Origin of the sequence: Micromonospora sp. NPDC050686 (assembly GCF_040654475.1) — a bacterium.
GTDB lineage: Bacteria > Actinomycetota > Actinomycetes > Mycobacteriales > Micromonosporaceae > Micromonospora.
On record NZ_JBFAID010000012.1, the window covers coordinates 76,196 to 123,382 of the forward strand.

At 74.1% G+C, this 47,187-nt stretch carries 49 protein-coding genes and 2 tRNA genes; 28 read left to right on the forward strand and 23 right to left on the reverse strand.

All coding sequences use genetic code 11. The features are described 5' to 3' along the window. The first annotated feature begins 89 nt into the window (after positions 1-89). Positions 90-1,433: a pitrilysin family protein gene (locus AB0H57_RS11700; RefSeq protein WP_357505273.1), complete on the forward strand. Its 1,344-nt coding sequence runs from the start codon at positions 90-92 to the stop codon at positions 1,431-1,433. Next, positions 1,430-2,389, forward strand: a complete 960-nt coding sequence (nudC, locus tag AB0H57_RS11705; protein WP_357505275.1) for an NAD(+) diphosphatase — start codon at positions 1,430-1,432, stop codon at positions 2,387-2,389. Before AB0H57_RS11700 ends, nudC begins: the two co-directional genes overlap by 4 nt. Before the next feature lie 178 nt (positions 2,390-2,567). Here nudC and AB0H57_RS11710 read toward each other — a convergent pair whose 3' ends face one another. The 3 genes from AB0H57_RS11710 to AB0H57_RS11720 form a co-directional block, all read right to left on the reverse strand. Continuing rightward, on the reverse strand, positions 2,568-2,831 hold the full coding sequence (locus tag AB0H57_RS11710) for a hypothetical protein (protein WP_357505277.1): 264 nt from the start codon (positions 2,829-2,831) through the stop codon (positions 2,568-2,570). Between the two features lie 216 nt (positions 2,832-3,047). Beyond that, positions 3,048-3,284 (reverse strand): DUF397 domain-containing protein, encoded by a 237-nt coding sequence (locus tag AB0H57_RS11715; RefSeq protein ID WP_357505279.1) that lies wholly within the window; start codon positions 3,282-3,284, stop codon positions 3,048-3,050. A gap of 71 nt (positions 3,285-3,355) precedes the next feature. Then, complete coding sequence (locus AB0H57_RS11720; RefSeq protein WP_357505281.1) at positions 3,356-4,333, reverse strand: helix-turn-helix transcriptional regulator; 978 nt, start codon at positions 4,331-4,333, stop codon at positions 3,356-3,358. 137 nt (positions 4,334-4,470) lie between these two features. Between AB0H57_RS11720 and AB0H57_RS11725 the strand changes: the two genes are divergently transcribed. After that, positions 4,471-5,811, forward strand: coding sequence for an MFS transporter (locus tag AB0H57_RS11725; RefSeq protein ID WP_357505283.1), 1,341 nt, complete (start codon positions 4,471-4,473; stop codon positions 5,809-5,811). On the opposite strand, the gene AB0H57_RS11730 is transcribed toward AB0H57_RS11725, so the two are convergent. Then, a complete protein-coding gene (locus AB0H57_RS11730; RefSeq protein ID WP_357505285.1) occupies positions 5,795-6,034 on the reverse strand; it encodes a mycoredoxin in 240 nt (79 codons plus the stop codon). The genes AB0H57_RS11725 and AB0H57_RS11730 overlap by 17 nt on opposite strands. 88 nt (positions 6,035-6,122) lie before the next feature. Between AB0H57_RS11730 and AB0H57_RS11735 the strand changes: the two genes are divergently transcribed. From AB0H57_RS11735 to AB0H57_RS11745, 3 genes are all read left to right on the forward strand, one after another. After that, a complete protein-coding gene (locus tag AB0H57_RS11735; protein WP_357505287.1) occupies positions 6,123-8,291 on the forward strand; it encodes an ATP-dependent DNA helicase UvrD2 in 2,169 nt (722 codons plus the stop codon). A gap of 124 nt (positions 8,292-8,415) precedes the next feature. Continuing rightward, positions 8,416-8,667: a hypothetical protein gene (locus AB0H57_RS11740; protein WP_357505289.1), complete on the forward strand. Its 252-nt coding sequence runs from the start codon at positions 8,416-8,418 to the stop codon at positions 8,665-8,667. A 139-nt stretch (positions 8,668-8,806) separates the two neighbouring features. Next, a complete protein-coding gene (locus AB0H57_RS11745; RefSeq protein ID WP_357505291.1) occupies positions 8,807-9,172 on the forward strand; it encodes a WhiB family transcriptional regulator in 366 nt (121 codons plus the stop codon). A 342-nt stretch (positions 9,173-9,514) separates the two neighbouring features. Here the strand turns inward: AB0H57_RS11745 and AB0H57_RS11750 are convergent, their stop codons facing one another. From AB0H57_RS11750 to AB0H57_RS11760, 3 genes are all read right to left on the reverse strand, one after another. Then, a complete protein-coding gene (locus AB0H57_RS11750) occupies positions 9,515-10,861 on the reverse strand; it encodes an AarF/ABC1/UbiB kinase family protein (protein WP_357505293.1) in 1,347 nt (448 codons plus the stop codon). Between the two features lie 57 nt (positions 10,862-10,918). Then, entirely contained in the window at positions 10,919-11,971 is a 1,053-nt protein-coding gene (locus tag AB0H57_RS11755) for a hypothetical protein (protein ID WP_357505295.1), read from the reverse strand. A 217-nt stretch (positions 11,972-12,188) separates the two neighbouring features. Beyond that, a complete protein-coding gene (locus AB0H57_RS11760) occupies positions 12,189-12,356 on the reverse strand; it encodes a DUF5679 domain-containing protein (protein WP_007464795.1) in 168 nt (55 codons plus the stop codon). Positions 12,357-12,868: 512 nt separating this feature from the next. Between AB0H57_RS11760 and AB0H57_RS11765 the strand changes: the two genes are divergently transcribed. Both AB0H57_RS11765 and AB0H57_RS11770 read left to right on the forward strand, forming a co-directional pair. After that, entirely contained in the window at positions 12,869-13,399 is a 531-nt protein-coding gene (locus AB0H57_RS11765) for a M48 family metallopeptidase (protein ID WP_357505297.1), read from the forward strand. A gap of 62 nt (positions 13,400-13,461) precedes the next feature. After that, entirely contained in the window at positions 13,462-14,064 is a 603-nt protein-coding gene (locus tag AB0H57_RS11770; RefSeq protein ID WP_357505299.1) for a hypothetical protein, read from the forward strand. Between the two features lie 313 nt (positions 14,065-14,377). Here AB0H57_RS11770 and AB0H57_RS11775 read toward each other — a convergent pair whose 3' ends face one another. Continuing rightward, a complete protein-coding gene (locus AB0H57_RS11775; RefSeq protein ID WP_357505372.1) occupies positions 14,378-15,607 on the reverse strand; it encodes a zinc-dependent metalloprotease in 1,230 nt (409 codons plus the stop codon). Positions 15,608-15,793: 186 nt separating this feature from the next. Between AB0H57_RS11775 and AB0H57_RS11780 the strand changes: the two genes are divergently transcribed. The 7 genes from AB0H57_RS11780 to AB0H57_RS11810 all read left to right on the forward strand — a co-directional run bounded on the left by AB0H57_RS11780 (position 15,794) and on the right by AB0H57_RS11810 (position 22,345). After that, on the forward strand, positions 15,794-16,807 hold the full coding sequence (locus AB0H57_RS11780) for a PDZ domain-containing protein (protein ID WP_357505301.1): 1,014 nt from the start codon (positions 15,794-15,796) through the stop codon (positions 16,805-16,807). 124 nt (positions 16,808-16,931) lie between these two features. Further along, positions 16,932-19,916, forward strand: coding sequence for a UPF0182 family protein (locus AB0H57_RS11785; RefSeq protein ID WP_357505303.1), 2,985 nt, complete (start codon positions 16,932-16,934; stop codon positions 19,914-19,916). A gap of 189 nt (positions 19,917-20,105) precedes the next feature. Next, positions 20,106-20,615: a SigE family RNA polymerase sigma factor gene (locus AB0H57_RS11790; RefSeq protein ID WP_357505305.1), complete on the forward strand. Its 510-nt coding sequence runs from the start codon at positions 20,106-20,108 to the stop codon at positions 20,613-20,615. Continuing rightward, positions 20,605-21,522 carry a hypothetical protein gene (locus AB0H57_RS11795; RefSeq protein ID WP_357505307.1) on the forward strand — a complete coding sequence of 306 codons (918 nt, stop codon included), beginning with the start codon at positions 20,605-20,607 and terminating at the stop codon, positions 21,520-21,522. Before AB0H57_RS11790 ends, AB0H57_RS11795 begins: the two co-directional genes overlap by 11 nt. A gap of 106 nt (positions 21,523-21,628) precedes the next feature. After that, positions 21,629-21,702 (forward strand) — tRNA-Met (locus tag AB0H57_RS11800). 211 nt (positions 21,703-21,913) lie between these two features. After that, a tRNA-Met gene (locus AB0H57_RS11805) sits at positions 21,914-21,987 on the forward strand. Positions 21,988-22,096: 109 nt separating this feature from the next. Next, positions 22,097-22,345, forward strand: coding sequence for a hypothetical protein (locus AB0H57_RS11810; protein WP_357505308.1), 249 nt, complete (start codon positions 22,097-22,099; stop codon positions 22,343-22,345). 99 nt (positions 22,346-22,444) lie between these two features. Here the strand turns inward: AB0H57_RS11810 and AB0H57_RS11815 are convergent, their stop codons facing one another. Continuing rightward, positions 22,445-23,770 (reverse strand): ABC transporter substrate-binding protein, encoded by a 1,326-nt coding sequence (locus tag AB0H57_RS11815; protein ID WP_357505310.1) that lies wholly within the window; start codon positions 23,768-23,770, stop codon positions 22,445-22,447. Positions 23,771-23,925: 155 nt separating this feature from the next. On the opposite strand from AB0H57_RS11815, the gene AB0H57_RS11820 reads away from it, so the two are divergent. Continuing rightward, positions 23,926-24,759, forward strand: coding sequence for a phosphoribosylaminoimidazolesuccinocarboxamide synthase (locus AB0H57_RS11820; protein ID WP_357505312.1), 834 nt, complete (start codon positions 23,926-23,928; stop codon positions 24,757-24,759). A gap of 26 nt (positions 24,760-24,785) precedes the next feature. On the opposite strand, the gene AB0H57_RS11825 is transcribed toward AB0H57_RS11820, so the two are convergent. Then, positions 24,786-25,682 carry a hypothetical protein gene (locus tag AB0H57_RS11825; protein ID WP_357505314.1) on the reverse strand — a complete coding sequence of 299 codons (897 nt, stop codon included), beginning with the start codon at positions 25,680-25,682 and terminating at the stop codon, positions 24,786-24,788. A 19-nt stretch (positions 25,683-25,701) separates the two neighbouring features. Further along, complete coding sequence (locus AB0H57_RS11830; protein ID WP_357505316.1) at positions 25,702-25,995, reverse strand: hypothetical protein; 294 nt, start codon at positions 25,993-25,995, stop codon at positions 25,702-25,704. 86 nt (positions 25,996-26,081) lie between these two features. On the opposite strand from AB0H57_RS11830, the gene AB0H57_RS11835 reads away from it, so the two are divergent. Next, positions 26,082-26,522, forward strand: a complete 441-nt coding sequence (locus tag AB0H57_RS11835; RefSeq protein WP_357505318.1) for a hypothetical protein — start codon at positions 26,082-26,084, stop codon at positions 26,520-26,522. An 89-nt stretch (positions 26,523-26,611) separates the two neighbouring features. On the opposite strand, the gene AB0H57_RS11840 is transcribed toward AB0H57_RS11835, so the two are convergent. The 4 genes from AB0H57_RS11840 to AB0H57_RS11855 form a co-directional block, all read right to left on the reverse strand. Then, entirely contained in the window at positions 26,612-27,061 is a 450-nt protein-coding gene (locus AB0H57_RS11840; RefSeq protein ID WP_357505320.1) for a YbaB/EbfC family nucleoid-associated protein, read from the reverse strand. 104 nt (positions 27,062-27,165) lie between these two features. Continuing rightward, complete coding sequence (locus tag AB0H57_RS11845) at positions 27,166-27,585, reverse strand: DUF3592 domain-containing protein (protein ID WP_357505322.1); 420 nt, start codon at positions 27,583-27,585, stop codon at positions 27,166-27,168. An 87-nt stretch (positions 27,586-27,672) separates the two neighbouring features. Next, the gene (glpK, locus tag AB0H57_RS11850; protein ID WP_357505324.1) at positions 27,673-29,157 is read right to left on the reverse strand and encodes a glycerol kinase GlpK; all 1,485 of its coding nucleotides are present in this window, start codon (positions 29,155-29,157) and stop codon (positions 27,673-27,675) included. Positions 29,158-29,182: 25 nt separating this feature from the next. Further along, a complete protein-coding gene (locus tag AB0H57_RS11855; protein WP_357505326.1) occupies positions 29,183-29,659 on the reverse strand; it encodes an ATP-binding protein in 477 nt (158 codons plus the stop codon). 117 nt (positions 29,660-29,776) lie between these two features. Here AB0H57_RS11855 and AB0H57_RS11860 point away from each other — a divergent pair, with 117 nt between their 5' ends. Both AB0H57_RS11860 and AB0H57_RS11865 read left to right on the forward strand, forming a co-directional pair. Beyond that, the gene (locus AB0H57_RS11860; protein WP_357505329.1) at positions 29,777-30,946 is read left to right on the forward strand and encodes a DUF5931 domain-containing protein; all 1,170 of its coding nucleotides are present in this window, start codon (positions 29,777-29,779) and stop codon (positions 30,944-30,946) included. 42 nt (positions 30,947-30,988) lie between these two features. Next, on the forward strand, positions 30,989-31,630 hold the full coding sequence (locus AB0H57_RS11865) for a response regulator transcription factor (RefSeq protein ID WP_357505374.1): 642 nt from the start codon (positions 30,989-30,991) through the stop codon (positions 31,628-31,630). A 3-nt stretch (positions 31,631-31,633) separates the two neighbouring features. Here AB0H57_RS11865 and AB0H57_RS11870 read toward each other — a convergent pair whose 3' ends face one another. The 3 genes from AB0H57_RS11870 to AB0H57_RS11880 all read right to left on the reverse strand — a co-directional run bounded on the left by AB0H57_RS11870 (position 31,634) and on the right by AB0H57_RS11880 (position 34,068). Continuing rightward, positions 31,634-32,206: a DUF5709 domain-containing protein gene (locus AB0H57_RS11870; protein ID WP_357505331.1), complete on the reverse strand. Its 573-nt coding sequence runs from the start codon at positions 32,204-32,206 to the stop codon at positions 31,634-31,636. An 81-nt stretch (positions 32,207-32,287) separates the two neighbouring features. Next, positions 32,288-33,010 (reverse strand): ATP-binding protein, encoded by a 723-nt coding sequence (locus AB0H57_RS11875; RefSeq protein WP_357505333.1) that lies wholly within the window; start codon positions 33,008-33,010, stop codon positions 32,288-32,290. 59 nt (positions 33,011-33,069) lie between these two features. Continuing rightward, positions 33,070-34,068, reverse strand: coding sequence for an SDR family oxidoreductase (locus AB0H57_RS11880; protein ID WP_357505335.1), 999 nt, complete (start codon positions 34,066-34,068; stop codon positions 33,070-33,072). Between the two features lie 233 nt (positions 34,069-34,301). On the opposite strand from AB0H57_RS11880, the gene AB0H57_RS11885 reads away from it, so the two are divergent. Further along, positions 34,302-35,504, forward strand: coding sequence for a glycosyltransferase (locus AB0H57_RS11885; RefSeq protein WP_357505337.1), 1,203 nt, complete (start codon positions 34,302-34,304; stop codon positions 35,502-35,504). Here AB0H57_RS11885 and AB0H57_RS11890 read toward each other — a convergent pair. From AB0H57_RS11890 to aroA, 4 genes are all read right to left on the reverse strand, one after another. Further along, positions 35,459-36,379 carry a hypothetical protein gene (locus tag AB0H57_RS11890; protein WP_357505376.1) on the reverse strand — a complete coding sequence of 307 codons (921 nt, stop codon included), beginning with the start codon at positions 36,377-36,379 and terminating at the stop codon, positions 35,459-35,461. The two genes, AB0H57_RS11885 and AB0H57_RS11890, sit on opposite strands and share 46 nt — an antisense overlap. 60 nt (positions 36,380-36,439) lie before the next feature. Continuing rightward, the gene (hisN, locus tag AB0H57_RS11895) at positions 36,440-37,255 is read right to left on the reverse strand and encodes a histidinol-phosphatase (RefSeq protein WP_357505339.1); all 816 of its coding nucleotides are present in this window, start codon (positions 37,253-37,255) and stop codon (positions 36,440-36,442) included. Between the two features lie 138 nt (positions 37,256-37,393). Next, positions 37,394-38,518, reverse strand: coding sequence for a ribosome small subunit-dependent GTPase A (rsgA, locus tag AB0H57_RS11900; RefSeq protein WP_357505341.1), 1,125 nt, complete (start codon positions 38,516-38,518; stop codon positions 37,394-37,396). Continuing rightward, a complete protein-coding gene (gene aroA / locus AB0H57_RS11905) occupies positions 38,488-39,789 on the reverse strand; it encodes a 3-phosphoshikimate 1-carboxyvinyltransferase (protein WP_357505343.1) in 1,302 nt (433 codons plus the stop codon). The genes rsgA and aroA overlap by 31 nt, the downstream gene beginning before the upstream one ends. A 101-nt stretch (positions 39,790-39,890) precedes the next feature. Here aroA and AB0H57_RS11910 point away from each other — a divergent pair, with 101 nt between their 5' ends. The 7 genes from AB0H57_RS11910 (at position 39,891) to AB0H57_RS11940 (ending at position 44,752) form a co-directional block, all read left to right on the forward strand. Further along, the gene (locus AB0H57_RS11910) at positions 39,891-40,601 is read left to right on the forward strand and encodes an SOS response-associated peptidase (RefSeq protein WP_357505345.1); all 711 of its coding nucleotides are present in this window, start codon (positions 39,891-39,893) and stop codon (positions 40,599-40,601) included. Between the two features lie 205 nt (positions 40,602-40,806). Next, positions 40,807-41,199 (forward strand): WhiB family transcriptional regulator, encoded by a 393-nt coding sequence (locus AB0H57_RS11915; protein ID WP_357505347.1) that lies wholly within the window; start codon positions 40,807-40,809, stop codon positions 41,197-41,199. Between the two features lie 264 nt (positions 41,200-41,463). After that, positions 41,464-42,111, forward strand: a complete 648-nt coding sequence (locus tag AB0H57_RS11920) for an alpha/beta family hydrolase (RefSeq protein WP_357505349.1) — start codon at positions 41,464-41,466, stop codon at positions 42,109-42,111. Positions 42,112-42,450: 339 nt separating this feature from the next. Next, the gene (locus AB0H57_RS11925; RefSeq protein ID WP_357505351.1) at positions 42,451-43,269 is read left to right on the forward strand and encodes a sigma-70 family RNA polymerase sigma factor; all 819 of its coding nucleotides are present in this window, start codon (positions 42,451-42,453) and stop codon (positions 43,267-43,269) included. 1 nt (position 43,270) lies between these two features. Continuing rightward, positions 43,271-43,558, forward strand: coding sequence for a mycothiol system anti-sigma-R factor (gene rsrA, locus AB0H57_RS11930; protein WP_357505353.1), 288 nt, complete (start codon positions 43,271-43,273; stop codon positions 43,556-43,558). A 445-nt stretch (positions 43,559-44,003) separates the two neighbouring features. Beyond that, positions 44,004-44,219: a biotin/lipoyl-binding carrier protein gene (locus tag AB0H57_RS11935; protein WP_357505356.1), complete on the forward strand. Its 216-nt coding sequence runs from the start codon at positions 44,004-44,006 to the stop codon at positions 44,217-44,219. Further along, positions 44,216-44,752 carry a GNAT family N-acetyltransferase gene (locus tag AB0H57_RS11940; RefSeq protein ID WP_357505358.1) on the forward strand — a complete coding sequence of 179 codons (537 nt, stop codon included), beginning with the start codon at positions 44,216-44,218 and terminating at the stop codon, positions 44,750-44,752. The genes AB0H57_RS11935 and AB0H57_RS11940 overlap by 4 nt, the downstream gene beginning before the upstream one ends. On the opposite strand, the gene AB0H57_RS11945 is transcribed toward AB0H57_RS11940, so the two are convergent. Continuing rightward, positions 44,728-45,390 carry a helix-turn-helix domain-containing protein gene (locus AB0H57_RS11945; RefSeq protein ID WP_357505360.1) on the reverse strand — a complete coding sequence of 221 codons (663 nt, stop codon included), beginning with the start codon at positions 45,388-45,390 and terminating at the stop codon, positions 44,728-44,730. The two genes, AB0H57_RS11940 and AB0H57_RS11945, sit on opposite strands and share 25 nt — an antisense overlap. A gap of 111 nt (positions 45,391-45,501) precedes the next feature. Between AB0H57_RS11945 and AB0H57_RS11950 the strand changes: the two genes are divergently transcribed. Then, positions 45,502-47,088 carry an MDR family MFS transporter gene (locus tag AB0H57_RS11950; RefSeq protein WP_357505362.1) on the forward strand — a complete coding sequence of 529 codons (1,587 nt, stop codon included), beginning with the start codon at positions 45,502-45,504 and terminating at the stop codon, positions 47,086-47,088. Positions 47,089-47,187 lie beyond the last annotated feature (99 nt).

Sequence of the window (47,187 nt, forward strand, 5' to 3'; positions counted from 1 at the left end):
GCCCCGCAGTCGCGAATGAAGGAGGCTCGGTGAGCGCGAGGAGTGAGCCGGTTTTGCGAGCCCCGCAGTCGCGAACGGAAGACGGTTCAGTGACGGCAACCGTTCAGACGGATACCCGGGCGCTGCCGGCGCTCGGCCCGACCCGGCAGCTGAAGGTGCCGAAGCAGGCCGAGCGGACGCTCGACAACGGGCTCACCGTGATCGCCGTACGCCGGCCGGCGGTCCCCCTGGTGGAGCTGCGGCTCTGGATGCCCTTCGGTCAGGCACACCTGGCCCGTGGCGCCACGCTCGCGCAGACCATCCTGTCCGGAACGGCGACCCACAGCGCCACCCAGATCGCCGCCGAGCTGCAGAAGGTCGGCGGCGGGCTCTCCGCCGGCATCGACCCGGACCGGCTGATGCTCTCCGGGGCGAGCCTGGTCACCGGGCTGGACCGGATGCTGGAGATCCTGGCCGACGTGCTCACCGGGGCGGCCTACCCGGCCGACTGGGTGCAGACCGAGCGGGAGCGGCTGGTCGACCGGATCCAGGTCGCCCAGAGCCAGCCGGCCCACCTGGCCCGGACGGCGCTGCTGAAGCGGATCTACGGCCGGCACCCGTACGCCGTGCAGACCCCCGAGCCGGACCAGGTCCGGGCGGTCCGCCCGGCCGCCCTGCGCCGGCTGCACGCCGAGCGGGTGCACCCGGCCGGCGCGGTGCTGGTGCTGGTCGGCGACGTGCAGCCGGACCGCGCCGTGGAGGCCGCCGAGCAGGCCCTCGCGGGCTGGACCGGGCCGGGGCAGGAGGCCGAGCTGCCACCCGCGCCGCCGCTGGAGGCCGGCCCGTTGCTGCTGGTGGACCGGCCCGGCGCGGTGCAGTCGTCGCTGCGCGTCGCCCTGCCGGCGGTGCCCCGCACCCATCCCGACCACGCCGCGCTGCAACTGGCGAACCTGCTCTTCGGCGGCTACTTCTCCTCCCGCTGGACGGAGAATATCCGCGAGGACAAGGGCTACACGTACGGGCCGCACTCGGGGATCGAGCATTCGGTGGCCGGTTCGGTGCTGGTCGCCGCCGCCGAGGTGGCCACCGAGGTGACCGGCCCGGCGCTGCTGGAGACCAGGTACGAGCTGGGCCGGCTGGCCTGCCTGCCGCCGAAGCCGGACGAGCTGGAGCAGGCCCGGCAGTACGCGCTCGGCACGCTCCAGCTCGGCATGTCCACCCAGGCCGGCCTCGCGTCGCTGACCAGCGCGTACGCGGGCAACGGGCTGCGCCTGGACTTCCTGGCCGAGCACGCGGCCCGGTTGGCGAAGGCGACCGTGGACGACGTCGCCGCGGCGGCGGCCCGCTACCTGGCCCCGGCCGGGGCGGTGACCGTGGTGCTCGGCGACGCCGAGCGCGTCGAGGGGCAGTTGGCCGCGTTGACCCCGGTGCGGCGGGTGGCGGCCGGGTCGTGAGCGGCGAGTCGGTGCCACCGCTGGCCCGGTCCACCCTGGACCGGGCCGCGCACCGCCGTACCGACCCCCAGTGGCTGGCCGAGGCCTGGGAACGGGCCCGGGTGCTGGTGCTGGACTCGACCGCCGAGGGCCGAGCCCTGGTTCGTGGCGCGGCCGCCCCACCGGAGCTGGTGCTGCTCGGCTCGGGCGAGCTGCCCGAGGTGCCCCGCTCGGTGCCGATGTTCCTCGGCGTCGAGCCGGACGGGGTGCCGGTCTTCGCGGTGGACGGCCCGCTGCCCGAGCTGCCCGGCGCCCGAGCGGTGCACCTGCGCGACGTCGGCCACCTGCTGACCGACCGGGACGCCGGCATCTTCACCACCGCGCTCGCCCTGCTGAACTGGCATCTTCGGCACGGCTACTCGGCCGGGTCCGGCCGGCCGACGCAGGTGGACGAGGCCGGCTGGTCGCGGATCGACCCGGCCGGGGACCGGGCCTGGCCGCGTACCGATCCGGCGATGATCGTGCTGGTGCACGACGGCGGGGCCGGCCCGGACGGGCGCTGCCTGCTCGGCAACAACGCCGCCTGGCCGGGCGTGCCGGGCCGGCGGCGCTACTCCTGCCTCGCCGGGTACGTCGAGCCGGGGGAGTCGGCGGAGGCGGCGGTGCTGCGCGAGGTGCGCGAGGAGGTCGGCGTCGCGGTCGAGGGCATCGCGTACGCGGGCAGCCAGGCCTGGCCGTTCCCGGGCTCGCTGATGCTGGGCTTCCTGGCCCGGGCGGACGCCGACGCCCCGGTACGGGTCGACCCGGTGGAGATCGCCCACGCCCGCTGGTTCACCCGGCGCGAGATCGGAGCGGCGCTGGCGGGCCGGGACGTGGACACCGGCGACGGTGAGCTGCTGGTGCTCCCGCCGCCGGCGTCGATCGCGCTGTTCCTGATCCACCGCTGGCTGGACGGCTGGTTGGACGGCGGGCACTGACCCTGGTCGCCGGCGCGTCGGCGACGATGCCGGCCAGGACCGGCCCGCCCGGTGCCGTACGAGGTCCCGGCCCGGACCGCCGTTGCCGCGACGGTCACGGGCCGGGACCGGGGGCCGTCGTGGCGCGGCGGGCGAGGAACACGGCGGGGGAGCCGGCCACGACGGACGTCCGATGAGGTCAGCCGCCTTCCCGGTACAGGCCGTGGGGCACCTCGTCGAGGGCGAGCACCTTGACCCGCTGCCGGCCGCAGCGGACCGCGCCCACCGTGGCGAGCGCCCGGGCCAGCACCAGCGCGGCCTCGCGGTCCTCGGCGTGCACCACCTGCCGGCGGGCCTCCGGCGTGGCCCTCTCGTCGCGCAGCCGGCCGCCGCCGGCCCAGGCTGCCGCGATCTCACCGTCGGCGGCGGCGCGGATGTCGGTGCGTACGATCAGGAACCGCATGGGTGTCTCCCGATGAACCGCGACGAACGAATACCCGCTGGAACTTCCACGTCACTCTTGCGTCATGTTACGCCGCGAGGTCGTCCCAGCAAGTGAAACGCGCCTATTGGTGCGAGCCGTCGTCCGATCGGATGACGCCTGCTCAACGGGGTCGTCGGCCGAAGACGCCGACGGGGCCGCCGGCGTCACGCCGACGGCCCCGTCCCGGTCGGGGGATCAGTTCAGATCGAACTGTCCGTTCTTCGCCCCGGTGATGAAACCGAGCCAGCCGGCCCGGTTGAACAGCAGCACCGGGCCCCCGCGGTCCTTGCTGTCGCGGAGGGCGACCGCGGCCGGTCCGGTGCGCAGCGGGGCGACCTCCACGCAGTTCGAGGTCTGGCTTCTGGTGCTGGTGCGCCAGGGCGCGCTGGCGAGTTCGCGGGCGAGGGCGGACGTGCGGCCGATCTCGTTCATGGTTCTGCTCCTGATGGTGACACTGCTCCGATGGGGAACGAGTGGCCCGGCACGCCACGACGGGGCCGGGATCACCGGTCCGTCAGGCGCCCGGAAGGGCGGCGCTGGACCGGCGCCGTTGCCGATCCGTACGCCACCGTGGACGGAGCCGCCGCGTCGGAGAGCCGCCCCGCGGCCTCGAAGAGCCAGGTGACGGTGTCCGTCTCGGGGAGCGCCGCCGAGCATAGCCACTCGAACACCACTTTATAGCGATTTAAGGTGTTTACCTCGGTTGACATGACGTCGGTGAAGCCGCCTTCGATCGCCAGCGTCTCCGGATCCTGCGGATCGGCGAACCGGTACAGCGAGAACGCGGTCGGCGGCAGGTAGCAGTCGGCGATCCGGGTGTCCCGGTGCAGCAGGTGCAGCGTGACGTTCGGCAGCATGGCCAGCTCGCAGAGGTGGGCGAGCTGCTCGCGCAGCACCTCCGGCGAGCCGGCCCGGTGTCCCAGGGCCGCCTCCTCCAGCACCGCGGTGTACCGCGGCGCGTCGGGGCGGGTGAGCAGCGACTGCCGGGCGAGCCGGGCGCGTACCTCGGTGTCGGCGTCCTCGACCGGCTCCGGGTCACCGGCCCGCTCGTCGACCTGGCGGGCCGAGAGGATCCGCAGCCGGGCGTACCCGGGGGTCTGCAACAGGCCGGGCACCAGGACCGGGTTGTATTCCGAGATGGCGGCGCAGCCCGCCTCCAGCTCGGCCCAGCCGCGCTGCTGCTGGGTCATCACCGGGTAGTTCTTCAGCAGCCACCCCCGCATGTCCCCGGCCTCCTGGGTGATGCCGAGCAGCTCGTCGCGGGACTCGGCGTCCACCCCGTACAGGTCGAGCAGGATCCGCACGTCCTCCGGGTCCGGCCGGCTGCGGCCGTTCTCCAGTCGGGACAGCTTGGACGCGGAGGCCCAGCCGATCCGCTCGATGACCTGATCCCCGGTCAGGCCGGCGAGCTCGCGGAGACGGCGTAGTTCGGTGCCCAACCGGCGACGTCGCAGGATCGGGCTGGGTACGGCAGGAGGCACTTCGTCCTCTTCTCCGTCGACCGCCGCCGACGCGACGGTAACTGTATGAAATTCGCCCCCCACGGTCAGTATGGACGTCGCGACCGGCGCCGGAGGTTCCGGCAAGGGGCGTGTCTCGAAGAAAAGAGGAGGGACCCATGCGCACCGTCCTGCGCCGCCCCGACTTCCGCCTGCTCTTCGCGGCCGTGCTGGCCAGCATGGCCGCCGAGTCGATCCTGCTGCTCGCCTTGGCGATCTGGGTGAAGGACCTGACCGGATCGGACGGGCTGGCCGGTGCCACCATCTTCGCGATCATCGCGCCGATGGTGCTGGCCCCGCTCGTCGGCTGGGTGGTCGACCGGTACCCCCGCCGGCCGTTCTTCGTGGTCGCGAACCTCACCACGGCGGTGCTGCTCACCCCGCTCTTCGCGGTCCGCGACCGAGCGGACGTCTGGGTGATCTACGTGGTCGCCGGCCTGTACGGACTGTCCTACATCACGCTCAGCGCCGCGCTCAGCGGACTGGTCCGGCAACTGGTGCCGGTCGAGCTGCTGGCCGACGCGAACGGCGTGCTGCAGACCGTCCGGCAGGGACTGCGGTTGGTCGGGCCGCTCGCCGGCGCCGCGCTCTACGCGGCCGTCGGCGGCTGGCTGCTGGTCGCCCTGGCGATGACCGGCTTCCTGACGGCCGGCACGGTGGTCGGCGCCCTGCGGGCGGCCGAGACGCCACCGTCGGCCGCCGCGCTGCGCTGGCCGGCCGAACTGGGCGCCGGGCTGCGCCATCTGGCCGGCGAGCCGGCGCTGCGCCGGGCCCTGATCGGGTACGGCCTGGGCTCGCTGGTGATGGGGTTCAGCGAGTCGCTGATCTTCGCGTACGTCGACCTGGGGCTGCGCCGCGACGCGGCGTTCGTCGGCGTGCTGGTGACCGTGCAGGGCATCGGTGGGCTGATCGGCGGGCTGCTCTCACCCACCGTGGTGCGTCGGGTCGGCGAGCTGGGCGCGCTCGCGGCCGGGGTGACCCTCTTCGGCCCGGCGGCGCTGGCCCTGGCGTACCCGCACCTCTGGCTCGGCTTCGCGGCGCTGCTGCTGGCCGGCCTCTCCCTACCGCTGATCATGGTGGGGTTGAACACGCTGGTGCAGCGGCGTACCCCGCCCGGACTGCTCGGCCGGGTCGCCGCCGCCTCGGAGGCGCTGGTCAGCGGCCCGCAGGCGATCTCGATCGGGGCGGGCGCCCTGCTCGTCGGGGTGCTCGACTACCGGCTGCTCTTCGTGCTGGTCGGGCTGATCACCACGGCCGCCGGCGGCTACCTCTGGCACGGCCGCCGGCTGTCCGCCCCACCCGGCGCACCGCCCGCCACCCCGACCCGACTCCCGATCCCGTCCCCTCGCCGGCCCGCCGCCGTGGCGGTCGATCATGGAGTCGGCGGTGCGGCCCGCCGCGACGGACCCCGCCAACTCCATGATCAACCGCGGCGATGCCGGGTCAGGCGATCGTGGTGAGGTGGTCCTTGACCTGCTTGATCGAGGGGTTGGTCAGGGCGCTGCCGTCGGCGAAGCGCAGCGTCGGCACCGTCTGGTTGCCGCCGTTCACGCTCATCACGAACTCGGCGGCCTTCGGGTCCTGCTCGATGTCGACCACCTCGTACCCGATGCCCTCTCGGTCCAGCTGCGACTTGAGCCGGTGGCAGTAGCCGCACCAGGGGGTGGAATACATCGTCAACATGCTCAGGCCCTCCAAGTGGCTCGCGCCCGGTCCGGTCAGGCCAGGCTAACCACTGCAACGTCGGTCGAAGCTGAGATGATTCCTGGCTGTGGTGGTTCACTCAGCGGCGGAGCGGGTGCTGGCCGGGCTGGATCCGGAGCAGCGCTCCGCGGTCACCGCCCCCGCCGGCCCGGTCTGCGTGCTGGCCGGGGCCGGCACCGGCAAGACCCGGGCGGTGACCTCCCGGATCGCGTACCGGGCGCTGAGCGGGGAGATCTCCGCCCGGCACGTGCTCGCGGTGACCTTCACCGCCCGCGCCGCGGCCGAGCTGCGCAGCCGGCTCACCGGCTTCGGGGTGCCCGGGGTGCAGGCGCGCACGTTCCACGCCGCGGCACTGCGCCAGGTCCGCTACTTCGCCCCCCGGCTGCTGGAGGGGCGGGCCATGCCCGAGCTGCTGGACAGCAAGGTCCGGCTGGTCACCCTCGCCGCCGCCAAGGTCGGCCTGCGCGCCGACCGGGCCGCCGCCCGGGACCTGGCCGGTGAGATCGAGTGGGCCAAGTCGTCGCTGGTCGAGCCTGGGGAGTACGTGGTGGCCGCGGCCAAGGCGCTGCGCGACACCCCGCACGAGCCGGCCAAGGTGGCCGAGGTCTTCGCCGCGTACGAGCGGACCAAGCGCGCCAACGGTGTGATCGACTTCGAGGACATGCTGCGGGCCGCGGTCTGGGGGATCGAGGAGCACCCCGACGTCGCCGAGCAGGTACGCGGCCAGTACCGGCACCTCGTCGTCGACGAGTACCAGGACGTCAACCCGCTCCAGCAGCGGCTGCTGGAGGCGTGGCTGGGTGGGCGGGACGACCTCACCGTGGTAGGCGACGCCAGCCAGACCATCTACTCGTTCACCGGCGCCAGCTCGTCGTACCTGGTCGACTTCCCGCGCCGGTACCGCACCGCCACCGTGGTCCGGCTGGTCCGCGACTACCGCTCCACGCCCCAGGTGGTGGGGCTGGCCAACGCGGTGATCTCCCAGGCCCGGGGCACCGAGGCGCGGTTGCGGTTGGAACTGGTCGGCCAGCGGCCGGCCGGCCCGGAGCCGGACCTGCGGATCTTCACTGACGAGCCGGCCGAGGCGGCGGCGGTGGCGGCCCGCTGCCGGGCCATGATCGACGCGGGCACGCCGGCCCGGGAGATCGCCGTGCTGTTCCGCACCAACGCGCAGTCCGAGGCGTACGAGAAGGCGCTCACCGAGGCCGAGGTGCCGTACCTGGTACAGGGCGCCGAGCGCTTCTTCGAGCGGGTCGAGGTGCGCCAGGCGATGGTGGCGCTGCGCGCGGCCACCCGCTCGATCCCCGGCGAGACCCCGCCGCCGGTCGCGGTGCGGGAGGCGCTGGCCGCGGTCGGCTGGGCGCCGGACGCCCCGCCGCCGGGCGGCGCCGCCCGGGAGCGCTGGGAGGCCCTGGCCGCGCTGGTCCAGCTCGCCGAGGAGTACGCCGCGACCGGTGAGGTGACGCTCATCGGGGAGGCCGCCGCGATCGAGCGACCAGTGACGCTGGCCGACTTCAACGAGGAGCTGGCCCGGCGGGCCGCCCAGCAGCACGTGCCGACCGTGGACGGGGTGACCCTGGCCTCGCTGCACTCCGCCAAGGGGCTGGAGTGGGACGCGGTCTTCCTGGTCGGGCTCTCCGAGGGCACCCTGCCCACCACGTACGCGCGCACCGTCGAGCAGGTGGAGGAGGAACGCCGGCTGCTCTACGTCGGGGTGACCCGCGCCCGGCAGTGGCTCTGGCTGTCGTACGCCACGGCCCGGTCCCCGGGCGGGCGGGCCCGGCGGCCCAGCCGCTTCCTGCCCCAGCTGGACCGCTCCGGCGGCGCCGAGCGGGCCGGCGGCGCGGCGGCGGCCCGGCGGGCCGGCGGGGAGGCCCGCCGCAACCGGGTGATCTCCTGCCGGATCTGCGGCGCCACCCTGCTCGCCGGCCCGGACCGCAAGCTGGGCCGCTGCCCGACCTGCCCGTCCGACCTGGACGAGGAGCTGTACGAGCGGCTGCGGGAGTGGCGGGTCCGGGTGGCCGGCGCACAGAAGGTGCCGTCGTACGTGGTCTTCACCGACGCCACGCTGACCGCGCTGGCCGAGCGGCGGCCCGGCCGGGTCGAGGACCTGATCGCGATCGCCGGGATCGGCCCCCGCAAACTCGGCCTTTACGGCGAGTCGGTCCTGGCCTTGGTCAGGGGCGCGACCGTCGACGACGTCTGCTCACAGAAAAGTTTCGAAATCCAGCCGTAAATCGTTTGCCCTCCCCCGCGGACGAGGAATAGCCTCAGGACACACCTCGCGAGCGGCGCCATTCCGGCTGCTCACGGGGGCTGAGCCCATGATCGGCATGAGGAACGAGAGGGAGGTGGCACCCGTGGAGATCTTCACCTATGAGCGTCTGGCGGCGATGCCGGCTGCCGTCGTTCCGCTGTCGGCTGTCCGGGTGGCCCACGCCACTCGACCGTCGGCTCCGCAGGTGCACCAGGTCCCGGTTCAGGCCGAGCTGAACCTGACCGTCGCACCGCTCGCGGAGATCGAGGGGACCAGTGGCTTCACGGGCATGGGCATCGGCGCCAAGAAGCGCACGGATGTCCGCGGCGTTCCACCTCGAGGTAGACCGGTCTGACCACCAGACCACCGGCTCACCTCGAGGCCGCGGAACCCGCATACCGGGATCCGCGGCCTCAGTTTTTTGCCCGCACGTAGTGCCGAAGTACGTCGGAAAGCGATCCACGAGATCGAAGTGAGAGAGAGGTGACCGGGCGATGAGTCTGGCGTTGGCCCCGCTCGACGTAGCCGTCGAGGTGGAGGCGAACCTGCCCTGCCGGAAGTTCGACCCCGACCTGTGGTTCTCCGACTCGCCTGCCGAGCTCGAGCTGGCCAAGTCGCTCTGCGGGGACTGCCCGCTGCGCGTCGAGTGCCTCGCCGGCGCGGTGGAGCGGGCCGAGCCCTGGGGCGTCTGGGGTGGCGAGATCTTCGAGCGTGGCGCGGTCGTCCCGCGCAAGCGGCCCCGTGGCCGTCCGCGCAAGGAGGACGTCGCCCGCGACGCTCAGCTCCGGGTCGAGGCCGAGGCGCGACTGGCGGCCAGTGGGCTGTCCGAGGCGCGTCACACGGTCCGGCTGGCGGCCTGACAACTTCCCGATCCGTACGTCCCCCGCCGGTGGTACCACCGGCCGAGAGAAAGCCGAAACGATGCTGCACCTGCCGAACGGAACCGAGATGCAACTACTCAACGAAGCGTTGTCCCGGGCTCGAATGCGCCGGCCTCAGGCCGGTCGTACCACCACGAGCACTGAGGCAGCCCGTTCCGCCCGTACCGTCGCGATGAAGAGCCGGCGCCAGTCGGCCCGCGAACTGGGCGTTCTGTAATTCGATCCACGATCACGACGGGGGCGGTGGCCGGACGGCCACCGCCCCCGCGGTGTCTCTCCCGCCGGCGGTGAGCCCGTGGCCGGCGCGTGGCCCGGCGGTGCTCAGCCCACCGGGGCGAAGCCGGGCAGCCAGCGCTCCAGGATCGCCCGGTACGGCGCCTTCGCCTCCAGCTGGCACAGCACCCCGATCGAGCCCAGCGTCACCCGGTGGATCAGCAGGTACGACGGGGGCAGGTTGAGCTGCCGGCTCAGCTGGTACGCGGGCGACCGGGGGCTGGCCAGCCGGGTCGCCTCGCCGCGCAGCCAGGCCCGGGTGAACCGGAACTCCTCCTCGGCCACCGGCGCGAGCATCGGCTGGATGTACGCCAGCAGCGCCTGCGCGTCGATCGGCTCGGTGCTGCTGAGGAACCCCTCGTCGCGCAGCCCGGCCACCACCGCGTCCGCGTCCCCGCGCAGGGCCAGCCCGGCGAGCCGGCCGATCGGCTCGGGGGTGCCCTCGGGCATCCGGGCGACCGCGCCGAAGTCGATCACCCCGAGCCGGCCGTCCGGGAGCAGCCGGAAGTTGCCCGGGTGCGGGTCGGCGTGCAGCAGCCCGGCCCGCATGGGGGCGGAGAGGTGCAGCTCGGCCATCAGCCGGCCCGCCTCGTCGCGCTGCTCCTCGGTGCCGGCCCGGATGATCTCCGACAGCGGGGTGCCCTCGATCCATTCGGTGATCAGCACCCGGGGCGAGGAGTCGAGCACCTCCGGGATGAAAATGTCCGGATCGTCGGCGTACGCGGCGGCGAAGGCGCGCTGCGACTCCGCCTCCAGCTCGTAGTCGAGCTCCTCGGTGATCCGCTCGCGCAACTCGGCCAGGAGCGGCTTGACGTCCAGCCCGGGCTGGATCGCGCGGAACATCCCGCCGAGCCGGGAGAGCTGCTTCAGGTCGGCGAGCAGGGCCTCGCCGGCGCCCGGGTACTGGATCTTCACCGCGACGTCCCGGTGGTTCGGGGCGCCGTTCGGGCCGTACCCCGGGTCCCGCCAGACCGCGCGGTGCACCTGGCCGATGCTGGCCGCCGCGGCCGGGGTGTCGTCGAACTCGACGAACCGGTCCCGCCAGTCCGGCCCGAGTTGCTCGGCCAGCACCTTGTGCACGCTCGCGACGGGCAGCGGCGGCGCGGCCTCCTGGAGCTTGGTCAACGCCTGCCGGTAGGGGGCGGCGACCTCTTCCGGCAGCGCCGCCTCGAAGACCGACAGCGCCTGACCGAACTTCATCGCCCCGCCCTTGAGCTGGCCGAGCACGCTGAACAACTGCTCGGCGGTGCGCTGCTGGATCTCCGCCGAGATCACCTCGGAGGCGAGGCCGGTGACCCGCTTGCCCATGCCGAGGACGGTCCGCCCGGCGAAGCCGAGCGGGAGAGCGGCGAGTTTGGCGGTCCGGGACACTGCCCGGCGCGGGATGTCGGTCACCTGGCCATTGTTACCGACGGGCGGCCTCCGCGGCTGCTCGGCAGCCGGGCCGGGCCCTCATCGGCGGCCGGAGCACCCGCAGGAGGGATGCGGCGGCCAGGTGCGGCGCCGGAAGTGCCCGGCCGCGCCGACCCGGACCGCGCAGCCGAGCGTCTCCGGGCTGCCGCCGTCCAGGTGGGCCAGCACCTCCGCGGCGGCGTAGGCGACGGCGGCGAGCTGGGTCGCCGCCGCGCAGTCCTGGACGTCGGGACCGGCGGCGGCGAGCTGGGCGGCGAGCGCCGGCCAGCCCGGGTCCCGGTCGACGCGGTGCAGGTCCAGGCAGTTCAGGCAGGGGCCGACCGGCGGGCGCACCAGGGGCCCGACCACGGGTACGCCCTCGCGGAGCCCGAGCAGCAGGTGCGGCTGGCGGCGCTGGGCGTACCGGGCGGCGAGTAGGGCGGCGGGCCGGTCGTTGCCGAGCTGCACCACCAACTGGGCCCGGCCGCGCCCCACCCGGCCGGTGGCGGTGCCCGGCGCGGTGCGACCGACAGCGTCGCGGACCGCGGCGGCCAGCGGCCGACCGACCTCGGCGGCGGAGATGCCGGTGCCGACCAGGTCGCCGGGGCGGACCGGGCCGGCCAGGTCGGCGTCGACGTGGCCGACCCCGGCCTGGGCCAGGGCGACGGCGAGCGGACCGCCGAGCCGGCCGGCGCCGGTGAGCACCACCCGGGCGCCGCGGCGGCGGCGCAGCAGCTGGGCCGGGGTGCCGGGCAGGTCGGCCCCGGCCAGGGCGAGCGCGCCAGCCTCGCCGGCCAGCCGGTCCCGGGCGGGGCCGGCCAGGTCGCGGGGGAGCAGGGTGTGCGCGGGCACGACCAGCCCGGCGGCGTGCAGCGCGTCGAGCAGGGTCCGCGCCTCGGCGGCGGGGACGTCGACGGCCACGGCGTGGCTCAGGATGCTGCGTTCGCTGCGGGTGCCGTCGAGCAGCTCCAGCAGGCGGGCCGACCGGGGATTGGCCACCTCCAGCAGGACGGCCCGGCCGGGCTCCAGGCCGAGCTGGAGGGTGTGCCGGTCGCGCCAGAGCCGGGTGAGCCCCGGCAGCAGGGTGGGGCGGGGAAGCGCGCTACGCGTCATGACTCCGCATCGTGACCGCGTCCGTGCTGACGGTGCCTCGTTGTCCACAGGTGCGGGCCCCTGCATCCAGGGTTGTCCACAGAAAAAGCGGCGATATCCACAACCGGCCGGTAACCCTGTCGGGCACCTGACAGTGCTCGACGGCGCGGAGGCGGGCCAGGAACGGAACGAGGGACGGGGTGGCCGCCGGCCACCCCGTCCCTCGATCCCGGTCGAATCAGACCTTGGCCTTGCCCAGGATGCGGTTCACTGTTGTCCCGCACACCGGACACTTGCCCTTGGCCATGTTCATCCCGGTCTTCGAGACCTCAACGTGCCCCTCGAAGTCCCGCTTCTCCTTGCACTTGACGCAGTAGCCGTTGTACGTCTGGGCCTGGTCGGCCACGGTAGCCCTCCTCGTCTCGTCCGCCGGTCATCCCTTCCCGGCGGTGCGCCCGGCGATGGGCGCCCTCCGGACCCCCACGCTGGACTTCTCCGCGGCCACCCACGTGACCGCTGGTTGGCGGACCCTACCCAGGACTGGGCGGTTCCATGTCAGCTGTCCATCGACACTGTGAGCAAGTCGACGTCGAGAGTGTGCATGCCGGATTGGGCCGGATAAGGCAGTTTGCCGGGGACACGCCGGGTAAAGCCGTTCAGATCACCCCGTGTGGGTCCTCGGTCGTGACCGCCACCGGTGATCACCTATCGTGTTCGGCCGAGCCGTCGTCGGCCGTCGCGCCGCCACGAAGGGTGATCGCCGGCCCGCCCGAGGGGTCCGCAAGGACTTTTTTTCGGGACTCTTGGTAACCAACCGTGATTTTCCGGGCGCATGTCGTGCGGTTGACCCTTGCGGATCCCTGGTCAGTAAGCATTAGCTTTCCTTCGTGACAGGAAACCGAGGCTGAGCGCCCGGCCATGGCAGGGGTGCGGAAGCCGGTCGTCGAGGTACGGCGCAGCCAGCGTCGGCGACGCACAGTGTCCGCGTACCGGGACGGCGAGCGGGTGGTCGTGCTCATCCCCGACCAGTTCTCCCGGGCCGAGGAGTCCGAGTGGGTCGACCGGATGCTGGCCCGGCTCGCCGCGCGGGAAGGCCGGCTGGCCCGGTCCGACGCCGAGCTGCTCGTCCGCGCCACCCGGCTGATCTCGCTCTATCTCGCTGATCACGGCCCGCAGGCCGTACCGGCCAGCGTCCGGTGGGTGAGCAACCAGAACGGCCGGTGGGGCTCCTGCACCCCCGCCGACCGGACCATCCGGATCTCGCACCGGCTGCAGGACATGCCGGAATGGGTCATCGACTACGTGCTGGTGCACGAGCTGGCGCACCTGATCGTACCCAGCCACAACGCCCGGTTCTGGGCGCTGGTCGGGCGGTACCCGAAGGCCGAGCGGGCCCGGGGCTACCTGGAGGGCGTCGCGGCGGCGTCCGGCATGCCGGAGGGCGACTGACGCTCGTCCGGGCCCCCGCACAGCCCGGTGGTGACCGGCGGCACATGGCCTAGGGTCGGGGCATGGTCCGACGTGTGGTGGTGGCGTTGCTCGGCCCGGTGCCCTGGACGCCGCCGGGGATCGACCCGCGCCGGTGGCGCACCGCGCTCGCCGAGGACGTGGTGGACCTGCTCGCGACGCTGGACGAGGTGGAGACCGCGGTGGCGGTGACCGCGGCCGACCGGTGGCTCGCCGACGCGGTCGTCTGGCCCGCCACCGAGGTGTACGAAGTGCCGGCACCGACGGTCGACGCTGTCCTCGCCACGCTCACCGGGTACGACCAGGCGGCCGTCGTCGCCGCCGACGCCCCGGACGTCCCGGGCCTGACCCTCGGCAAGCTGCTCCGCCCGCTCAGCACCAGACCGGTCGCGGTGGCCCCGGCCGAGGGGACCGGACCGGGCCTGCTCGGCGTCGCCGCCCGGCTGCCCGTACCCGACTGGCTGCCGCCGCTGGACCTGGACACCGCCGTCCCGGCCGACGTCCGGTCGGCGGCCCCACGGCCCGGCGACGTGGCGGTGACCCCGGCCTGGCGCCGGCTGCGCGGGCCGGCCGACCTGGCCACCCTGGACCCGGCCTTCGAGGGCTGGGAGGCGACCCGCGCCCTGCTCTCCGCCCGCCCGACCTGACAACCCGCGCCTCGGCCACTTCGCCCGCGGGGACCGCGCCTGTCGGTTCGTGCCTCGGCCGTTCGGGAGCACAGATGCGATTGAGCGTGATACCTCAGAGTCATCAATATGCCTCTGAGGTATCACGCTCGATTCGGTCCAGCTGGGTGGCCCGGCCGGCGTCGACGGATGGCTCGGCCGTCCCACCCGGTCACGAAGGCAGACCGGGACACAGGGCCCCGAAAGGGCCGCGTGCCGGAGCCGGGCCGCGGAGCCGGGGCCGAGCGGCGCAGCCGGGCCGGAGCGCGGCCACGGCGACGAACTGGCCGGGACGTCAGGCCTGCGCCGGGCCACCCTCGGCGTCGTCCGGCCCGTCCTGCCGGCTGCCCGGCGCCTGCTCCGGCGGGCCGCCCGGCGCGGTGAAGTCGAAGCTGTCCAGCTCACCAAGGTCGAGCTGGGACTGCGCGAACGCCACCGGGTCGGCGAAGTCGTCGTCGGAGGGGAGCAGATCCGGGTGGTCCCAGAGGCCGTCCCGGCCGGCGATCCCCCGGTGCTCGGTCAGCGCCGCCCAGAGCGCCGCCGCCTCGCGCAGCCGGCGCGGCCGCAGCTCCAGCCCGACCAGGGCGGCGAAGGTCTGCTCGGCCGGGCCGCCCGCGGCCCGGCGGCGCCGGAACGCCTCGCCCAGGCGTACGACGTTGGGTAGGCGCTCGCCCCCCGCGTTGTCCACCACGTGGCAGACCCAGCCCTCGACCAGGGCGAGCACGGTCTCCAGCCGGGCCAGCGACGCCTTCTGCGCCGGGGTGTCCTCGGGGGTGAAGATGCCCTCCAGGGCGATCGCCTGCATGGACTCCGGGTCGGTCGGGTCGACCCGGCCCATCGCCTCCTCGATCGCCTCCCGGTTGACCCGGATGCCCGAGGCGTAGTTCTCCACCGCGGTGAGCACGTGCCCGCGCAGCCACGGGACGTGCTGGAACAGCCGCTGGTGCGCCGCCTCGCGCAGCGCGACGTAGAGGCGTACCTCGTCCTCGGGCAGCTCCAGGCCCTCGCCGTACGCCCGGATGTTGGCCGGGATCAGCGCGGCCGTGCCGGCCGGTCCGAGCGGCAGCCCGATGTCGCCGGCGGAGAGCACCTCCGCGGCGAGCGAGCCCAGGGCCTGCCCGAGCTGGCCGCCGAAGAGCGCGCCGCCCAGCGTGGCGACCATCGACTGCATCGGGCCGAGCTGGGCGCGGGCCTCCGGCGGCACCAGGTCGCCCATGGCACCCACCATCCGGCTGGCCACCGGGTCGCACAGCTTGCGCCAGACGTCCAGCGTCTTGTAGATCCACTCGTTGCGGTTCCAGGCCACCGAGGTCCGGATGCCCGTCGGCCACGCCGACGCCGGCTCCAGCCAGAGATCGGCCAGGCGCAGCGCCTCCTCCACCGCGTGCCGCTCGTACGGAGACACCGCCGGGTCGCCGGCGGCGGCGAGCTGGCTGGCGGCCACCTGCCGGGCCAGGTCCCAGTTGACCGGCCCGCTGCCCGGCGCGGAGAGCAGGTGCTGCAACTGCGACATGAACTGCTGCATCTGCGCGGGATCGTTGGGGTCTGGTGGCTGCCCACCCGGGAGCGCGAAACCGAACGGAATATCAGGCACGACGTCTACGGTACGCGGGCCGCGCCCCAGGTCGCCCGCGTCGGCGTTGCGCTGAGGGCGAAGTGGCGGCTTCGGTCCTCCCGGGGCGGGGCCACCTCGCTCGGTACGCTCTGCCGCATGAGACGTCGCGGCGTGACCGTCCTCCTCGGTGCCCTGCTCACCGCTCTGCTCAGCATCGGGGTGCTCGGCGCGCCCATCCCGTACGTCGTGCTCGGTCCGGGACCGACCGTGAACACCCTCGGCACCGAGAACGGCAAGGAGGTCATCCAGATCTCCGGGCGGTCCACCTCGACCTCGGCCGGCCAGCTACGGCTGACCACCGTCGGCGTGCAGCCCACGGTGCGGCTGCGGTCGGCGCTGGCCGGCTGGTTCTCCGCCGACGAGGCGGTGGTGCCGCGCGAGCTGGTGTACCCGCCGGGGGAGACCCAGCAGGAGGTCGAGAAGCGCAACGCGGAGGACTTCCAGGCGTCGCAGACCAGCGCGGAGACGGCGGCCCTGCGCAGGCTGGGCTACCCGGTCCAGGTGGCGGTCAAGACGGTGGTCCCGGGCGGGCCGGCGGCCGGCGTGCTCAAGGTCGGCGACGTGGTCAGCGCGGTCGACGGGGAGCCGGTGACCAGCGCCGCGAAGCTGACCGAGCTGATCCGGGCCAAGCCCGCCGGCACCGTACTCAAGATCGGCTACACCCGCGGTGGGGCCGCCGCCAGCGCCGACGTCACCAGCCGAGAACAGGACGGCCGGCCGCGGATCGGGATCGAGATCGACCAGCGGCAGCCGCACCCCTTCACGCTGAGCATCGACCTCGGGGACATCGGCGGGCCGAGCGCCGGGCTGATGTTCGCCCTCGGCATCATCGACAAGCTGGAGCCGGCGGACCTCACCGGCGGGAAGATCATCGCGGGCACCGGCACGATCGACGACGAGGGCCGGGTCGGCCCGATCGGCGGCATCGCCCAGAAGCTGGTCGGCGCCAAGGAGGCCGGGGCGAAGGTGTTCCTGGTGCCGGCGGACAACTGCGCCGAGGCCGTCCGCAACCCCCAGCCCGATCTGCCGTTGCTCCGGGTGGGGTCGCTGGACGAGGCGCTGAAGGCGCTGGACACGCTGCGCGCCGGGGGCCAGCCGACCCGGTGCTGACCGGCCGGGACGGCCGCCTCCGGGGATCGTGACGTGACCTTGACGGTCGTGTTCAGGAACACCCCGTACTCTTGGTGCCTGGTCAAAGCCGATCACATCGAGCGTGCGGAGCCAAACAGTGGTAATGCGTAGCAGCCCCATGCCCAGGATGAGCCGGCGCGGGCGCGTCACCATCGGTGTCCTGGTGGGTGTCTTCCTGCTCTTCACCCTGCTCGGGTGGGGGGTGCAGGCGTGGACGGACTGGCTCTGGTTCGACGAGGTCCGGTACACGGAGGTCTTCACCGGGGTGCTGGTCACCCGGCTGCTGCTGTTCCTGGTGATCGGGCTCGCCGTGGCGCTGGTCGTCGGGGGCAACCTGTGGCTGGCCCACCGGCTGCGGCCCAAGCTGCACCCGCACTCCCTGGAGCAGGCCGCCCTGGAGCGCTACCGGATGCTGCTCAGCCCGCGGCTGGGCACCTGGATCGCGCTGGCCGCCGCGGTCATCGGGCTGTTCGCGGGGCTCTCCGCGCAGAGCCGGTGGAGCCAGTGGATGCTGTTCCGCAACGGCGGCAACTTCGGGGTGCAGGATCCCGAGTTCGGGGTCGACGTCGGCTTCTACGTCTTCCAGTTGCCGTTCTGGCGCTACCTGCTCGGGGTGGGCTTCACCGCCGTGGTGCTCGCGCTGATCGGCGCGCTGGCCGTGCACTACGTCTTCGGCGGGGTGCGCCTGCAGGGCGTCGGGGACCGGATGACGAACGCCGCCCGGGCCCACCTGAGCTCCCTGGTCGCCGTCTTCGTGCTGCTCAAGGCGATCGCGTACGTGCTCGACCGGCGCACCATGCTGCTGGAGTACAACGCGGGTGGCAACTTCTACGGGGCCGGCTACGCCGACGTCAACGCGCTGCTGCCGGCCAAGGAGATCCTCGCCTACATCTCGATCGTGGTGGCGATCGCGATCATCGTGTTCTCCAACGCGGTGATGCGGAACCTGGTCTGGCCCGGCATCTCGCTGGCCCTGCTCGGTGTCTCGGCGGTGGCGATCGGCGGCATCTACCCGTGGGCGGTGCAGACCTTCGAGGTCAAGCCGAGCGCCCGGGACAAGGAGGCGCCGTACATCGAACGCAGCATCGAGGCCACCCGGGCCGCGTTCGGCCTGACCGGCACCAAGACCTCCGGGTACGCGGCGGACAACCTCGTCCCACCGGCCAGCCTGGCCACCGACACCGCGGTGGTGGCCAACGCCCGGCTGCTCGACCCGCAGCTGGTCTCGGAGACGTACACCCAGCTCCAGCAGGTGCGCGGTTTCTACGACTTCGGGCCGAAGCTGGACATCGACCGGTACACGGTGGCGGACAAGACCTCCGACTACGTGGTCGGCGTCCGTGAGATCAACTACGGCGAGCTGACCGACCAGCAGCGCAACTGGATCAACAAGCACACCGTCTACACCCACGGCTACGGCCTGGTCGCCGCCCCGGCCAACCAGATCTGCAACGGCCTGCCGTACTTCGTCTCCGGCTTCCTCGGCGACGCGGGCAAGGATGCCCAGGGCTGCGCGTCGTCCTCGGACCAGATCCCGGCGAAGCAGCCGCGGATCTACTACGGCGAGCGGATGGGTCCCGACGACTACGCGATCGTGGGACAGGCCGGGGAGCGCAACGTCGAGTTCGACCGGCCCACCTCGACCGGTGGCGAGCAGTACTACACCTACACCGGCGCCGGCGGCGTCGACGTCGGCTCGTTCAGCCGGCGGCTGCTCTTCGCGATCAAGGAGCAGGAGTCGAACTTCCTGCTCTCCGAGGCGGTCAACGACAACTCGAAGCTGCTGTACGTGCGCAACCCGCGGGACCGGGTGGAGAAGGTCGCGCCGTTCCTCACGGTCGACGGCGACCCGTACCCGGCGGTGGTGGACGGCCGGGTCCAGTGGATCGTCGACGGCTACACCACGTCCGCGACCTACCCCTACTCGGAGCGGATCAACCTCCAGTCCGAGACCACCGACGAGCTGACCAACCGGGGCACCTTCCAGCTGGCCCGGGAGAACGTCAACTACATGCGCAACTCGGTGAAGGCCACCGTCGACGCGTACGACGGCACGGTCCGGCTCTACGAGTTCGACGACACCGACCCGGTGCTCAAGGCCTGGAACAAGGCCTTCGGCGGGGACCTGGTGCTGCCGAAGTCGGACACCCCGGCCGAGCTGGCGGAGCACTTCCGCTACCCGGCCGACATGTTCAAGGTGCAGCGCAACCTGCTCACCAAGTTCCACGTCACCGACCCCGGCGACTTCTACTCCGGCCAGGACTTCTGGCAGGTGCCGAACGTGCCGGACGCCCCGGACAGCGGCCAGAAGCAGCCGCCGTACTACCTGTTCACCCAGTTCCCCGAGCAGGACGAGCCGCGCTTCCAGCTCACCTCCGCGGTCACCCCGAACGGCCGGCAGAACCTCGCCGCGCTGATCTCCGGGTCGTACGTCGACGGGAAGCCGAGGCTGGAGGTGCTGGAGCTGCCGGACCAGACCCGGGTCGGCGGGCCGGTGCAGGTGCACCAGCAGATGACCAACATCGGTGACATCCGGCAGCAGCTCAACCTGCTCTCCTCGAACCAGGCCCAGGTGCAGTACGGCAACCTGCTCTCGTTGCCGTTCGCCAACGGGATGCTCTACGTCGAGCCGGTCTACGTGAAGAGCAACAGCCAGGACGCCTTCCCACTGCTGCAGCGGGTGCTCGTCTCGTACGGCGACGGCGGCTCGTACGTGGTGCTGGCCAACAACATCGCCGACGGCATCAAGCAACTGGTCGAGCAGGGCAAGAAGGCGCAGGCCGACAACCCGCCGCCGACCGGCGGCGGCACCGCACCGCCGACCACGGGCGGGACGCCGCCACCGACCACGGGCGGCACCGAGTCGCCGGTGCTCACCGGTGAGCTGGCCGCCGCCGCCGACCGGGTGCAGCAGGCCATCGGCGAGGTCAAGGCCGCGCAGACGTCCGGCGACTTCGAGCGGTACGGCCGGGCGCTGAAGACGCTGGACGACGCGATGAACGCCTTCCAGCAGGCCCAGCAGGCGGCGGGGGGCCCGGCGCCGAGCGGCAGTTCCGCCCCGTCCCCGGAACCGTCGCCGAACGGCTGATCCGGGCGCGTACACCCGGCGCGGAGCCCGGGGCAGCGGACCTTTCGGTCCCGCCCCGGGCTCCGCGCCGTTTTCCGGTGGTTGTCGGGCAGCCGACCGGTCCGGCCCGCGTCGGGTGCAACCCGGCACCTACCTCGTCCGTCCTCCTTGCATGAGGTCGGCCAGCACTGGGGGAGACGTGACGAGGACATGAGGGACGCGCCGAGCTTCGACGAGTTCTACCGCAGCACCGCACGGAGGATGTTGCGTTACGGCTACGCGGTCGTCGGGGACCACGCCGAGGTCCAGGACCTCGTCCAGGAGGCCTTCGCCCGTGCGTGGCGGCACTGGGGCAAGCTGTCCACCCACCCGGCGCCCGAGGCGTGGCTGCGGGTGGTGGTGGCCCGGCTGGCCGCGGACCGCTGGCGTCGGCTCCGGGGCTGGCGCGTGGTGCTGAGCCGGACCGGGCCGCCGGACTCGGTCAGCCCACCGGGCGAGGACAGCGTGCTGCTGGTGGCCGCGCTCCGGCAGGTGCCGCTCAACCAACGGCAGGCGCTCGCCCTGCACTACCTCTACGACATGCCGGTGGAGGACATCGCCGGGGAGATGCGGGTGCCGGTGGGAACGGTGAAGTCCTGGCTGTCCCGCGGGCGGGCCCGACTGGTGGCGCTGCTGCCCGGCGTCGCCGAGCCGGAACTGGAGGCGAACGATGTCGCGTGACCTGTCAGTGTTCTACCGCTCGCTGGCCTCGGACGCCGACGGGCAGCGGTTGGACCCGCCGAACTCGGTGCGGACGTGGGCCGACCGGCGGGCCCGGCGACGGGCGGCGACCGGCGCGCTGGGCGTGGCCCTGCTGGTCGCCGGGGTCGGTGTCGGGGTGTCGGTCGCCCTCGCTCCCGCCGACCGTGAACCGGTCACCCCGCCGGCGGTCACCGCCGGGCCGACCGCGTCACCGCGCCCGTCGCCGAGCGCCGCGCCGTCCGGGAGCCCGTCGGCCGTGCCGCCACCGTCGCCGCCGGACGCGTCCCCGACCGGCGAGCCGCCCGCCAGCACACCCCCGAAGCCGCCCACCCGGATCCCCGACCGCGCCTTCTTCACCCAGCCGGCCGGTACGGCGGCGGACCCGCCCCGGTTCGTCTCCGGCGAGCGAGGACTGCCGAGCCTGTGCGGCGCGCGCCTGCGCGAGCCGGTGCTCAGCCGGACCCGCCTGCTCGTCTACTACACCCGGCCGCACACCGAGGCGGGGTGGGTGCCGGACGGGACCTACCTGCACACCGTCGCCGTGCACCGGCCCGGCGCCGCAGCGGGCTGGCTGGAGCAGCTGCGCCGGGCGGTGCGGGACTGCCCGGAGCTGGCCGACGGGTCGGGCCCGACCTACCGGGTGCGGCTGCTGAGCAGCGGCGCCTACGGGGACGGCTCGGTGCTGTTCGAGCTGCGGACCCCGGCCACCGACGGCCAGGGCACCCCGACCGGAGGGGACGAGGTCCGGCTGATCCGGGCGATCCGGAGCGGCGACGTGGTCACGGTGCTCTGGGAACGGGGCTGGGAGAACGGCTCCAGCGACCGGGCGAACGTGGACGACTACAGCCGACGTGCGGTCCGGGCGGTCGAGGACTGGCTGGGCTGACCGCCGGTCGCCCCGCCGGCCGGCGCTCGACCGGCGGGGCGACCGGGCCGGCGACCACGGCCGTTTTGCGGTTCGGGGTGCCGGTGCGATACGGTTCAGGGGCCGACGCGGGGTGGAGCAGCTCGGTAGCTCGCTGGGCTCATAACCCAGAGGTCGCAGGTTCAAATCCTGTCCCCGCTACTCGTCACGAAGGCCCCGGAGATCACTCCGGGGCCTTCGTCGTGCCGTTGGTCGGTGATCCGGGGCCCCGGGGTCGGCCGGCGTCGGGCCCAAGACCCGGCCCCGGGCGGTCGCGGAGGCGGCGCTCGCCGGCCCCTCGCCCGCACCGCCGTGGCGGATGAGCGACCCGGCTGATCTCTCTCCGACGGATGGGGTAGGCTGTACATACCGACGCGGGGTGGAGCAGCTCGGTAGCTCGCTGGGCTCATAACCCAGAGGTCGCAGGTTCAAATCCTGTCCCCGCTACTCGTCGGCGAAGGCCCCGGAGTGATCTCCGGGGCCTTCGTCGTGTCGGCCGTCCGGCGGATCGGCGGCCCCACGTGCCGAGGTTGCGGGACTCGGCAAGGATGTGGACATGTCTGCTGTGAACAAGTGGTGGGGCCGGCTGAGTGCGGTCCTCGGTGCGGTCGTGCTCTCCGTCTTCGTCCCGGTCGCCGCCTGGGCGTCCAGCGGGACGGGTGAGTTGGTGGTGGAGGCGGCCCGGCGCCGCTCGCGTGGTGGTTTCGGCCTGATCGGGCTGCTCTGCTGCCTGGTGGTGGTCGTCGCGATCGTCCTGCTGATCCTGCGGCTGATGCGCGGCCGCCGGGGCGGCCCGCCGCGCTGACCGCACCCGGGCGCCCGCCGGGCACGGCGGGCGCCCTTTCCCGGCGGGCGGTGGGCCCGGGGCCGAGCGGGTGAACGGGCGCCGGGCGGCGGCCGGGACTCAGCCGGCCAGCGCCGCGTTCGCCCGGGCCATGAACGTCGAGGTCGCCGCGCGCGCCCCGGACCGGCCGGAGCGGATGCTCTCGGCGGCGGCGGCGAGCAGCGTACGGACGGCGAGGTGCCCCTCCGCCGGGGGCTCGGGGGCCGGGCCGAGCAGGCTGGACACGGTTTCGTCGAGCGCGGCGACCTGCCTCAGCTCCCGGTCGGTGAGGCCGGCGCGGACCGCGGCGCGGACCGACAGGTTCGGGTTGAGCCCGCGCTCCTGCCCGAGGATCCGGCCGACCTCCGGGTCGTTGATCAGAAAGTCGATCACGTCGGCCACGGTGTCCGGATGCCGCGTCCCGTGGAAGCCGGCCCAGAACATCGAGGCCCGCGGCCACTGGGCCGCGACGGGGCCGGGCACACCCGTCACCACCAGCCGGTCGCCGGTGTGGCGCTGGAGTTCCGGGAGCTGGTGCGACCAGGCGAACGAGACGGCGGTGTGCCCGGTCACCACAGCCTGCCGGGACAGGTCGCCGCCGTCCGACTGGTCGGCCAGGGCGGCGCCCGGGGTGGCCCGCTCGGCCCGGGCGCGTTGCCACAGCTCGAACCAGTCGAGCAGCTCGCCGGAGCCGAAGCCGAGCTGGCGGTCCCGGTACAGCTCGCCGCGGCGGCCGCGCAGCCAGAGCCAGAACGCCCGGTAGTCCCCGGAGGGGTCCACCGTCCCGGCCACCCGGCCGCCGGCGGCCCGGGTCACCCGGGCCGCCCAGGCGATGTGGTCGGACCAGGACATTCCGCTCGTCGGCGCGGGCACGCGGAGCCGACGCAGCAGGTCCTGATTGTGTACGAGCACCGGCAGGCTCTGACCGGCCGCGACCGCCACCGTCCGCCCTTCGACCTGCCCGTACCGGGCCAGGCCGGCGGGCACCCCGGTCAGGTCCAGCCGTCGGTCCTCGACGTGACGGCTGAGATCGAGGACGATCCGGCGCCGGGCGTACTCGGTCAGCATGGAGTCGTCGATCTGGAACAGGTCGGGCACGTTGCCGCCGGTGGCCTGGGTGGCCAACCGGTCGTAGTAGCCGGTCAGGCCCTGCCAGGTGATCCGGAAGCTGACCCGGGGGTCGCGCTGCGAGTAGCGGCGCAGCGCCCGTTCGGTCGCCTGGGCCCGCTTCGTCCCGCCCCACCAGAAGACCGACAGCTCGATCGGCCCGTCGTCGACCCGGGCCGTCGGCGCGTCCGTGCAGCCGGGCAGGCCGCCGGCGAGCACGGGCAGCCCGACCAGCGCGCCGAGGAGCCGGCGCCGGCCGACACCGGCGGCACGGGACGGCGCGGGCCGGAGGACGGGCAACGCGGGCTCCTGAGGGGTACGGGCGGGGCGGTCGGATCATTTACACAGGTGGCCCGGGCGGGTGTCAACGCCGCACCGGGTGATCCGTACCGGTCCGGGTGGCCGGCCGGGTGGCCGCGACGACCCGCGGTACGCCCCGTGGTGTACTAGGGCGCGTGGAACTTCTGCACTCGGGCAAGGTCCGGGACGTCTACGCCGACGGTGACGACCTGATCCTGGTCGCCTCGGACCGCATCTCCGTCTACGACGTGGTGCTCCCGACGCCGATCCCGGACAAGGGCCGGCTGCTGACCGCCCTCTCGGTCTGGTGGTTCGAGCAGCTCGCCGACCTGGTGCCGAACCACGTCCTGTCGACCACCGACGTGCCGGCCGAGTTCGCCGGCCGGGCGATCCGGTGCCGGCGGCTGGACATGGTGCCCGTGGAGTGCGTCGCCCGGGGCTACCTGACCGGCGGCGGGCTGACCGAGTACCAGCGCACCGGCGCCGTCTCCGGCGTCGAGCTGCCCCGCGGGCTGGTCGAGGCGTCCATCCTGCCCGAGCCGATCTTCACCCCGTCGACCAAGGCGCCGGTCGGCGAGCACGACGAGCCGATCACCTTCGCCGAGGTGGTGGACAAGGTCGGCGCGGAGACCGCCGAGCGGCTGCGGCAGATCACCCTCGACGTCTACCGGCGGGGCGCCGAGATCGCCGCCGACCGGGGGATCCTGGTCGCCGACACGAAGATCGAGCTGGGCTGGACGCCGGACGGCACCCTGATGCTCGGCGACGAGCTGCTCACCTCCGACTCGTCCCGCTACTGGCCGGCCGAGTCCTACCAGCCGGGCCGCGCGCAGTTCTCCTACGACAAGCAGTACGTCCGGGACTGGGCCACCGCCAGCGGCTGGGACAAGCGCGGCCCGGCGCCCGAGGTGCCGGCCGAGGTGGTCGAGGCGACCCGGGCCCGCTACGTCGAGGTCTACGAGAAGCTCACCGGCGGTCGCTGGCACTGACCGCCGGTGAGCACGAGTACGGCGGGTCAGTGATTCCAGGCGTCGCCGCCGAAGACCCGCCCCCAGAGGTTGTCCACCACGCCACCGGTGCCGTAGACGTTGTCCCCGTCGGCGTCCTTGCCGGCCGGTGCGACCTGAGTCAACCCGCCGTACATCAGGTAGCCAGGCCCGGTGGGTGAGCCCGCGGCGTGCCGGGCGCTGCTGTGGATGCCGTAGCCGACGAAGTCCCGCTCCCACTTGGAGAGGAACCCGGCGGCCACGTTGTCCAGTCCGTCGACGGTGGCCTGGACGAGGTCCTTCAGCACGTCGGTGTTCCCGCTGCCGAGTTGCATCCCGATGTCGAAGGCGCCGGCGCCCGCGATGGCCGCGGCGCCACCGGCGGCGACGGCCTCGGCCATCGCCTCGATGCTGCGCAGCACCCCGCCCGCCGAGGCGGCGAACGAGTTCGCGGTCGCCTCCGCCGAGGCGGCGGCGGGGGCGCCGACGACCGTGGCGGCGGCCGCGACGATGAAGGCGGCGAAGGCGGCCAGCACGGTGGAGATCACGACGTACGCCACGACCAGGCAGAACAGGACCATGCCGACGCAGATCATGGTCACCCCGACGGTCACCGCCAGCACCTGGGTGCCGATGACCTGCACGTCGTACGCCTGGATGTGCTTGCCGAACGCCGCGCGGTCGTCGCCGGACCACTCCTCGGCCGTGACGGTCCCCACGGCCGACTCCAGCTGGTCGCGGGTGACCCCGAGCTGTTCGGCCAGCTCCAGCCAGGTGCCCCCGGTCGTGATCATGGTCTGTGGGTCGCACTGGTTGAAGTAGACGATCTGGGCGATCGGCCAGGCGGCGGGGATCACCGCTGCCGCCACCGAGATCTCCACCATCGCGACCTTGGCGGCGGCCGCCACCTCCGTCACCTCGGCCATGCCGGCCCCCCGATCGTCGTCATCGCGTCTTGATGGTGCTGGCGGCGTCGGCGGCCTCCCAGTTGTCGGCCGTACGGCCCAACCGGGTGCGGATCTCCCCGAGGTGCTCGCGCTTGCTGCGCAACTGCTCCTCGACGAACTCCACCGCCCCGACGTAGGCGACCGCGAGGACGGGCACCACCGCCGTGAAGTTGCTGTGCTCGATGCCCCGGGTGGCGGTCAACCGTTCCGCGGCGCCGTCGAGGCTCGGCCCCACCTGGCGTTCGATCGTCTCACCGAGGCGACGGATCGCCTTTGGGTCGGCATGGATCATCGGCCCCTCCCCGTGCCGTCGGTCGTTGCGCCGACAGCCTACTAAGATCGGCGATCATGTACGGCCCCGCCTGATAGCCTGCCGGCATGGCAGACCCGCCGGCCGTCCACAGTGGCAGCTACGTGCAGCGGGCGGCCCGCTGGCCGCGGTGGCTGCGGCTGCTGGTGCCGCTCGCCATGGTCGCCGCCCTGGCGGGGGCGGTGGTGGTCACCGGGGCGCCGGTCGTCCCCGCCGAGCGGGTGACCATCCGGGTCGAGTCCTGCGATCTCAGTGGACCGAAGGCCACCCAGCGGTGCCGGGGCAGCTGGCGGCTGGCCGACGGTGCCACCGTCACCGGTGGGGTGGGCGGCGGCGCCCTGCGCCCCGGGCAGGAGGTTTCCGGCTGGGCCGACGGCACCAGCGCCACCACCAGTCTGACCAGCTGGCTGATCGCTCCGGTCGCCCTCGGCCTGGTCCTGCTGGCCGGCTTCGGCGGGTTCGCCGTCGGCTGGCTCCGGCTCAACCGCCGGGCCCGCCGGGCCGGCTGACCCGCCCGCGCCCCGACCACGCGGGGCGAGACTCCCACTTCCGGGATTCGGTGGCGTCCGGTGCGGGCGAGGCCCATCGCGATCCCGGGTCAGACGCCCAACTGACGCCGCATCCGCGCCAGCATCTGGACGCTGTCCCGGACCGGCCCGGAGACCAGCTCGTTGAGCTGCGCCAGCTTGGCCTGCGCCGCCGCCGGATCGTGCACCAGGGACTGCGGGCCGGCGGTGCCGCCCAGCTCGCGCAGCGCCTCGTCGGTCTGCCGTCGCAGGTCCGCCCGCGCCTCGCGGAGCAGGTCCTGCAGCAGCTCCGCCAGCTCCTCGCTGGGCCGGCGTAGCGCGCGGGGGTCGAGGCGCAGCTCGTGGGCGGGATCGTCGGCGGTGCAGGTCACCGCGACCAGCCCGTCCGGGCTCTCCGCCCGGCCGGTGAGCTCGGCCAGCCGACCGCGCAGTTCGTCGCCGCGCCGCAAATCCTCGCGCATCCGCGTCATCATCTGGGCCATCACGTCGCTGGCCCGATCGTCCTGGCGCGGCTCGGTCATGGTGCGTCACCTTCCCCCGGTCCGGTTTTCGTGCCCGACCCTAGTGGCTCGCGCGGACATCCTGGATGGAGGGTGCCGGCCGGCCGGCCCGCCCGGCGGGGCGCTCAGCCGAGGGAGGCGTAGGCGACGATCCCGGCGACCAGCAGGATCACGCTCACCCCGAGCAGCGTGACGAAGGGCAGCACCACCGACGACGTGCCGATCCCGGGGGCCTCGACCAGGATCCGGGTCGGGCGGGCCGGGTCGAGCACCACGGTCACCGGCCCCGGAGCGCCCGACAACGGGGTCTGCCGCCAGCGTCCGGGCGTCGCGGTCACGTCCCGGCCGTCCGGCGTACGGAAGCGCACCACCGGGTGGTACGTCCGGGGGCCGTGCCCCAGGGTGACCGGTCGCAGGTCCACCACCTCGCCGGGCACCCGGGTGCCCCGGGCGAGCAGGCGCAGGTCGCGCCGCAGGCGGATGACCGCGTACGTGGCGCCGGCCAGCGCCAGCACGGTCATGATCGTCAGCAGCAGAGTCGGCATGGCCCTCCCGTCCGGCACCACCGGTCACGGCGGTCACCGCAGCACCGTACCGAAGGGGACGCTGGCGGGACCGCCCCGCCCGACCGGTCAGTCCACCCAGTCGAGGGTGCGCTGCACGGCCTTGCGCCACTGGCGCAACTCCCGCTCCCGCTCGGCCGGGTTCATCGCGGGCTGCCACTGGGCGTCGGAGCGCCACTGCTCCCGCAGGGTGGCCAGGTCGGGCCAGAAGCCGACCGCCAGGCCGGCGGCGTACGCGGCGCCGAGGCAGGTGGTCTCGGTGATCCGGGACCGGACCACCGGCACATCCAGCACGTCGGCGACGAACTGCATCAGCAGCTCGTTGGCGGTCATCCCGCCGTCCACCCGCAGCCGGCGCAGCGCCACGTCGGAGTCGGCGTTCATCGCGTCGACCACCTCGCGGGTCTGCCAGGCGGAGGCCTCCAGCACCGCCCGGGCCAGGTGCCCCTTGGTGATGTAGCCGGTCAACCCGGCGATCACCCCCCGCGCGTCGCTGCGCCAGTGCGGCGCGAACAGACCCGAGAACGCCGGTACCACGTAGCAGCCGCCGTTGTCCTCGACCGTACGGGCCAGCTCCTCGACCTCCGGCGCGGAGGAGATCAGGCCGAGGTTGTCCCGTAGCCACTGCACCAGCGAGCCGGTGACCGCGATCGCCCCCTCCAGGGCGTACGCGGCGGGCTGGCCGGCGATCCGGTAGGCGACGGTGGTGAGCAGGCCGTGCGCCGAGGGGACCGGGCTGGCCCCGGTGTTGAGCAGCAGGAAGCTGCCGGTGCCGTAGGTGCACTTCGCCTCGCCGGGCTGGAAGCAGGTCTGCCCGAACAGCGCCGCCTGCTGGTCGCCGAGGGCACTGGCCACCGGCACCCCGGCGAGCGGGCCCGCCGCGGTGCCGTACACCTCGGCCGAGGAGCGGATCTCCGGCAGCATCGCCGCGGGCACCCGCAGCGCCGCCAGCAGCTCCGGATCCCACTCCAGGGTGCGCAGGTCCATCAGCATGGTCCGGCTGGCGTTGGTCACGTCGGTGACGTGCCGCCCGGTCAGCTTCCAGATCAGCCAGCTGTCCATGGTGCCGAAGAGCACCTCGCCCCGCTCGGCGCGCTCCCGCAGGCCGTCCACGTGGTCGAGCAGCCAGCGCAGCTTCGGCCCGGCGAAGTAGGTGGCCAGGGTCAGCCCGGTCCGCTCGCGCAGCCGCCGCTCGCCGTACGACTCGGCCAGCTCGCGTAGCTGCGGCCCGGTCCGGGTGTCCTGCCAGACGACGGCGTTGGCGACCGGGCGGCCGGTGGCCCGGTCCCAGACCACGGTGGTCTCCCGCTGGTTGGTGATGCCGACCGCGGCGAGCCGCTCGGGGCCGGCGTCGGCGGCGGCCAGCGCCTCGCCCACCACCCGCTGGACGTTCTGCCAGATCTCCTCGGCGTCGTGCTCGACCCAGCCGGGCCGGGGGAAGATCTGCCGGTGCTCGCGCTGCGCCACGGAGACGATCTGACCGGCCCGGTCGAAGAGGATGCACCGCGACGAGGTGGTGCCCTGATCGATGGCGGCGACGTAGTCGGGGGTCACCCCGGCACCGTACCGGTAGCGGCGGTCAGGCCGGGGCGGCGTCCGGGCCGGCGGCGGCCGGTGAGGTGGCGACGAGGGTGGCGGTGATCCGTACGGTGGTGCCGGCGTGGCCGGTGACCACCTCCATGGTGTCGCTCAGCTCCCGGGCCAGCCAGAGGCCCCAGCCGCCGGCCGTGTCCGGCGCCGGCCGGCTGTGGTCGGCCAGCCGTCCCGCGTTGATCCCCCGGCCGTGGTCGGCCACCTCGCAGACCACCTCCGAGGTGCTGAGCCAGAGCCGCAGCCAGCCGTGCCCACCGCCGTGCCGGACCGCGTTGGTGATCAGCTCGTTGACCGCCAGCACGAAGTCGTCGAGGCGCTGCCCGGCCAGCCCGGCGGCGTGCGCGCGGGAGGTGACCGAGTGTCGCAGCTCGGTCACCTGGGCCTGGTCGAAGGCCTCGGCGATGAGGAGGGAAGATTCGATGGGCACAACCGTACGCGGTGCGCGCGGTTCTGCGTTCGTCATGGCCCCGTCCGGACACTGGATCCCTGGTCTTTCGCGACATTTCCACCGTACGCCAGGTTTTTCCGAGCCGCACCGGGGCCGGACCGCCGGCTGGCCCCGTTGTGGCATCGTGGCGCCATGCCGACGCCGCCCGGTGGGTTGGAGGGCCCGCTGTGGCGGGCCATCGCCGTCTTCCGTTTCGCCTCCCTCGGATACGTCGGTCTGCTGGCCGTGCGCCACGGCGACCGGTACGCGCATCCGCTGGTGGCCGGCGGCGTGCTGCTGCTGATGCTGGCCTGGACCGGGGTGACCGCCGTCGGGTACGCCCGGCCGGCCGGCCGCCGGTGGCCGCTGCTCCTGGCCGACCTGGGCGCGGTGCTGGCCGTCATGGCGGTCAGCCCGTGGGTGATCGGCCGGGCCGCGCTCGCCGCGGGGGTGCCCACCCTCACCGTGGCCTGGCTGGCCGGGCCGGTGCTCGCCTGGGCCGTCTCCGGGGGCCGGCGGCGTGGCGCGATGGCCGCCCTGCTGCTCGGCGGGGCGGACCTGGCCACCCGGGAACGGATCGGCCAGTCCTCGCTCACCGGGGTGATCCTGCTGCTGCTCGCCGGCGTCGTCGTCGGGCACGTGGCCCGGCTCGCGGTCACCGCCGAGGGGCGGCTGCAACGGGCGGTCGAGCTGGAGGCGGCGACCCGGGAGCGGGAACGGCTGGCCCGGGGCATCCACGACTCGGTGCTCCAGGTGCTGGCGATGGTGCAGCGGCGTGGCGCCCACCTCGACGGGGAGGCGGGGGAACTGGCCCGGCTGGCCGGCGAGCAGGAGGCCGCCCTGCGCGCGCTGATCGCCGGCGCCGCCCGCAAGGAGGGGCCCCCGCTTAACGCATTCGGTTGTAGCGGGGGCCCCGGCAATCACCCGGACGGTGGCGAGGTCGACCTGCGCGCCCTGCTCGGCCCGTACGCCTCGGCGCTCGTCTCGGTGGCCACGCCGGCCACCCCCGTCCCGCTGCCCGCGGCGGTGGCCCGGGAACTGGTGGCCGCCACCGCCGCGGCGCTGGACAACGCGGCCCGGCACGCCGGCGGCCGGGCCTGGGTGCTGGTCGAGGACGAGGGCGAGACGGTGACCGTCTCGATCCGGGACGCCGGGCCGGGCATCCCGGCCGGCCGGCTCGCGGAGGCCGCCGCCCAGGGCCGGCTCGGCGTGGCGCAGTCGATCCGGGGCCGGGTGAGCGACCTGGGCGGCACGGTACGGATCGACGCCGGCCCCGGCGCCGGCACCGAGATCGAGCTGACGGTGCCCCGGCGACCGGGGTGAGCACGGCAGGACGGGAAAGGAGCACGCGACGTGGTACGGGTGATGGTGGTCGACGACCACCCGATGTGGCGCGAGGGGGTGGCCCGGGACCTCGCCGAGGCCGGCCACCAGGTGGTGGCCACCAGCGGGGAGGGGCGGCAGGCGATCCGGGTGGCTCCCGCCGCGCGACCCGACGTGGTGGTGCTGGACCTCCAGCTGCCGGACATCTCCGGGGTGGCGGTGATCCGGGGCCTGCGCGCCGCCCTGCCGCAGGTGCGGGTGCTGATGCTCTCCGCGAGCGGTGAACCGGAGAGCGTGCTGGAGGCGGTGAAGGCGGGGGCCACCGGCTATCTGGTCAAGTCGGCCGCCCCGGCGGAGTTCCTGGACGCGGTGCGGCGGACCGCGGCGGGCGAGCCGGTCTTCACGCCGGGCCTGGCCGGGCTGGTGCTGGGGGAGTACCGCCGGCTCGCGGCCGGTGGCGGGGACCGGGCGGCGGCCCGGCCGGACGCGGCACCCCGGCTCACCGAGCGGGAGACCGAGGTGCTGCGGCTGGTGGCGAAGGGGCTGTCCTACCGGCAGATCGCCGAGCGGCTGGAGCTGTCCCACCGGACGGTGCAGAACCACGTGCAGAACACGCTGGGCAAGCTCCAGCTGCACAACCGGGTCGAGCTGACCCGGTACGCGATCGAGCGCGGGCTCGACTGACGGTCAGTGCGACTCGGGGGGCCGGGTCTCGTGCACGGCCAGTTCCTCGGCGGTCGCGCCGCCGCCGGCCGCGCCCGCGTCGAAGGCGACGTTGTCGGTCTCCTGGTCGGTGTGGGCGCCCTCGTCCGGCTCCACCAGCCGGCCGACCTCGTGGTCGGCCACCGTGCCGAGCTGGCCGTGGTCGTAGACGGAGACCGGGGAGTGCGGGTCCGAGGTGGGGCCCGGGTCGATCACGTCGGCGTCGAGCTGGGCCTGGGCGGCGGCCTCCTCGCTGTCCGCCTCGGCGGCGATGTTCGGGTCGACCGGGCCGGCCAGCGGGTCGTCGGCCGGCCGCTCGTACAGCTCGCGCTGGAGTTTGTAGTCCAGCGACTCGCCGTCGAGCTGCTCCTCAGCCGTGGTGCCGAAGTGGTCCACCGCCACCGGGGTGCGGTCGCCGGGCAGCTGCGCCGGTTCCGGCCCGTCCGCCTCGCGACCGGTCAGCACGTCATCGTTGGCGGTCGAGTCGTCGTCGGCGGTGTCGGGCAGGCCCTCCGCCTCGGGGTCGGAAACGGGGGTCGGGTACTCGTCGTCGCGCATGGCTGATCACTACCCACTGCCCCTCGCGGGTAACCGGAGCGGGCCGTGGCCATCCGGGAGGAAAGCGGAGAAAAGCGCCGATCAGCGCCGGAAAGTGGCCTCGTCCTCGGCGTACAGCACGCACCAGACCACCTTGCCGTCCGGCACCCCACTGCTGCCCCAGCGCCGGGCCACCGTGTCGATCAGCAGCAGGCCGCGCCCGCCCGCGGTGTCCACCGGGGCGATCCCCGCGTACGTCGGGCGCTCGGGTGAATGGTCGCGGACCGCCAGGTGCACGGTGCCGGCCCGGGGGGCCAGCCAGACCGTCATCGGGGTGCCCGCGTGCGCGACCACGTTGTTGACCATCTCGGTGATCGCGATGCAGGCGGGCTCGGCCAGCTCCGGCAGGCCCCAGCGGCGGCAGCTCTCGGTGACCAGCTCCCGGGCCAGCCGGGCGGAGCCCGCCACCGGCGGGAGGTCGGCCTGCGCGAACTCGGGGCGGGCCGCGGCGGCCAGCGCCGCGTCCAGGGTCGGGCAGACCATCGCCCCGATGCCCGCCGTGACCCCGCTCGGGTCGCAGACCACCAGGCCGGCGGCGGGCCAGTCGGCCACCGCCGCGAGCACCTCGGCGATCACGCGCCGGGTCGCCGGCCCGCCGGGCGGCAGCCGGGAGAGGTCCACCACGACGGGACCCGGCCGCTCACTGAGCCGGGCGAGCAACGCGTCGCGGACCGCCGGCACCCCGGCCGACCCGAGCGCCCCGGTCAGGTGCAGGACGGGCGCCGAGCCGTCGGTCTCCACCAGGCAGGGCACGTCCGTCGGCATGATCGTCCTATGGTGCCTGCCGGCCCCGGGACGCGCACCCGGCCGGTCCGCCCCGTCCATCAACGCTCCGTCCGTGATTGTCGGACCATCGCCGCCACCGTCCCGGCCGCGGTCCCCGCCGCCGCCAGGCCGAACGCGGCGCTCATCCGGACCAGTTGCCGGCGCCGGCCCTGCCAGCCCCCGCCGGTGCGCGCCGTTCCGCGCGGGCCGAACACGTCGCCGGTGGCCTCCGGTCGGGTTGCCGGGCCGAACTGGGTCCGGTGCACGTACCAGCCGAGCGCCCGTTCGGCCAGCGCCGGCGCGAGCCGCCACTGCAGGCCGATCAGGCGGGCGGCGCCGCCCGCGTACGCCTCCCGGCGCGGCCGGCACAGCAGCCGCACGATCGTCCCCGCGACCACCTCCGGCGGGTAGACCGGCGGTGGTGGCACCAGCTCCCGGCCGCTGTGGTTGGCCGCGTGCCGGAAGAACGGGGTGTCGATGGTGGCCGGCAGGACGGTGCAGACCGAGATGGTGCCCCGCCCGGTGACCCGCAGCTCCTGCCGGACGGTGTCGGCCAGCCCGCGGATGCCGTGTTTCGCCGCGTTGTACGCCGACTGGTAGGGCGTCGCCACCTCGGCCAGCACCGAGGCGTTGTTGACCACGACCCCGCCGCCCGCCGCGGCCAGGTGGGGCAGCGCGGCTCGGACGCCGTACGCGGTGCCGAGCAGGTTGACCTCCACCACCCGGCGGAACTCCGCCACCGGGATCTCGTCGAAGAGCCCGACCGCGCTCACCGCGGCGTTGTTCACCCAGCCGTCGATCCTGCCGAAGGCGGTCACCGCCCGCTCCGCGAGCCGGTCGACCGCGGCCGGGTCGGTCACGTCGGTCGGCACCACCAGGGCCCGCCCGCCCAGCTCGTGGCACCGCTGGGCGACCACCCGCAGCGCCGCTTCGCTCCGCGCCGCCAGCACGACGGCGGCACCGCGGTCGGCCAGGGCGTACGCGGTGGCGGCGCCGATGCCACCGGAGGCGCCAGTGACCACCACGGTGGCGTCGGCGAGACTGCGGGTGAGCGGCATTGAGATGCGGTACCCCCGGCACCGGGAGGTCATGCCGACGGGACCCGACGGATCGGTGACGGAATTGGACTCCGGGGCGGCGGCGGTGCCGCTCCGGTGGGAACCGCCAAGATCGGAAGTGCCGGACGCCACCGGGTCCCTCCCGAGTTGTCATGTTTCGGCTCGACGGGCCCGGGTTAATGGGACCCTCTGACCGGGGAGACCACCGCTCGCAATCGCATGGGAGGTGCACCATGCGCGTCGGCCTAGTGTGCGCGCACGCCGGCCGTTCCAGGCCCGCCGACGGCCCTGCCGTCGGCACCCGTCAGCATGTCGCGCGGGTCGCGGCGAAGCTGGCCGAGCGCGGGCACGAGGTGCGGGTGTACGAGCGGCTCGACGAGCCGGGCCTCGCCCCGCACGCCGAGCTGGACGGCTACCGCGTCGAGCGGGCGCCGATCGGCCCGGCCGCCCCGACCGCCACCGCCGAGCTGGTGCCGTACATGGCGGAGTTCGGTCGCTGGCTGGCCGACCGCTGGGCCGACGACTGGGCACCCGAGGTGGTGCACGGGCACTACTGGGTGGGCGGCCTGGCCGCCGCGCACGCCGTCCGGGAGACCGACATCCCGATGGTGCAGACCTTCCACTCCCTCGGCGTCGAGCAGCTGCGCCACCTCGGCCCCGGGTACGACGGGCCGGGGGAGCGGATCCCGCTGGAGCGCGCGCTCAGCCGGGCGGTGGACATCGCGGTCGCCCAGTGCAACGACGAGGTTGACGAGCTGACCCGGATGGGTCTGCAGCGCACCTCGGTGGCGATGGTGCCGACCGGCGTGGACACCCAGCACTTCCACCCCGACGGCGAGGCCGCACCCCGGGACCAGCGGCACCGCATCCTCGCCGTCGGCGGCCTCGCACCCGGCCACGGGCACGAGGACCTGATCCGGGCGATGCGGCTGGTCGGCGACGCCGAGCTGGTGATCGCCGGCGGGCCGCCGGCCACCGGGCTGGCCGGTCACGCCGAGGCGCGCCGGCTGCGCGAGCTGGCCGAGCTCGCCGGGGTCGCCGACCAGGTCAGCCTCGTCGGCGAGGTGCCGCACGACCAGCTGGCCACGTGGTACCGGTCGGCGGACGTGGTGGCCTGCACCCCGCACTACGCGGCCGCCGGGCGGGTGTCGCTGGAGGCGATGGCGTGCGGGGTGCCGGTGGTCGGCTACGCCGTGGGCGGCATCGCCGACGCGGTGGTCGACGAGGTCACCGGGCGACTGGTGACCCCGGGCGACGTCCGCACGCTGGGCGTCACCCTGCGCCGGCTGCTGGCCGACAACGCCGGGCGGTTCGCGTACGGGCACGCCGCGGTGGACCGGGTGCGGTGCAGCTACACCTGGGAACGGACCGCCGGCGCGCTGGATCGGCTCTACGAGCGGGTGGTCGGCCGGCGCAAGCCGGTCGAGGCGGCCTGATCAGCCAGCGGGGCGGGCGGCAGCGCGGCGGAGCCGATCCCGACCATCGCGCGTTCCCGCTCCCGGGTCGAGGTGTGGTGGTGCTGCGGTTCGGCGTACCGGGTCAACCCGATCACCGAGAGCAGGGTGACCAGGAAGCCGACGCCGGCCAGCCACTCGCGGCCGGGCCAGATCCGGTCGTTGAGCAGCAGCAGGCCGACGATCGCCGCGGGCACCGCGCCGGCGGCGTCCATCGCCGCCACCGCCGCCGTGGTGGAGCCCCGCTGCATGGCCAGCCCGAGGAGCAGCTGCCCGACGAGTGAGTGGGCGATCAGCAGATAGAGCAGCGGGTCGCGGAGGAACGCCTCCGCCGAGGGCGCCGCGGCGAGCGGCCGGGCGGCCACCGCCGCGGCGGAGAACGCCATCCCGGCCAGCGAGCCGAGCACCACCGACCCCGGTGCGCCGTGCAGCCGTACCGCGAAGAACCCGCAGACCGCGATCACGCCCAGCGCCACCCCCAGGGCGACCAGGCCGGTCGGGCCGAGCGGCCCGGACTGCGCCGGTTCGGCGGAGAGCACCAGCGCGGTGATCCCGGCGAAGAGCAGGGCCAGCAGCACCACCTCCGCCACCGGTAATCGCCACTTCAGCAGCACCACGCCGAGGATCGCGGTGACCCCCAGCCCGGCCGCCACGCTGGCCTGGACCAGGAACAGCGGCAGGTCCCGGCGGGCCAGGAAGGCCAGCACGAAGCCGGCCACCTGGCACAGCAGGCCGACCAGGTACGTGCGGTGGCCGGCCAGCCGCAGCAGCAGGCCCGGGTCGAAGGTGTGGTGCACCGTGGTGCGCGCCGCGGCGACCGACTGGAGGAGGTTGGCGACGCCGTACGCGACGATCATGGCCGCGAGGAAGCACCACCCGGAGGACACCACCTGGCGAGGATAGAGGGTGTCCGCGGCTCACCGCGCGGTCGGCCGACCGAGCCGGCCCAGGATGTCGGCGTGCAACGCCCCGTTGCTGGCCACCGCGCTGTGCTCGCCGGCGGCGTCCCCAGCAGGGGCGGGGCGGCCGGCCAGGTCGGTGATCGTGCCGCCGGCCTCGGTGACGATCGGCACCAGCGCCGCCACGTCCCACAGCGACAGCTCCGGCTCCACCATCACGTCCAGTGCCCCCTCGGCCAGCAGCATGTAGCCGTAGAAGTCGCCGTACGCCCGGCTGCGCCAGGCGTCCCGCATGATCCCGAGCATCCCGTCCAGCCGTCCGGCCGCCGCCCACCCGGTCAGCGACGAGTAGCAGAAGCTGGCGTCGGCCAGCTCCCGGACCGCGGAGACCCGGATCGGCTCGCCGCGCTCCCGGTCCGGCCCGGCGTACGCCCCGGCGCCCCGGGCCGCCCACCAGCGGCGGCCCAGGGCCGGCGCGGAGACCAGCCCGAGGACCGGGCGGTCGGCCTCCAGCAGGGCGATCAGGGTGGCCCAGATCGGCACCCCCCGGACGAAGTTCTTCGTGCCGTCGATCGGGTCGACGATCCAGCGCCGCCCGTTCGGCCCGGCCGGCTGCTCGCCGTACTCCTCGCCGAGCAGCCCGTCGTCGGGCCGGTGCTCGGCGAGCAGGGCGCGGATCTGCCGCTCGACCGCGGTGTCCGCGTCGGAGACCGGGGTGAGGTCCGGCTTCGACTCGACCCGCAGGTCGAGCGCCCGGAACCGGGCCGCGGAGACGGTGTCGGCGGCGTCGGCGAGCCGGTGGCTGAGGGCGAGGTCGGCGGCGTACCCGGTCATGCCGGAAACGGTAGCGACGCCCCCGGCCGGGCCCGGGAGCCGGGTGCCCGCCGCCCGCCGGCCGGGACTCCCGGCGGGCGGCCCCGGCCGCGGGTCGGCTCTCGCCGCGGAGGGCGGCCGGTCGCGGGCCGGCGTCGGTCAGGAGCCGGCCAGGGGGTCGCCGGGGTTGCGCTCCGGCTCGCGCGGGTCGGTGTCGCCGGACCGGGAGGCCAGCAGCCGGCGGTACGAGGCCAGCCGGCGTGGGTCGGCCTTGCCGGCGGCCACCCAGGCGTCCAGCCCGCAGTCCGGCTCCTCGGCGGTGTGCGGGCAGTTGGCCGGGCAGTCCACCGTCCCCTCGACCAGGTCGGGGAAGCCGTGCAGCAGGCTGTCGGCGGAGACGTGCGCCAGCCCGAAGCTGCGCACCCCCGGGGTGTCGACGATCCAGCCCGGGTCCGCGTCCGCCCCGGGCGCCGGCGGCAGCCGCAGCGCCACCGCGCTGGTCGAGGTGTGCCGGCCGCGGCCGATCGCGCTGACCGTGCCGACCGCCCGTTCGGCGTCCGGCACCAGGCGGTTGACCAGGGTCGACTTCCCCACCCCGGAGTGCCCCACCAGGACCGAGATCCGACCGGCGAGCAGCGCCCGCAGCGCGTCCAGGTCGGAATCCGGCCGGATCAGCACGTACGGCAGCTCCAGCTCGGTGTAGTAGTCGAGCACCGCCTCCGGGCCGGCCAGGTCGGCCTTGGTCAGGCAGAGCAGCGGCTCGATGCCGGCGTCGTACGCGGCCACCAGGCAGCGGTCGACGAACCCGGTGCGCGGCGGCGGGTCGGCCAGCGCGCTGACGATCACCAGCTGGTCGGCGTTGGCCACCACCACCCGCTCCAGCCGCCCCTCGGCGGTCGTCTCGTCGTCGTCGGCGGTACGCCGCAGCACCGAGCGGCGCTCGGCGATCCGGACGATCCGGGCCAGCGCCCCGGCCGCGCCGGAGGTGTCGCCGACCAGGGCCACCCGGTCGCCCACCACCACCGACTTGCGGCCCAGCTCCCGGGCCCGCATCGCGGTGACGGTCGGCGCGTCCGCTCCGGCGAGCACGCAGGTGTAGCGGCCCCGGTCCACGGCGATCACGAAGCCGTCCACCGCGTTCTCGTGCCGCGGGCGGGTGCGGGTGCGCGGCCGGGAGGACTTCCCCGGCCGGACCCGTACGTCGTCCTCGTCGTACTCCCGCCGTTTGGTCGCCAGGGGGGCACCTCCGCACGTCAGCTCTTGCCGGTCACCACCCCTGACCATAGTGCCGGGAACTCCGGCATGGTCTTGGAGGTGCAGGCCACGTCGTCCAGCTCGACGCCCGGCACGGCCAGCCCGGCCACCGCCGCGGCGTGCGCCATCCGGTGGTCGGCGTACGTCCGGAAGGTGCCGCCGCGCAGCGGGCGGGGCCGGATCTCCAGCCCGTCGGCGGACTCGGTGACGTCCGCGCCGAGGGCGCCGAACTCGCGGGCCAGCGCGGCGATCCGGTCGGTCTCGTGCCCCCGGATGTGTCCGACGCCGGTCAGCCGGGACGGCGAGTCGGCGAGCATGGCCAGCGCGGTCAGCACCGGGGTCAGCTCGCTGACGTCGGAGAGGTCGGCGTCGAGGCCGTGCACCGTGCCGGTGCCGCGCACGGTCAGCCCGTCGGTGCCGAGCCGCACCTCGCCGCCCATCCGGTGCAGCAGCGAGCGGAGCTGCTCGACCGGCTGCATGCTGCTGCGTGGCCAGCCCTGGAGGGTGACCTCGCCGCCGGTGACCAGGGCGGCGGCGAAGAACGGCACCGCGCCGGACAGGTCCGGCTCGATCTCCCAGCCGCGCCCGCTGAGCGGGCCCGGCTCGACGGTCCACACGTCGGGGGTGCCGTCGTCGACGGCGGCGCCCGCGGCACGCAGCATCTGCACGGTCATCCGCAGGTGCGGCGCGGAGGGCACCGGCGGGCCCTGGTGCCGGACCACCACGCCGCGGTCGAACCGGGCGGCGGCGAGCAGCAGGCCGGAGACGAGCTGGCTGGAGGCCGAGGCGTCGATCACCACCTCGCCGCCGGTGACCCGGCCGGCGCCCTGCACGGCGAGCGGCAGGCTGCCCGGCCCGGCGGAGTCGATCCGTACGCCGAGCGAGCGCAGGGCGCCGACCAGCGGGCCGAGCGGACGGGCCCGGACGGCCGGGTCGCCGTCGAAGGTGATCCGCCCCTCGGCCAGGCCGGCGACCGGCGGCAGGAAGCGCATCACGGTGCCGGCCAGCCCGACGTCCACGTGGGCCGGGCCGACCAGCCGGTGCGGCCGGACCAGCCACCGCTCGTCGTCTGCGGTCGACATGTGCGGGCCCAGCGCGCGCAGCCCGCCGGCCATCAGCTCGGTGTCCCGTGCGCGCAGCGGCCCGGCCAGCGTCGACGGGCCGCTGGCCAGGGCGCTGAGCACCAGGGCGCGGGCGGTCATCGACTTCGAGCCGGGCAGGCGCAGGGTCGCCGCGACGGGGTCGGAGGCGGTCGGGGCGGTCCACGGCTGGGGCGGTCGCGTCGCGGTCAGATGTCCCACGGTCACATTCTGCCGTGCCGAGGGCCCGGTGGACCTCGGCGGAGGCCGGGCTCCCGGCTGGCGGGACAGCCGGAACGGCCGGGGCCGGATAGCGTGTGCCCATGTGCGGGAGGTACGCGACGACCCGGAGCGCGGGCGACCTGAGCGGGCTCTTCGAGGCGTACGACGAGACCGGCGGGCGGCTCGGCCCCGACCACAACGTCGCGCCCACCGACCCGGTGCCGCTGGTCCGGCTCGACGCCGAGGGGCGCCGGGCGCTCAGCGCCGGCCGGTGGGGGCTGGTGCCGCACTGGGCCGCCAGCACCACCGGTGCCGCCCGCATGATCAACGCGCGGGCGGAGACCGTGGCGACCAGCCGGGCGTACGCTCGCTCCTTCGCCCGCCGGCGCTGCCTGGTCCCGGCCGACGGCTGGTACGAGTGGGTGCGCTCGCCCGCCGGCCGGCAGGCGTACTTCATGACCCCGCGGGACGCCTCGGTGCTGGCCTTCGCCGGGATCTGGTCGCCCCGGCGGCTGCCCGACGGCGGTGAGCTGCTCACCTTCAGCGTGCTCACCACGGCGGCGGTGGGGGAGTTGGCCGAGGTGCACGACCGGATGCCGCTGCTGCTGCCGCCCGAGCGGCGGGCGGCCTGGCTGGCCCCGACGGAGGACCCGGCGGCCCTGCTCGACCCGCCGCCGCCCGGCTGGCTCGCCGGGCTGGAGATCCGGCCGGTGGGGCCGGCGGTCGGCGACGTCCGCAACGACGGGCCGGGGCTGATCGAGCGGGTGCCGCTCCCTGGGGACCGGACGCCGGAGGAAATGACGCTCTTCTGAGACCGTCCGCGCATTGTCGCGTGCTGATTTGGTGGAGTTGGGACGAATCGTCTCCCGGTTTTTGCGCCAGATTTCCGTCAAACCCTTGTCTCTGTGTCCGCCGGTGCGATAGAACACAGCGCCGGCGATGGGTGGCAATTCGCACGGGGCGGATGACCCTTATCGATCATTCTGATCTTGCCGGTCCCACGGGGGAGGTGGGTGGATGACACGGGCGCGTATGCCCCGACCGCACGAGGTGGCCGCCGCGCGACGGGACCCGCGACTGTTGCGGGCGTTGCGTGATCGGCGCCAGGACGACTCGTGGCGGACCAGAGGGACCTGTCAGAGTGTGGATCCGGAGACGTTCTTTCCGGCGCCCAACGAGCCGGCCGACGCGGCCGTGGCGCTCTGCCGCAGTTGTGACGTGCAGGGCTCCTGCCTGGCCTGGGCGCTGGAGGTGGGGGACTGCCACGGGGTCTGGGGCGGCACCACACCGCGCGAGCGGCGGGCGATGCTGGTCGCCTGGCGCAGCGAGGTGCAGCCGGATCCGGACGCGGCCGACGACGCCGGCCCGCCGGTCCGGGACCGCCTGCTCACCCTGGTGCCACTGAGCTGACCGCGCCGCCGCGTGCCGGATTCCCCGGTGCCGGCGGGTGATTCGGGCCGCAAGATCGACCCCAGGATGCGGCATGTTGGGCCTTTCGATGGCGCTGAAGGGCCCGTGCGCGGCATGTCGGACCTTTCGCTGGTGGAGTGGGCCGGCGTGCGGCATGTCGGGCCTTTCTGAGGCTGCGGGTGGGCGCCGGTGTTTCGCCGGTCGCGCCCGCCCGGGCGGGTGTTCGGCGTCGATCTTGAAGGGTCGGCTGCGCACAATGGGCGGGTGCGTCACCACGACGAGATCGACACGCCCCGCGGGCCCGCCCGGGTCGACATCGACGCGCCCGGTCGCCCCGAGGCGCCGCCGTCCCGCTCCGGCGGCGGGCCGGCCGGTGCCCTGCTCGTGCTCGGTCATGGGGCCGGCGGCGCGGTGGACGCGCCGGACCTGCTCGCGGTACGGGACGCGGCGGTCGACGCCGGGGTGACGGTGGTCCGGGTGACGCAGCCGTACCGGGTGGCCGGGCGGCGGGCCCCTGCCCCCGCCGGGCACCTCGACGAGGCCTGGCTGGCCGTGCTCGCCGAACTGCGCGCCCGGCATCCGGGGCTGCCACTGGTCGTGGGCGGCCGGTCCAGCGGCGCCCGGGTGGCCTGCCGGACCGCCGCCGCGGCGGGCGCGGTCGGGATCGTGGCGCTGGCCTTCCCGCTGCACCCGCCGGGCCGCCCCGAGCGCTCCCGCGCCGACGAGCTGCGTACCGGGCTGCCCACCCTCGTGGTCAACGGCGACCGGGACCCGTTCGGCGTGCCCGCGGCGGGTGGTCCGGTGCGCGTGGTGCTGCGCCCCGGGGAGACCCACGACCTGCGCAGGGACCCGGCCGGCACGGCCGCCGTGGTGCGGGACTGGCTGCACGCCCAGGGCTGGACGACCCGCTGACCTCACCCGGCCCTCCGCGGCTCTCATGATCATGCTCGAACCGGGAAACAGGGGCCTCGTCGCCGTCCTGAGGCCACTGCTCCCAGGAAACAGTGTGATCTTGCCCGGGGCGGAACCGAGGCCGGGTGGGCGTGACCGGGTGCGGCGGCGGGTCGTTGCATCGGATGGCGCCGGACGCCCCGCCGGGGCGGGCCGGAGCCAGTCCTCCCAGGCCCTTCCTGGTCCCGACGCCGGTCGCCACCGGCGCCGGGGCCGGGAACGGGGATGGTCGGCGGAATGCCCGGACCACGATCGGGCGTTGCACCCCCCGGACGACACATCTTGCGAGGGGGGTGACCGGTGCCGACCGAGACACGGAGCCGGGAGCGGGACGAACGGGGAGCACGGCAGCTCAGGCAGCTGCTGGGTGGACCGGAGTGGCCCGCCGCCGTGGACGGCCCGGGCGTGGTGAGCGCCGGCACACCCGGCGGAAGTGAATCTGCGGGCAGGTCCGTGCGCGTATCCTCGGCGGGAAAGCATCCGACGCGAGGGGATGTGCGGTTGACCACCGAGAAGACGGACGAGCGCAGGGCCCGCTTCGAGCGGGACGCGATGCCCTTCGTCGACCAGCTCTACGCCGCCGGGCTGCGGATGACGCGGAACCCGGCGGACGCCGAGGACCTGGTCCAGGAGACGTACCTGAAGGCGTACGCGGCGTTCCACCAGTTCGAAGAGGGCACCAACCTCAAGGCCTGGCTGTACCGCATCCTGACCAACACCTACATCAACTCGTACCGGAAGCGGCAGCGCCAGCCGATCCAGGCGCCCACCGAGGAGATCACCGACTGGCAGCTCGCCGAGGCCGAGTCGCACACCTCCAGTGGGCTGCGTTCGGCGGAGACCGAGGCGCTGGACCGGCTGCCGGACAGCGACATCAAGGAGGCCCTCCAGCAGTTGCCGGAGGAGTTCCGCCTGGCGGTCTACCTGACCGACGTCGAGGGCTTCTCGTACAAGGAGGTCGCCGACATCATGCGCACGCCGATCGGCACCGTGATGTCGCGGCTGCACCGCGGCCGCCGCAATCTGCGCAAGCTGCTGGAGCGCTACGCCGCTGAGCGCGGGTTCAGCGCCGCGCAGTCCGCGAAGGGCTCGACCGCCGCCGCCGGCCGGGAGGTGTGACGTGAGCTGTGGAGAGCCGCACGAGACGGACTGCCGTGAGGTGCTCGCCGAGGTCTACCTCTACCTGGACCTGGAGTGCGCCCAGGAGCGCCGGGCGCTGATCCGGCACCACCTCGACGAGTGCGGGCCGTGCCTGCGCGAGTACGGCATCGAGCAGGAGGTGAAGGCGCTGGTCGCCCGCTGCTGCGGCAACGAGACCGCGCCGGAGGAGCTGCGCCAGCGGCTCAAGGTGCGCCTCACCGAGCTGGTGGTCTTCGAGTCCACCGAGTCGCGCGAGCTGACGGACTGACCGTCGGCCGAGTGCCGACGACGACGGCTCGGGTCCGCTGGACCCGGGCCGTCGTCGTGTCCCGGCCGTCCGGCCGGGCGAGCGGTCGGCGGGATGGACCCGCCGGCCTGCTCAGGAGTTGGGGCGCTTGCCGTGGTTCGCGCCGCTCTTCTTGCGGGCCTTCTTCTTGCGGGCCTTCTTCGCCATTGCCGACCTCCTCGTGCTGGACATCCCCGGCCGCGGTGCGCGCGGCGGCGGTCTCGTACCGGAATCTCCGTCGGGCGTGCCCGCCGGTCTCCGACCGTCTGATGCTAGTGCGACCTGCGACTGGGCGTCGGGCCGGGCCGCGACCCGGGCCGGGCTCCAGCGCGTCGCACGCTGGCGGTAGGCGCCGGCACCCGGCCGGGGTGTGCCCGCGCATGATTGGATACCGACGCAGCAACCGGTGGAGAGGGAGGGCCGTGAGATGGCCGAGGAGATCCGCGCCGAGATGGTGGCGAACGTCTGGAAGGTCGTCGCGTCGGCCGGGGACACCGTGTCCGAGGGGGACACCCTGGTGATCCTCGAGTCGATGAAGATGGAGATCCCGGTCGTGGCCGAGTCCGACGGCGTGCTCAGGCAGCTCGCCGTCAACGAGGGCGACGTGGTCCAGGACGGCGACCTGATCGCGGTGATCGATTGAGCGGCCTCACCGTCCGTCCGGCCGACCCCGCCGACTTCCCGGCGGTGGCCCGGCTGACCGTCGCCGCGTACGAGGCGGACGGTCAGCTCAAGGACGAGAACAGCTACGCGGGGGTGCTGGCCGACGTGGCCGCCCGGGCGACCGCCGGCGAGGTGCTGGTCGCGGTGGACGACGCCACCGGGGCGGTGCTCGGCTCGGTGCTGTTCGTGTTGCCGGGCACCCCGTACGCCGAGCTCTCCGGGCCCGGTGAGGCGGAGTTCCGGATGCTGGCGGTCGACCCGGCGGCCCAGGGCCGGGGCGCCGGCGTGGCACTGGCCCGCGCCTGCCTGGACCGCGCCGCCGAGCTGGGCGCCACGGCGGTGATGATCTGCGTACGCGATGGCATGGCCGCCCGCGCGCACCGCCTCTACGAACGGCTGGGTTTCGTCCGGATCCCAGAGAAGGACTGGGAGCCGGTGCCGGGGATCCGGCTGCTGGGGCTGCGCCGCGAGCTCGGCTCCGGGCGGCCTCAGGCCGCGTCCGGCCCCGCCTGACGGTCGGCGTCGGGTCGCTCGCCGGGCGTGGCGGGCGGCCCGCCCGCGGCCGACCGGTCCGCCGGCTCCGCCGGTTCGGAGGCGATCTTCGCGAGCAGCTCGTCGGCGACCTCCAACGCGACCGCCCGGCGTTCGGCGTCGGTGATGTGCGGCGCGCGTACGGCGAACCAACTGCTGTGCACGGCGAACAGGGTCAGCGTGGCGCGCAGCTGGGCGGCCGGCGACTCGTCGCCCCGGCACAGCTCGCTGGCCAGGCGCATCATCCGGTCGCGCATCTGCATGCCGCCGGTCAGCTTCTTCAGCACCGTCTGGTTCTGCTCGAAGAACCGCATCACCGAGGGCAGCTCGCCGGCGAACATGGCGTCGGCGTAGCGGGCGAGCAGCTCCCGCCGGGTGGTCAGGGTGGCCGGCCGGCCCTGCGCCCACTCGATCAGCTCGTCCATCCGGTGCAGCCGGTCCTCGACGAAGCTGTTGACGATCTCGTCCTTGCTCTTGAAGTGGTAGTACAGGGCCGCCTTGGTGACGTTCAGCCGTTCGGCGATCTCCCGCAGCGAGGTGTTCTCGTACCCCTGCTCGGTGAAGAGCTCCAGCGCGACGGCCTGAATGCGCCCCCGCGTGCCGCCTGTGCTCTCCCTCACTCACACCACCCAATCCGCTTGACGGTCCCTGCCGACAAACTTACCGTGCGGCTAGTAAGGTAACTAGCCGGGCGGCAAGTAAGTTGGTCACACTTCGGGGGGAGCTTACCCATGACTCAGCCAGGCCAGGCGACGGCGAGACCCAACGTCCGGGTCGTGCTGTTCGGTCTGATGATCGCGATGATGCTCGCGATGCTCGACAACATGATCGTCAGCACCGCGCTGCCACGCATCGTCTTCGAGTTCGGCGGTGCGGACCACTTCACCTGGGTGGTCACCGCGTACGTGCTCGGCACCACCGTCTCGACCCCGATCTGGGGCAAGCTCGGTGACCTCTACGGCCGCAAGGCCGTCTTCCTGACCTCCGTGGTCGTCTTCCTGGTCGGCTCGGCGCTCTGCGGCATGTCCGGCTCGGGCCTGCTCGGCGGCGTGGACCAGGGCATGATCGAGCTGATCGCCTTCCGGGCCGTGCAGGGCCTCGGCGCGGGCGGCCTGATGGTCGGCGTGATGGCGATCATCGGTGACCTGGTGCCGCCCCGCGAGCGGGGCCGCTACCAGGGCATGATCGCCGGCATCATGGCCATCGCCATGGTCGCCGGCCCGCTGGTCGGCGGCTTCATCACCGACCACCTCTCCTGGCGCTGGGCGTTCTACGTCAACCTGCCGCTCGGCGGTCTCGCGCTGCTGGTGCTGGCCACCACCATGCACCTGCCGAAGTACCGCACCGAGCACCGGATCGACTGGCTGGGCGCCGGGCTGCTCTCCGTCGGCATCACCGCGATCGTGCTGGTCACCACCTGGGGCGGGAACCAGTACGCCTGGCTCTCCCTGCCGATCCTCGGCCTGGCCGCCCTCGCGCTGCTCGCCCTGGTGGCCTTCGCCCTGGTCGAACGGCGGGCCGTCGAGCCGATCCTGCCGCTGGGGCTGTTCGCCAACCGGAACTTCGCGCTGATCTCGGTGATCGGCTTCCTGCTCGGCTTCGCGATGTTCGGCGCGATGAACTTCCTGCCGCTGTACCAGCAGACCGTGCAGGGCGCCTCGGCGACCAACAGCGGCCTGCTGCTGCTCCCGCTGATGTTCGGCATGCTGGTGGTGTCGCTGGTGGTCGGCCGGACGATCACGAAGACCGGCCGGTACCGGGCGTTCCCCATCGTCGGCGGCGTGGTGATGGCGCTCGGCATGGGACTGCTGTCCCTGCTCGACGTCGACACCAGCAAGACCCAGTCCTCGCTCTACATGGTCGTGCTGGGCGTCGGCATGGGCTTCCTCATGCAGACCTCGATGCTGATCGCGCAGAACAGCGTCGAGCAGCGGGACCTCGGCGCGGCCAGCGGCGCGGCCACCTTCTTCCGCTCCATCGGCGGCTCGTTCGGCATCTCGCTGTTCGGCGCGATCTTCGCCAACCGGCTGGCCGGGTCGGCGGCCGGGGACGCGTTCAGCGGCGGTGGCGGTGAGGGCGGCCGGATGGACCTGGAGCAGCTCAAGGCCCTGCCGCCGCAGGTACGCGAACTGGTCCTCGGTGGCCTCTCCAACGCCATCTCGCACGTCTTCCTCTGGGCGGTGCTCTTCACCGTCGCGGTGCCGGTGCTCGCCTGGTTCATCAAGGAGGTGCCGCTGCGCACGGCCAACGAGGCGCCCCCGCCGGACGCCAGCGGCGAGGAGCAGGCCGAGGCCGCCCTCGGCAAGGCCCCGGTCTGACCGACGCCGCGCGGCCCCCGGGGGAGCGAGGGGCCGCGGGGGCGGGGGGGCGCGGGGGCGGCGGGCGCGCCCACCCGGGGGGGGGGCGGGGGGGAGGAA

Bases quoted from the DNA above. Each gene is read 5' to 3' on its own strand.
- AB0H57_RS11710 (WP_357505277.1), bottom strand. From the start codon at position 2,831: ATGCGGTTCCTGATCGTACGCACCGACATCCGCGCCGCCGCCGACGGT.
- AB0H57_RS11715 (WP_357505279.1), bottom strand. From the start codon at position 3,284: ATGAACGAGATCGGCCGCACGTCCGCCCTCGCCCGCGAACTCGCCAGC.
- AB0H57_RS11725 (WP_357505283.1), top strand. From the start codon at position 4,471: ATGCGCACCGTCCTGCGCCGCCCCGACTTCCGCCTGCTCTTCGCGGCC.
- AB0H57_RS11730 (WP_357505285.1), bottom strand. From the start codon at position 6,034: ATGTTGACGATGTATTCCACCCCCTGGTGCGGCTACTGCCACCGGCTC.
- AB0H57_RS11745 (WP_357505291.1), top strand. From the start codon at position 8,807: ATGAGTCTGGCGTTGGCCCCGCTCGACGTAGCCGTCGAGGTGGAGGCG.
- AB0H57_RS11755 (WP_357505295.1), bottom strand. From the start codon at position 11,971: ATGACGCGTAGCGCGCTTCCCCGCCCCACCCTGCTGCCGGGGCTCACC.
- AB0H57_RS11765 (WP_357505297.1), top strand. From the start codon at position 12,869: ATGGCAGGGGTGCGGAAGCCGGTCGTCGAGGTACGGCGCAGCCAGCGT.
- AB0H57_RS11770 (WP_357505299.1), top strand. From the start codon at position 13,462: ATGGTCCGACGTGTGGTGGTGGCGTTGCTCGGCCCGGTGCCCTGGACG.
- AB0H57_RS11775 (WP_357505372.1), bottom strand. From the start codon at position 15,607: ATGCAGCAGTTCATGTCGCAGTTGCAGCACCTGCTCTCCGCGCCGGGC.
- AB0H57_RS11780 (WP_357505301.1), top strand. From the start codon at position 15,794: ATGAGACGTCGCGGCGTGACCGTCCTCCTCGGTGCCCTGCTCACCGCT.
- AB0H57_RS11785 (WP_357505303.1), top strand. From the start codon at position 16,932: ATGCGTAGCAGCCCCATGCCCAGGATGAGCCGGCGCGGGCGCGTCACC.
- AB0H57_RS11790 (WP_357505305.1), top strand. From the start codon at position 20,106: ATGAGGGACGCGCCGAGCTTCGACGAGTTCTACCGCAGCACCGCACGG.
- AB0H57_RS11795 (WP_357505307.1), top strand. From the start codon at position 20,605: ATGTCGCGTGACCTGTCAGTGTTCTACCGCTCGCTGGCCTCGGACGCC.
- AB0H57_RS11810 (WP_357505308.1), top strand. From the start codon at position 22,097: ATGTCTGCTGTGAACAAGTGGTGGGGCCGGCTGAGTGCGGTCCTCGGT.
- AB0H57_RS11825 (WP_357505314.1), bottom strand. From the start codon at position 25,682: ATGGCCGAGGTGACGGAGGTGGCGGCCGCCGCCAAGGTCGCGATGGTG.
- AB0H57_RS11830 (WP_357505316.1), bottom strand. From the start codon at position 25,995: ATGATCCATGCCGACCCAAAGGCGATCCGTCGCCTCGGTGAGACGATC.
- AB0H57_RS11835 (WP_357505318.1), top strand. From the start codon at position 26,082: ATGGCAGACCCGCCGGCCGTCCACAGTGGCAGCTACGTGCAGCGGGCG.
- AB0H57_RS11840 (WP_357505320.1), bottom strand. From the start codon at position 27,061: ATGACCGAGCCGCGCCAGGACGATCGGGCCAGCGACGTGATGGCCCAG.
- AB0H57_RS11845 (WP_357505322.1), bottom strand. From the start codon at position 27,585: ATGCCGACTCTGCTGCTGACGATCATGACCGTGCTGGCGCTGGCCGGC.
- AB0H57_RS11855 (WP_357505326.1), bottom strand. From the start codon at position 29,659: ATGACGAACGCAGAACCGCGCGCACCGCGTACGGTTGTGCCCATCGAA.
- AB0H57_RS11860 (WP_357505329.1), top strand. From the start codon at position 29,777: ATGCCGACGCCGCCCGGTGGGTTGGAGGGCCCGCTGTGGCGGGCCATC.
- AB0H57_RS11865 (WP_357505374.1), top strand. From the start codon at position 30,989: ATGGTGGTCGACGACCACCCGATGTGGCGCGAGGGGGTGGCCCGGGAC.
- AB0H57_RS11870 (WP_357505331.1), bottom strand. From the start codon at position 32,206: ATGCGCGACGACGAGTACCCGACCCCCGTTTCCGACCCCGAGGCGGAG.
- AB0H57_RS11875 (WP_357505333.1), bottom strand. From the start codon at position 33,010: ATGCCGACGGACGTGCCCTGCCTGGTGGAGACCGACGGCTCGGCGCCC.
- AB0H57_RS11880 (WP_357505335.1), bottom strand. From the start codon at position 34,068: ATGCCGCTCACCCGCAGTCTCGCCGACGCCACCGTGGTGGTCACTGGC.
- AB0H57_RS11885 (WP_357505337.1), top strand. From the start codon at position 34,302: ATGCGCGTCGGCCTAGTGTGCGCGCACGCCGGCCGTTCCAGGCCCGCC.
- AB0H57_RS11890 (WP_357505376.1), bottom strand. From the start codon at position 36,379: ATGATCGTCGCGTACGGCGTCGCCAACCTCCTCCAGTCGGTCGCCGCG.
- hisN (WP_357505339.1), bottom strand. From the start codon at position 37,255: ATGACCGGGTACGCCGCCGACCTCGCCCTCAGCCACCGGCTCGCCGAC.
- rsgA (WP_357505341.1), bottom strand. From the start codon at position 38,518: ATGGTCAGGGGTGGTGACCGGCAAGAGCTGACGTGCGGAGGTGCCCCC.
- AB0H57_RS11910 (WP_357505345.1), top strand. From the start codon at position 39,891: ATGTGCGGGAGGTACGCGACGACCCGGAGCGCGGGCGACCTGAGCGGG.
- AB0H57_RS11915 (WP_357505347.1), top strand. From the start codon at position 40,807: ATGACACGGGCGCGTATGCCCCGACCGCACGAGGTGGCCGCCGCGCGA.
- AB0H57_RS11935 (WP_357505356.1), top strand. From the start codon at position 44,004: ATGGCCGAGGAGATCCGCGCCGAGATGGTGGCGAACGTCTGGAAGGTC.
- AB0H57_RS11950 (WP_357505362.1), top strand. From the start codon at position 45,502: ATGACTCAGCCAGGCCAGGCGACGGCGAGACCCAACGTCCGGGTCGTG.